Genomic DNA, 57,671 nt, shown 5'->3' on the forward strand with positions numbered 1-57,671 from the left:
GCGGACACACTTTTTGTCACTTAACCCGATTTCGGGACGGATCCCGTCAAAAAGAAGAACACCCTCCGACGCTGGCCGGAGGGTGCTTTCACATGGAGGGGATGACGGGAATCGAACCCGCGTCTTCAGCTTGGAAGGCTGAGGTATTAGCCACTATACGACATCCCCATAGACAGAAATCCGGTTTAGATGCGCACTCGCCTCAACCAGACCGTGTCTTGGTACAAGGCATATTAACTCGTTAAAGCGCACATACAAAAATCGATGCCAGGTTTTTCTCGAAGGATTTAAAGAAAAGTGGCTGTGGCCGGGAAAAACAGAAAATGAAACTAAAGCAATATGGGGTATATGAAACAGGCGTATAGCCGTTGATTACACTGTCACACGACTCAACAAAGGGGCAGTCGTTTTAGGCGGCTTCTTTGGGGAGTCGGCCGACGAATGGAGTGTTTGCAGTAAACGAGGCCGCCAAAAGCAGTGCCGAGGTGATGCAAACGCCCTGTGATATGCATGGTTTTCATGAAACCGGTAGTAGTTGGCAGGTTGGCTCTCGATGGCGTCGTAAAGCGTTTTCAGACAGAGCATTAGCCTGGTTGAACGCGTGGTTTTGTGATTTCATTAATCGTCAGGTAAATCTATACGGGTCCGTTGTGGAAACGCGATTTCGCGCCTATGAGGGCCCCGGTGCAGATGCTCCAAAGGGGTTTCTGCTAGGTTTCGAATGACGCATACGGGGTATGGCGCAGCTTGGTAGCGCGTCCGCTTTGGGAGCGGAAGGCCGTGGGTTCAAATCCCGCTACCCCGACCAGTATCACGGGCACTCCCGTGGTCTATGAATTAATCATCGAGTTGCAGGAGAGTGCACCAGTGAAGTCTTCCGTTGAGAAGCTCAATGAGACCCGAGTGAAGATTACCGTCGAGGTCCCGTTTGACGAGCTGAAGCCAGAGTTCGACAACGCCTACAAGGCACTGGCTCAGCAGGTCCAGATTCCGGGCTTCCGTAAGGGCAAGGCACCTGCAAAGTTGATTGAGGCCCGCTTCGGCCGCGGCCCAATCCTGGAGCAGGTGCTCAACGACATGGTTCCGTCCCGCTACGACGAGGTCGTTCGCGAGGAGGACCTGAAGGTTATCGGTCAGCCTGAGGTCGACATCACCAAGCTGGAAGACGGCGAGCTCGTTGAGTTCACCGCTGAGGTCGACGTCCGTCCGGAGATTGAGCTGCCGAAGTTCGAGGACATCGCAGTTGAGGTTGATCCGCTGGTCGCCGACGACGAAGCTGTTGAGGCTGAGCTGCAGAACCTGCTCGCTCGTTTCGGCACCCTGACCGGCGTCGAGCGTGCAGTCGAAAAGGACGACTTCGTCTCCATCGACCTGTCCGCCACCATCGACGGCGAAGAGCTGGAAGAGGCCTCCACCGAGGGCCTGTCCTACCAGGTCGGCTCCGATGACCTGATTGACGGCCTGGATGACGCTGTTGTCGGCCTGTCCCAGGGCGAGTCCAAGGAGTTCACCACCAAGCTGGTTGCTGGCGAGCACGAGGGCGAGGACGCTCAGGTCACCGTTACCGTTCAGTCCGTCAAGGTCCGCGAGCTGCCGGAAGCTGACGACGACTTCGCTCAGATGGCTTCCGAGTTCGACACCATCGACGAGCTGAAGGAAGATTTGGCTCGCCAGGTTGAGAACACCAAGAAGGGTGAGCAGGCTCAGCAGGTTCGCGACAAGGTTCTGGCTGCCGCTATGGAGCAGACCACCATCGCTCTGCCGGAGGGTGTTGTCAAGGAGCAGGTCGAGGGCCAGCTGCAGCAGCTGCTGGGTCAGTTCGGCGGCGACGAGAAGGTTCTGAACTCCATGCTGGAGGCACAGGGCACCACCCGTGAGCAGTTCGACGAGGACTCCAAGAAGTCCGCTGAGGAAGCTGTCCGCACCCAGCTGTTCCTGGACGCACTGGCTGAAGAGATCCAGCCGGATGTTTCTCAGCAGGAACTCACCGACCACATCCTGTTCACTGCTCAGTCTTACGGCATGGACCCGAACCAGTTCATCCAGCAGATTCAGCAGTCCGGCCAGCTCGGCAACCTGTTCGCAGACGTTCGCCGCGGCAAGGCTCTGGCTACCTCGATCCTGAAGGCTTCCGCCAAGGACACCGAGGGCAACGAAATCGACCTGAACGAGTACTTCGGTGAGGTCGAGCCGGAGGCTGAGAAGGCTGAGTCCGACAAGGCTGAGGACACCTCCGCTGAGTAAGCCCCGCAATTAGCGCGGCGCGTTCGACATGACGCAACGCTTATAGCGAACAAGGGCCGTTCCCGAAACAAAGGGGCGGCCCTTTTCGTTACCCTCTAATGAACGACAAAACTCGCACACGTACGAAAAAGGAGTACACCGATGAGCGATAACGCCCAGATGTCGACGAACACGGTTTTCGACAAGCTGCTCAAGGAGCGCATTATTTGGCTGGGTGAGCAGGTCGACGACGAGATTGCCAACAAGCTCTGCGGTCAGATGCTGCTCCTGGCAGCTGAGGACCCAGAGGCGGATATCTCGCTGTACATCAACTCCCCGGGTGGCTCCGTCACCGCCGGCATGGCCATTTACGACACCATGCAGTTTGTTCCGTGCGACGTGGCTACCTACGGCATGGGCTTGGCAGCTTCCATGGGCCAGTTCCTGCTCGCCGCAGGTGCTAAGGGCAAGCGTTACGCGCTGCCGCACGCCCGCATTATGATGCACCAGCCATCTGCAGGTATCGGCGGAACCGCATCCGACATCACCATTCAGGCTGAGCAGTTCGCTGCCACCAAGAAGGAGATGGCTCGTCTGATCGCGCAGCACACCGGTCAGCCGGTTGAGCGCATTGAGGAAGACTCGGACCGCGACCGCTGGTTTACCGCAGCTGAGGCTAAGGAATACGGCCTGGTTGACCACGTCGTGACCGCCCTCAAGGACACCGCACGCTAAAAGCGGACAGTAGCGAATAATTAGAGGCGATTTAATCAACATGGAGATGAACAATATGCAGATGCCGCAGTCGCGCTACGTGCTTCCTTCTTTCGTGGAGCACTCCAGCTTTGGTGCTAAGGAATCCAACCCATACAACAAGCTCTTCGAAGAGCGCATTATCTTCCTCGGCTCCCAGGTCGACGATACTGCCGCTAACGACATCATGGCGCAGCTGCTGGTGCTCGAGGGGCTGGACCCGGATCGTGACATCACGATGTACATCAACTCCCCAGGTGGCTCCTTCACGTCGCTGATGGCCATCTACGACACGATGCAGTACGTGCGTCCCGACGTGCAGACGGTGTGCCTGGGCCAGGCTGCTTCCGCGGCAGCCGTCCTGCTCGCTGCGGGTGCACCGGGTAAGCGTGCAGCTCTGCCGAATGCGCGCGTGCTCATTCACCAGCCGGCCACCCAGGGAATCCAGGGCCAGGTTTCCGACCTGGAGATTCAGGCGAACGAAATCGAGCGCATGCGCAAGCTGATGGAGGAGACGTTGGCTCGCCACTCCGGTCGCACTGCAGAGCAGATCCGCAAGGACACCGACCGTGACAAGATCCTGACCGCTGAAGAGGCCGTCGAGTACGGCATCATCGACCAGGTCTTCGAGTACCGCAAGCACAACGCCTAAATGGGGACATGGTCTCTTTGGAGTGCTGCGCACTGGCCGTCGTAAAGCACCGGGCGAGATCGCGTGAAATTCGCCTCGCCCCTGGCGTGGAAGCCGGTATTTGCGCACACTCACGGTAGGCTGGTCTGAAGCAGTTATTGGCAACGAAGCGGAAAGGCGGCGGCGGGAGCCTCATGGCGCGTATGCAAGAAAGTGCGGATTTGCTGAAGTGCTCTTTCTGTGGAAAGAGTCAGAAGCAGGTCAAAAAGCTGATTGCCGGACCTGGTGTGTACATCTGTAATGAGTGCATCGAGCTCTGCAACGAGATTATTGAAGAGGAGCTCAACACCGGCGGCGAGGCAACTGGCAACGACGACCGCCTGCCGCGTCCGATGGAAATTCGCGACTTCCTCGATGAGTACGTCATCGGCCAGGACATGGCAAAGCGCACCCTAGCCGTCGCGGTCTACAACCACTACAAGCGCCTTCGTGCTGCAGAGACCAAGTCGGACAACGACGTCGAGCTACAGAAGTCGAACATTCTCTTGCTGGGGCCGACAGGCTGTGGCAAGACCTACCTGGCACAGACGCTGGCTCGCAAGCTGGATGTGCCGTTCGCAATCGCTGACGCCACCAGCCTGACCGAGGCCGGCTATGTCGGTGAGGATGTGGAGAACATCCTGCTGAAGTTGCTGCAGGCTACTGATTTCGACGTCGAGAAGGCGCAGCGCGGCATCATTTACGTCGATGAGATTGACAAGATCTCGCGTAAGTCTGAAAACACCTCTATCACTCGCGATGTCTCCGGTGAAGGTGTGCAGCAGGCGCTGCTGAAGATTCTCGAGGGAACCGTAGCCGCCGTGCCCCCGCAGGGTGGGCGCAAGCTGCCAAACCAGGAGTTCATTCAGTTCGACACCTCCAATGTCCTGTTCATCGTCGCCGGTGCGTTTGCCGGTCTGGAGAAGGTCGTGCAGGAGCGTGTCGGTAAGAAGGGGCTGGGCTTCGGCGCAGATGTCACCTCGGCTAACGACGCGGATATGAAGGATCCATTCCGCGACGTGCTGCCGGAGGACCTCGTTCGATTCGGCCTGATCCCTGAGTTCATTGGTCGCCTGCCCGTCATCGCATCGGTCACCAACCTCGATGAGGACGCGCTGGTTCGCGTACTCACCGAGCCCAAGAACTCCCTGGTCCGCCAATACCAGCACCTGTTCGACATGGATGGTGTGCGCCTCACCATCGACGACGAGGCACTGCGCGCCATTGCTGCCAAGGCGATTAGCCGCAATACCGGCGCCCGTGGTCTGCGCGGCATCATGGAAGAAATCTTGGTTCCCGTGATGTTCGACGTACCAGAGCGTGACGACGTTGCGGAGGTCATTGTCCACAAGGAATGCATCACGGACGGTGCAGCGCCAGAACTCGTTGAACGCAGCGCGGACAAGAAGACTGCGTAAAGGTAGCTGAAAACCCGGTTAGAGCGCCTGCTCTAACCGGGTTTTGATGTCTGTGTGGAGCCCTAGTCGTCCATGCCGTAGATGTCGCGGTAATCCGGGGCATCATCAGCAGCCAAGTCCTGAGTCTCTGGGTTGGGCTGATCGCCATAGACCTCTGCGCCAAGCGCGGACGAGTTCGCGCCATGGGAGGCCAGCAAGGAAGTGTACGAGCTTCCCGGTTCGTTGCGAGGCGAGGATGTCAACAGGCTGGTCACGGTGTCCTGTGCGAACTCACGCAGCTTGTCCGACAGCACCGTCGACTGCATTTCAATGCCGTAGAGGTTTTCAAAAGTCCGTTGGTGCAGGGTGGGGAAGGTGGCCAGTGAGAGCACGAGAATATAAAGATCAAGTGCGGAAATGTCAGTGCGGAATGCACCGTAATCGCGGCCGAGCAACAAGATGCGGTCAAACTCCAAAACAATTGGGCTCTGACCACCAAGCCCAGTCACGCCTTCTAGCGGCAGGACCGGATGTAGGTTTTCCTGGATGATGAACCGCACGGCGAGCGGGTTCGCCGAGAAGTAGTCATAGATAACACCGACCACATGCTGCAGGGCTTCCACCGGCACATTGGAGTGCGGGCGCAGGTCGTCGTCGTCAGGCCTTACGGTCTCCAGCACATGTGCCCACGTCGCCCTGTAGAGTCCCAACTTGTCACCACAGTGGTAGTGAAGCATGCGCTTGGAGACACCAGAGGCGGCAGCAATGGCATCCAAACGGGCATCTGCATACCCCTTTGCGGTGAATTCTTGAAGTGCTGCCACCAAGACTGCATGGGGGATTGCATCAGAGGAGCCTGGAGACTTCATGAAAATCCTTTGCTTGGACTAGAGAGAGACTAAGGGGTTTTGGCTATCTAACGGGGGTGAAATTGGTCAGTCGCGGACTTCTTTCTAGTGAAATGAGTACACGACCGTAAGTCATGCCTAATGCTATCCGTTTTTCAGAAATGGCCTGAGCGCATCGCCCCCGTCTGCGCCAATTCTGTAGTCGCATTAGAGTGGGCAGCGAATTGATTCTCTCTCGAGAAAGGCCTGAAGTGAACAAGACTCCCGTAAAGGTTGCAGTTACCGGCGCCGCCGGACAGATCGCTTACTCCCTGCTCTTCCGCATTGCCAGCGGTTCGGTTTTCGGCCCTGAGACCCCGGTTGAGTTGAACCTGCTGGAGATCACTCCGGCGCTGCACGCCACCGAAGGCGTCGCCATGGAGCTGTTTGACTCCGCCTTCCCGCTTCTGACTGGCATCAACATCACCGATGATCCGGCAAAGGCATTCGACGGTGCCAACGCCGCCTTCCTGGTCGGTGCAAAGCCGCGCGGCAAGGGCGAGGAGCGCTCCGCACTGCTGGGCGCCAACGGCAAGATCTTCGGCCCGCAGGGTGCTGCACTGAATGATCACGCAGCAGACGACATCAAGGTTCTGGTTGTCGGCAACCCGGCCAACACCAACACCATGATTGCCGCATCCCACGCTAAGGACATCCCGGCAGAGCGCTTCACCGCCATGATGCGCCTGGACCACAACCGTTCCCTGTCTCAGCTGTCGGAAAAGATTGGTGTTCCGACCACTGAGATCAAGAACATGATTGTCTGGGGTAACCACTCCGCAGACCAGTTCCCGGACATCACCTACGCCACCATTGCAGGCGAGAAGGTCTCCGACAAGGTGGACGCTGCGTGGGTCGAGCAGGACTTCATTCCGCGTGTCGCCAAGCGTGGCGCAGAAATCATCGAGGTCCGTGGTTCCTCCTCCGCAGCTTCCGCTGCCGCAGCCGCAGTTGACCACATGCGTGACTGGGTCACGGGTACCCCAGAGGGCGAGTGGGTCTCTGTCGCCCTTCCGTCCGATGGCTCCTACGGCATCGACGAGGGCCTGGTCGCTGGTGTTCCGTGCTACGCCAAGGACGGCGAGTGGGTTCGCGTTGAGGGCCTGGATCTCTCCGAGGTTCAGCGCGCTGGCATCGAGCGCAACGTCAAGGCACTGCGCGAAGAGCGCGAGGCTGTTAAGGACCTGCTGGTCTAAGAGCTGTTCAACGGCCGTTTAGAGGCGCTCTCTTGTGATGATTTCACAAGAGAGCGTTTTTATTTTGCGCGGTAATCGCGGTTTGGCTCGGAGCGGGAGAAAGGCTTGAATTAGGCGGTGTATAAGTCGCTGATGGCAGATATGGGTGGGGCGCAAGGGCCGTCGTAAAGCCCCTGGAAAACCAAATCCGGGCAAGGCGCTAAGATGTGACGCGTGACTGAGAACAACGTGGACCTAAACAGAGCAGATAAGTTGCCCAAGTCGTGGAACCCGGCTGACGTGGAGTCGGACCTGTACCAGGGCTGGGTAGACGCTGGCTATTTCGAGGCTGATCCGTCTAGCTCCAAGCCGGCTTACTCTATTGTGCTGCCCCCGCCGAATGTGACGGGTCAGCTGCACATGGGCCACGCACTGGACCACACTTTGATGGATGCGCTGGTGCGCCGTAAGCGCATGCAGGGCTACGAGGTGCTGTGGCTGCCGGGTATGGACCACGCGGGTATCGCAACTCAGACCAAGGTCGAGGCGATGCTGAAGGAGTCCGAAGGTAAGGACCGCTTCGATTACGGCCGCGAGGAATTCGTGGAGAAGGTCTGGGAGTGGAAGCACGATTACGGCGGACGTATCGGCAACCAGATGCGCCAGATTGGTGACTCCCTGGATTGGTCACGTGAGCGCTTCACTCTGGACGAGGGCCTGTCCCGTGCGGTTCAGACGATTTTTAAGGAACTGTTTGACCGCGGCCTGATTTACCGCGCCAAGCGCATGGTCAACTGGTCGCCAGTGCTGCAGACTGCAATCTCGGATATTGAGGTCAAGTACGAGGACGCTGAAGGCGAGCTCGTGTCTTTCCGCTACGGCGATGGGGAGGACTCCATTGTTGTGGCGACGACTCGTGTGGAGACGATGCTGGGTGACGTGGCAATTGCCGTGCACCCGGAGGATGAGCGCTACACGCACCTGGTGGGCAAGGTTCTGGACCACCCGTTCCGCGAGGACCTGAAGATTCAGGTCATCGCCGATGACTACGTGGACCGCGAGTTCGGTACCGGCGCGGTGAAGATCACGCCGGCGCACGATCCGAATGACTTCGCTATGGGCCAGCGCCACGACCTGGATATGCCGGAGGTCATCGACACCACTGGCCGTATCTTCAACACTGGCACGCGTTTCGACGGCATGGATCGTGCAGAGGCCCGTACTGCGCTGACGGAGGCGCTGCGTGAGCAGGGACGCATTGTCAAGGAGATTCGCCCGTATGTTCACTCGGTTGGTCACTCGGAGCGCTCGGGTGAGCCGATTGAGCCGCTGCTGAGCTTGCAGTGGTTCGTTAAGGTCGATGAGCTGGCCAAGATGTCCGGCGATGCTGTTCGCGAGGGCGACACGGTTATTCACCCGGCTTCGCAGGAGCCGCGCTGGTTCGACTGGGTCGATGACATGCACGACTGGTGTATTTCCCGTCAGCTGTGGTGGGGCCACCGCATCCCGATCTGGTACGGCCCGAATGGCGAGGTCGTCTGTGTCGGCCCGGATGATGAGGTCCCGACGGGCGACGGCTGGACGCAGGATCCGGATGTGCTGGATACCTGGTTCTCCTCTGCGCTGTGGCCGTTTTCCACGATGGGTTGGCCGGACGCCACCCCAGAGCTGGAGAAGTTCTACCCGACATCCGTGCTGGTCACCGGCTACGACATTCTGTTCTTCTGGGTCGCGCGCATGATGATGTTCTCGACCTTTGCTGCCACCCTGCCTGATTCACCGCTGGGCAAGGGTCGCGACGGTCGTCCGCAGGTGCCGTTCAAGGATGTCTTCCTGCACGGTCTGGTCCGCGATGAGCAGGGTCGCAAGATGTCGAAGTCTCTCGGCAACGGCATTGACCCGCTGGACTGGGTGCGTGATTACGGTGCGGACGCACTTCGCTTCACGCTGGCTCGTGGCGCTAACCCGGGCTCTGACCTGCCGGTCGGTAACGACGCCGCACAGAGCTCCCGTAACTTCGCTACCAAGCTGTTCAACGCCACCCGCTTTGCACTGATGAACGGTGCCCACGTGGGCGAGCTGCCGGACCGTGACCAGCTCACCGACACCGACCGCTGGATCTTGGACCGCCTGGAACAGGTCCGCGCCGAAGTCGACTCTGCGCTGGATAAGTACGAGTTCTCCAAGGCCAACGAGGCCCTCTACCACTTCGCATGGGACGAGGTCTGTGACTGGTACCTGGAGATGACCAAGGTTGACTTCCCACGCCTGAATGACGGCGAGACCATGACCGAGGAGCAGGCCGCCCGAGCCGCCTCCACTCGTCTGGTTCTAGGCCGCGTGCTGGATACGCTACTGCGTCTGCTACACCCGTCCATGCCGTTCGTCACGGAGACGCTGTGGAAGGCGCTTACCGACGGCGCGGAGGGCTTCGAGGACTCTCTGGTTATTTCCGCCTGGCCGGATGCAACCATGACCACCGACGGCGCTGCTGTTGATGAGGTTGCCGCACGTCGTATTGCCGATGCCCAGAAGTTGGTCACCGAGCTGCGTCGTTTCCGCAATGACCAGGGTGTGAAGCCGTCGCAGCGCGTGCCGGCACGCATGAACCTGGCGGATGCTGATCTGACTGCTCAGGAAGAGATGATTCGTTCGCTGGCTCGTGCTGAGGCACCGGAGGACGGCTTCACCGCTACCGCTTCCATTGAGGTGCGCCTGTCTCAGGCCACGGTCCTGATCGAGCTGGATACCTCCGGCACCGTCGACGTGGCCGCTGAACGCAAGCGTCTGGAAAAGGACCTGGCCAAGGCAGAGAAGGAACTGGCCGGCACCGAGAAGAAGCTCGGCAACGAGGCCTTCCTGTCCAAGGCTCCGGAGCAGGTCGTGGAGGAGATTAAGACTCGCCACCAGTTCGCACTGGAGGAGATTGACCGTATTAAGGCTCGTTTGGAGGGACTTCCGCAGGCATGACCGATCCACGGGATGCTGAACCACGTGATGAGGCCGCAGGGGAGATTCGTTTGAATCTTGGCGGCGAGGACGATTCGGTGGCGCAGGAAGAGTCTGCGCTGCGAGAGGAGTCCACTGCAGCGCCTGAGTTCGAATTCGATCCGGCTGACTCCCAGATCGTCGAGGACCTCGAACCTCGCGAAATCGCCGGTGTGATGGCTGATGACCGCATGCCCGATGACATGCGCCTCGGTGAGGTCTCCGTGTCCGAGGAAGGCCTGAGCCTGCCGGTGGATGTGGATCGCCCAGTCAATGAGCCGGCTCCGCTGGAGGCCACCGCCGAGGAGCTGCGCGAGCTCGCAGAGGTGGAAGCCGAGCTGGATCAGCGCTGGCCGGAGACCAAGATTGACCCGTCGCTCGAGCGAATCGAGATGCTGATGGACATCCTTGGCCATCCTGAGCGTGCCACTCCGGTCATTCACGTTGCCGGCACGAATGGCAAGACTTCCACTGTGCGCATGATTGAGTCGCTGGTGCGCGCTCTCGGTCGTCGCACCGGCCGCACCACCAGTCCGCATCTGCAGCTGGTTACCGAGCGCATCGCCATCGATGGCCAGCCCATTCATCCACGCGATTACGTGCGCATCTGGCGCGAGATTCAGCCCTACGTGGAAATGGTTGACGCCAAGTCCGCCGAAAAGGGCGGCCCGCAGATGAGTAAGTTCGAGGTCCTCACGGCCATGGCCTACGCTGCCTTCACCGACGCTCCTGTCGATGTCGCCGTGGTGGAAGTCGGCATGGGTGGCACATGGGATGCGACCAACGTGGTGGAGGCCGACGTGGCAGTCATCTGCCCAATCGGTCTCGATCACACGGAGTACCTCGGCGATACCCTGGCTGAAATCGCTTCTGAGAAGGCCGGCATCATCAAGTCGCGGTGGAACAAGGACGACTTGCTCACGCCACCGGACAATGTCGCCATTGTCGGCGAGCAAGAGCCGGAAGCAATGGACGTCGTTTTGCGACGTGCCGTGGAAATGGACGCCTCCGTCGCCCGCGCTGGAGTTGAGTACGGCGTCGTCAGTCATCAGCTGGCGGTCGGCGGGCAGAACCTGACGCTCAAGGGCCTGGCCGGCGAGTATGACGACATCCATCTGCCGCTGCACGGTCCGCATCAGGCGCGTAACGCAGCCACAGCACTGGCTGCGGTGGAGGCGTTCTTCGGCGCAGGTCCGGGGCGTCCGCTCAACATTGATGCGGTTCGCGAAGGCTTTGCGACGGTCGCATCGCCCGGCCGCCTGGAGCGCGTGCGTTCGACCCCGACGGTGTTTATCGATGCCGCCCACAATCCTCACGGTGCCCGTGCGCTACGCACGGCGCTCTCCGCTGAGTTCGACTTCCGCCGTGTCATTGGTGTGCTGTCGGTGTTGGGGGAGAAGGACGCTCGTGGGCTGCTGGTGGAGCTGGAGCCGTACTTCGAAGAAGTGGTAATCACCCAGAACACCTCGCCGCGTGCGCTGCACTACGACGACCTGGCTGACCTTGCGGAGGAGATTTTCGGCGAGGAGCGCGTGCATCGCGTGCCAACTCTGCCGTCCGCCGTTGAGCTAGCTGTCGCGCTGGCTGAGGAAACCGACACCGGTGACGGTATTGTCTCTGGTTCCGGTGTGATTGTCACTGGATCTGTTGTTACCGCGGGCGAGGCCCGGACACTATTTGGAAAGGACCCGCAATGAGCGAATCTCAGGCGAGCCAGCCACAGGGCAATGGCGCGGAGGATTACACCGCTGCCGACCGCGAGGCCCTGCGCGCCTACCGCGAGGGGCGTGACCTGAGTGAGGGCGGCAAGTATGGTCCGCTCGGTGCGGGACACGATCCGGCTAAGGACCCGCTGAAGGGTCTGCGCGGTGTTATGTCCGGCACGCTGATCATGCAGGCTATCTCGGTGCTGCTTGGTCTGACTGTGGTCACGCGCATTCCCGACGGTCAGATTAACCAGACCTTCTCGGTTACGTACATCACCATCCTGGGCCTGGCTCTGATTGCGATGGCTTTCCTGCAGAAGCAGCCCTGGGCGCTGAAGGCCAACATTGTACTGCAGGTCTTTGGTGTGCTGGCTATTTTCACACACGTGTCGATGGGCGTGGTGGGTATCTTCTTCGCACTAGTGTGGGCCTACATTCTGCACCTGCGGAAGAACCTCATCCAGCGTATGGAGCGCGGTCTGTTGACCACCCAGCACTCGTAGATCTCCCGCGCTCGTAGTCGCGACTTTCACCCCGCTGCACCACCACTCCGGTGCAGCGGGGTTTGTCATAGTATGATGCTCACCATGACTGAACGTACTCTTATTCTGATCAAGCCGGACGGCGTTTCCCGCGGTCTGGTCGGCGAAGTTATCTCCCGCATTGAGCGTAAGGGCCTGAAGCTGGTCGCGCTTGACCTCCGTGTTGCTGACGAGGCAACTGCGAAGGAGCACTACGCAGAGCACGTCGATAAGCCGTTCTTTGGTGAGCTGGTTGATTTCATCACCTCTGCACCGCTGGTCGCTGGTGTTATCGAGGGCCCGAACGCAATCGCTGCTTGGCGTCAGCTCGCTGGCGGCACTAACCCGGTTGAGGCCGCAACTCCGGGCTCCATCCGCGGTGACTTCGCACTTGAGGTTGCTAACAACGTTGTTCACGGTTCCGATTCCCCGGAGTCCGCTGAGCGCGAGATTGGTATTTGGTTCCCGAACCTCTAAACGTTGACGGTTCAGCATTGACCCGTGAGCGTTGAACTGGCGCCGAACTGAGCAAGCAATTGTTTGCCGGTTCGGCGCTTTTTGCTTGTCGACGACCGTGGGGCGGCCCTTCAGCGGGCTGCACGTGTGAATGCGGGCACGGGCTGCAAATGTGAAACTGTAGGAGTTTATGACACTTTCCGGCAATTTTTCAGGCCATTTCTGTCATAAACGCAGTCAGTAACTCGGATTGGCCCGCCGCCACCAATGTCGGTGCGCGCCACCTGCTCGATATGTGCGACAATGGACAGCAGCAGTAGTGCCCGGGAGTTCGCTCCGGCGGATGAAATATGCCGCATGTGATCGCTGAATCCCCGAGTCAGCCGGTAGGCCTGCCAATAAGACTTTCATAATTGTTCATCGTTTTCGGCCCTCTATCTGCGCATTTGGCGCAAATGAAGTGGCTGTCGCAACATCGTTGCTCCGCCTGGTTTCCAAGGCCACAACGGATGTAGGCGCACATGGAATGACAAAGAGTGTGCTTCCTGTTGTCGGGTTTTGCGTGGTGGGGTGTCAAGGAGAAACAAATACAGTGGCAAATTTCAGCCAGGATGTTGTCGCTAAGGCACGCGAATTTGATCGTGAGTCAGCGGCTCTGAAAACCCGAGTCCACCACCTGGCCAAGAGCTTGGGGTTGACCTCGAAGGAAACCATCGAAGCACTGGGGCACGCGGGGATCGTCGTAAAGTCCGCTGCGTCCACCATTAATCAAAATCAGCTCGACGCAGTGCTGAATTTCATCGGTGATCATCCAGAGGATGCCTCGCTTGACGACGGATCCGCTGCGACCAAGCCAACCGGCGAAAAGCCAGCCGCGAAGGAAAAACAGTCGGCAGGTAAGCCGAACGCGGCAGATGAGAAGTCGGACGAGCAAACTGCAGCTAAGTCCGAGAAGAAGCCAGCTGCGAAGAAGAGCGGCAAGAAGTCGGCTGCGAAGAAGGACACAAAGAAGGCTGCGCCGAAGGCAGAAAAGAAGGCCGACCAGAAGGCAGCTCAGAGCGAAGCGGAGTCGGACGCAGCGCCTGCCGAGGAAGTGACCGAGAAGAAGGACACCAAGAAGTCCTCGGCTAAGAAATCCTCGGCAAACCAGAGCGCAGAGAAGCAGGCTGAAGAGAAGCAGAGCGCAGAGAAGAAGAGCACGACTAAGAAGCGAGCAACGCGTAAGCGGGCTGTGAAGAAGACCGCTGGCGCTCCGGAAGAAACCGCTGCGAAGGACGAGCAGAAGGACTCGAACTCGGTCGTCGAGGAAGCTGTTGAGGCTGTAGTTCAGTCGTCGTCGAAGAAGGCTGCAGATAAGAGTGCTTCCGATAAGAAGGCTGCCGACACCGTAGCCGAGACCGCTGAGAAAACCTTCGCTGAGGAAGCTTCCGCCGAAGCACCTGCTGCAAAGAGCGCTGCAGTGACCACACGTCGTGGTCGCCGAGTTCGCCGTGCGGTCCGCACGACCAGCGCTCCAGCAGCAGAGGAAATTCAGGAAGCGCAAGAGCCGCAGAAAACGCAAGAGCCGCAGGATACGCAGGCAACTCAGAGCGAAGCCCTGCAGGACATCGAGCCGCCGGTAGTCCCGGAGCCGCCGGTTGCGGAAGAGCAGACCGCGTTTGCGCCTATCTTCCTGGCGCCGCAGGCTGTTCCGGCCTCGGCCAAGGATTCGGCCACCGAGGATGCTGCTTCGGCTGACAGCGGTGCCTCCAACCAGGGCACCGATGACAACGCGGGGGAGGGGCAGGACGGCTCGTCGTCAAGCGAAACGGAGCGTCAGCCGCGCCCGCGTCGTCGCCGTCGTGGACGTGGGCGTCGTAATGATGACGCGCAACAGGCGGAGAAGACCACCGAAAACACAGAGCGCGAGGAAGAGGAAACCGGCGAAGAGGTCGAGGAACCGCAGGCGATTAAGGGATCGACTCGCCTGGAGGCGCAGCGACGTCGCCGTATCGAGCGTCGTGAGGAATCGCGCAAGCGCCATGTAATCTCGGAGGCGGAATTCCTGGCTCGTCGTGAGTCGGTGGAGCGCACGATGGTGGTGCGTGAGCGCAAGCGCCATGACCACGCGGGCATTGTCACTGAGGTGGGTGTGCTGGAAGATGACCTGCTGGTCGAGCACTTCGTTACCTCTGACACGCAGACCACGCAGATCGGCAATATCTACCTCGGTCGCGTGCAGAACGTCCTGCCCAGCATGGAAGCGGCGTTCATCGATATCGGAACCGACCGCAACGGTGTCATTTACGTAGGTGACCTGAACTGGAAGCTGCTGGGCACGAAGTCGCGTTCGCGCAAGATTGAACATGCGCTGAAGGCCGGCGACCAGATTTTGGTCCAGGTGTCCAAGGACCCGATTGGTCACAAGGGTGCGCGTCTGACCACCCACATTTCGATGGCTGGTCGATTCCTGGTGTACGTGCCGGGCGGCCGGAGCGCGGGTATTTCCCGCAAGCTGCCGGAGCCGGAGCGCAAGCGCCTGAAGTCGATTCTGAGCGAGGTTACGCCGGAGGGCTCGGGCACGATTATCCGTACCGCAGCCGAGGGTGTGTCCAAGGAGGCCATCGAGGCCGACATCAAGCGCTTGGAGTCGCAGTGGCAGGAGATCTGGGAAGCCTCCGAGGCAGCGAAGGCGAAGCGTGGAGCAAAGCCGATTGCGCTGTACGAAGAGCCAGACATGCTGGTCAAGGTCGTCCGCGACGTCTTCAACGAGGACTTCTCGCGTCTCGTGGTGGAGGGCGATCGCCCGTGGAACACAGTGACGGACTACATCGGCGACCTGGCACCAGAGCTGGAGCCGCGACTGCAGCGCTACTTCGCCAAGGAGCACGGCGGCGCTGATGTCTTCGAGCACTTCCGCATCGATGAGCAGCTGGCCAAGGCACTCGACCGCAAGGTCTGGCTGCCTTCGGGCGGCACGCTGGTCATCGACCGCACCGAGGCCATGACGGTCATCGACGTCAACACCGGTAAGTTCACCGGCGCTGGCGGAAACCTGGAAGAGACGGTCACTCGCAACAACCTGGAGGCCGCTGAGGAAATCGTCCGCCAGATGCGTCTGCGCGATCTGGGCGGCATGATTGTCGTCGATTTTATCGACATGGTGCTGCCGGAAAACCAGGACTTGGTGCTGCGCCGTCTGAAGGAGGCCCTGGGCCGCGACCGCTCGCGTCACGAGGTCTCCGAGGTCACCTCGCTCGGCCTCGTCCAGATGACTCGCAAGCGTCTGGGCACAGGCCTGCTGGAGACCTTCTCCACGCCGTGTAGCTGCTGCAATGGCCGCGGTCTGATTATCCACATCGATCCGGTTGAGCAGGACAATCAGGGCCGTGGCCACAAGAATGGCCGTCGCAACGACGAGCAGGACAAGTCCAAGCGCCGCAACAAGTCGCGCTCGGAGCACAATCCGGCCAACCACCCGGCCGCGCTCGCCATGCACCGCGATCAGGGCGACCAGGCCGGCACTTCCAAGGCAACGCGTGACGACGACGCGGAGACCAACCAGCGCGATAAAGACGCAGCCGACAAGCGAGTTGCAGCTGCTGTCGAAGCTGTCATCGTCTCTTCTGAGAACGATGAGCCGAAGCCGCCGCGTCGTCGCCGGGTTCGTAAGAGCCAGGGCCGAAACGATGAGCAGCGACAGAACGGCCGTGGCCGTCAGGAGCGCCGCGAGCGTACTGAGCAATCGGAGAACTCCAATGACCTGGCTGCTCTGGCTGCCGCAGCTGTTGCGGAAGCCCGTGAGAAGGACCCAGAGGAGCCGTCGGATGACCGTTACATGCCGCAGGAGGGGCAGCGCCGCCGCCGTCGGGCTACGCGTCGCCGTGTAGCGGAGCATGTTGCCGTTGATTCGGCTGCACGCGACGCTGATGACCGCGACGAAGAATATGGTGATCGTCGCAAGCGTTCGGAGCGCCCGACCCGTGCTGAGCGTGCCGAGCGCACCGATAACGGTGGAGGCCGTGGCGACGCTGAACGCTCCAGCAGCGCTAGCGCTCGACATCGCCGTCGTCGCGCTGTGCGTCGTACTGCTGTGGATGAAACCACTGCGCCTCAGGCTGGGTCTCAGGCAGCTTCCACCACAGATGTGAGGGAGCCAGCCAGGAATGGCAAGGGCGGCAACACTAACAAGACCGGTAAGGCTGTGGCCGAGGAGTCCCAGACCTATGAGGAGGCGAAGGAGGCGTTCGAGCGTTCTCCACGCCGTCGTCGTCCGACGCGCGGTAACTCTCGCTCGGATCGCGCACCGCGCCGCGAGGACTTCGAGTCCACTAAGCCAAAGGCGGACGCTGAAGGCAGCAAGGGCGGAGATCGTGCGAAAGACAACCGCGATGACAGCAACCGCAGCACCAACCGCAGCGCCAACCGCAGTGGCGGTGGACGCCGCTCGGGCAAGTCACGGGTTGAGGTCGTAGCGGTCCAGGGCACGGGAGCTCGCCGTAATCGCCGTCGGGCGGTGCGCAGGGTCTCGTCGCAAAGCGATGCCGGAGCGACTGCGCCGAAGCAGCGACAGGGCGCTTCAAACCGCGCTACTAAGCCAGAGCAGAAGCAGGCTAATCGCGGTGCTGCGGCGCCGGAGACGAAACCGGCCAATCGTCGTCGCCGCGTGCGTCGTGCGGTGCGCCGAAGTGGCCAGAACTAGGTATTGGAAACCTGGAGTAAGACCAGATAGAAGGCTGTTTTCCGTTCCCTAAAGCAGGGGGTGGAAAGTGGCTTCGGAAACTGCCCGGGAAGACCGTGAAAACCAATGGGGGACAGGGTCTTACTCGGGCAGTTTGTAATTTAGGGGGATTTTTCGCTACTCTTGACCAGTCGCTGATTAGTAGGCGTATCTGGTCATGCCCACTGGTGCTTGAGGCGCTGGTGGTAAGGAAACGGCCAGAGCGGGGAAATCTACTCGGATTTGGCTTTCGGGTATGTCCCTGAAGTGTTCTGCACACGCAACTAATCGCAATTCCATTGTCCAGTCAAGGAATTACAAAGATTCCTTGAGTCGAGTTTCTCAGATAAAGGGGTAGCCCTCCTATGTACGCGATCGTCAAGACCGGCGGCAAGCAGTACAAGGTTGCCGAAGGTGACCTCGTCAAGGTCGAGAAGATCGAGGGTGAGCCGGGTTCGTCCGTGGCTCTCACCCCGGTTCTGCTCGTCGATGGCGCAGATGTCATTGCGGATGCCGACAAGCTTGCCAACGTTACCGTTAACGCAGAGATCGTCGAGGCCGCTAAGGGCCCGAAGATCCGCGGCATGCACTACAAGAACAAGACTGGCTACAAGCGCCGCTACGGCCACCGTCAGCCGCTCACTGTTCTGAAGATTACCGGCGTCTCCAAGTAAACCGCCGAAATTCCAATTAGCTTTTCCCTAGGAGAAAATCATGGCTACTAAGAAGGGTGCATCCAGCACCAGCAACGGCCGCGACTCCGAAGCTAAGCGCCTCGGCGTGAAGCGCTTCGGCGGCCAGCAGGTTAAGGCAGGCGAGATTCTCGTTCGTCAGCGCGGTACCTCGTTCCACCCGGGTGAGAACGTTGGCCGTGGCGGCGACGACACTCTCTTCGCTCTGAAGGCAGGCGCAGTCGAGTTCGGTACCCGCCGTAACCGCCGCATTGTCAGCATCGTTGAGAATAACTCCTAAGAACAACCCTCGGTTGTCCACATAGGATTACTGCAACGTTGAATTTGAGGCAGGTTTAACTGCCTTGCAGAAGAGCCGATTCCTTTCCCACTGCGAAAGGTAATCGGCTCTTTTGTTGTTTATTACTGTTTCGCGCTTTTAGGTTGCGAGGCAGCGTTTTGTTACCGCCTAGACTTCTGCCCGTCGGCTCGCTTAAATTAGGGCATTACTCCAGGCACTAGAAGATGGCTCTCCGCTCGGAAGTGTGTGTGATTTTATGTCTCGTTTTGTAGATCGTGTCGTACTGCATTTGCAGGCCGGCGACGGTGGTCACGGCTGTAACTCGGTGCTGCGTGAAAAGTTCAAGCCACTCGGCGGGCCCGATGGCGGCAACGGTGGCCACGGTGGCGACATTGTGCTGGTCGTCGACCCGCAGATTCACACTCTGATGGACTTCCACTTCCATCCCCACATCAAGGCTGCCAACGGTAAGCCCGGCGCGGGTGATCACCGCAATGGTGCTCGCGGCGAGGACCTGGTTCTCGGAGTGCCGGAGGGCACGGTTGTGATGACCGAGGATGGGGAAGTGCTGGCGGACATGACCGGTAAGGGGGACCGCTTCATCGCCGCTGAAGGCGGTTACGGTGGCCTGGGCAACGCAGCGCTGGCGAACAAGAACCGCCGTGCGCCGGGCTTCGCTCTCCTCGGTGAGCCTGGCGAGGCCAAGGATCTTGTCTTGGAGCTCAAATCCATGGCAGACGTTGGACTGGTGGGCTTCCCGTCAGCCGGAAAGTCCTCGCTGGTCAGCACCTTGAGCGCTGCTAAGCCGAAGATTGGTGACTACCCATTTACCACGCTGCAGCCGAACCTGGGTGTGGTCAACGTTGGCTACGAGTCCTTCACCATCGCAGATGTGCCGGGCCTTATCCCGGGGGCGTCTGAAGGCCGTGGTCTTGGGTTGGATTTCCTGCGTCACATTGAGCGCTGTGCTGTGCTGGTGCATGTGGTGGACGCTGCTGCGCTGGAGGGCGACCGCGATCCGGTCTCTGACATCAAGGCGTTGGAGGCGGAACTCGCCAACTACCAGTCGGTGCTGAAGGCCGACGTGGGGCTTGGGGACCTCGCAGAGCGTCCGCGCGTCATCGTGCTGAACAAGATTGACCTGCCCGATGCTCGCGAGATGATTGACATGCAGCGCGAGGAGTTGGAGAAGTTCCGCTGGCCGATTTATGAGATCTCTACGGTGACGCACGAGGGACTCAAGGAGCTGACCTACGGCCTGAAGGATCAGATTGCCGCCTACCGCAAGGCGCATCCGTTGCCAACAGAGCAGGAGCCCCGTGCGGTCATCCGTCCGGAAGGTGTGCGTGGCAAGAAGCGCGAAGGCGCGGACTTCACCATCGAGCGCGATCCGAATACCCCAGATGGGTTCATTGTGCGTGGCCGTAAGCCGGAACGCTGGATTAACCAGACGGACTTCGAAAACGACGAGGCAGTCGGCTACTTGGCTGACCGCCTGGCCAAGCTTGGTGTAGAAGATGCCCTGGCAAAGGCTGGGGCAACGGTTGGCTGCCCGGTGACGATTTCCTATCTCACCTTCGAGTGGTACCCGCAGCAGGTCGCGGGCACCGATGACTTCGTGCCGAGTGGCCGTGGTACCGACGATCGTCTCTACGTCAACGAGCGCACTAGCGCTGAGCAGCGTAAGCGTGCATCGCAGGCCCGCCGTGGTCTGATTGACGAGTACGATTTCGGAGATGGCGAAGAGGCTATTCGCGACCGGTACTCATAGTCGCGGGCGCCAGCGTCGTCGGCAAGCGAAGACTTCAAACTTGCATTTTGCCATTAATTGTTTAAACAATTATATAGTCAGAATTACATTAGACCGTCATGTTTTCCATTAGTGAAATGAGTGAGTCAGTTATCCCTTCCGACACCGTTGCCAACGATGTTGACGTCACTGGAGCAGATGCATTAGATGCCCCGGTAGCTACCCCGAAGTCTGAATCGGACGCGCCGATTTCCCGTGAGGAGGTCGACGAGCTGCTTCACAACAATCCTGAGTCCACCGTCGCTGAGATTGAAAAGGCGACTGAGAATTTATCTCCGGGAACCAAAGGCGGTTTCGATTCCGAGACTCGTGAGGCAATTCGGACCGCGAAGCGTGTCGTGGTGAAGATTGGTTCTTCCTCGTTGACCGGATCTGACGGTCGTACCGATCCCGAACGCATCGACTTCATTGCCGATGCCCTGGAAAAGCGGATGGGCTTTAGCGATGTCATTGTCGTGTCCTCCGGCGCGGTGGCATCCGGAATGGGGCCGCTGGGGCTGACTTCGCGTCCCACTGATTTGGCGACCAAGCAGGCGGCTGCAGCGGTGGGGCAGGTGCGCCTGGCACAGGAGTGGGGACGCTCCTTCCTGCGCTATGGCCGCACTTCTGCGCAGGTGCTTTTGACCTCGGACGATGCAGGTGTGCGTTCGCGTGCCCGCAACGCTCAGCGCACTATCGACCGCCTGCGCCAGCTGGGTGCAGTGCCAATTGTCAACGAAAATGACACGGTCGCGACCTCGGAGTTCCGCTTCGGCGACAACGACCGCCTGGCCGCCCTGGTCAGTCACCTGGCGTACTGCGATGCACTGATTCTGCTTTCCGACGTCGACGGCCTCTACGACCGCAACCCGGCCGATCCAGGTGCAACCTTTGTGCCAGAGGTGCGCAGCGGTAACGACTTGCGTGGTGTTATCGCCGGTGACGGTGGGGCATTGGGCACCGGTGGAATGGCCTCGAAGGTGTCTGCCGCACGCCTGGCTTCGCGTGCTGGGGTGCCGGTGCTGCTGACTTCGGCGTCCAACATTGAGCGAGCACTGGACCAGGCAGATGTGGGAACCGCTTTCGCCGCGAAGGACAACCGCTTGAGCGCCTGGAAGTTCTGGATGCTCTACGCAGCGGATAGCTCGGGCCTGCTTCGCCTGGATGCCGGCGCGGTCGACGCTGTGACCCGCATGCGCAAGTCGCTGCTCCCGGTCGGTATCACCTCGGTTGACGGTGAGTTCTCCGCTGGTGACATCGTCGACCTGATTGGCCCGAGCGGTGAGGTCATCGGACGCGGCGAGGTCAACTATGACTCTGAAGAATTGCTGGGCATGATCGGCTACCACACCGAGGAATTGCCGAATGACATGCAGAAGCCTGTCGTCCATGCCGACTACCTGTCGGATTTCGCCTCCCGCGCTTAGGAGAGCGTTGCGCTGAGAGCTGCAGCGCTTAAAGACGCGCACCTGGGCGCGCCCGGACAGAGGTGCCTCGGCAAAGACCGGCTGAGTGGGGACTAGCTGAGTGCGGACTGGCTGGGGGGAGGAGCGCCTGAGCGCGGACTGCCTGGATGAGGAACTTTCGGGCATAATCCTAAGTGTGTTATCGAAAATTATTGGCGTCATCGGCGAGTTGCTCTTGACAGCTGGAGTGCTGGTGGCGCTCTTCGCCTTTTATCTGCTGTACTGGTCTGGTCTTGAAACTGGGAAAGCTCAGCAGCAGGCTCGTGATGAGCTGCAGCAGGCATGGTCCGCACCGGCATCGGCCGCAGCTCAGGCGCCAGAAGGCACGGAGCCAGCTGTTGAGGGCTCCTGGGTGCCTGGCTCTGCGGTGGCGATGATTTCCGCTCCTAAGGCCGGTTTTAGCGATTTGGTCGTATTCGAAGGTGTCTCTCAGGAAGTTTTGCGCGGTGGCCCCGGCCATTATCCGAGCACAGCCCTTCCGGGGCAGGTGGGCAACAGCTCTTATGCCGCCCATCGTGACGGCCACGGAGCTCCCTTTGACAACATTGACCGCCTGCAGACGTGCGATGACATCACCGTAGAGACGCGTGATGCTATTTACCGCTACAAGGTATTGCCGGTCGACGGTATGGCTGGCGCAGGGGAAAGCTTCGACTGCGTGCCAGAAGGAACTAACGTCCCCGAGATTCCCGGCCAGCACATTGTCACTCCAGACCGCGCCGATGTCCTCAATCCGGTCGGTGACGCGACTCTACTTACGCTGACTACCTGCCATCCGCAGTGGGACAACACTCATCGGCTCATTATTCACGCGGTTCTCGCCGGTGTTGAGACCAAGGAGGTCAACTAGATGTACGCAGCTTTTTGGCGATCCCTGCCGGGTCCGTGGTGGGTGAAAGCGATCATCACCATCGTGATTGCCGTCATCGTGTTCCTGCTGTTGATGAATTACATCTTTCCTTGGGTTGCTGAGCTAATTCCTTCAAATGATGTCTCACTCTAGTTATGCTGGTAGGCATGACTGCTCAAACGAACGAAACTGCTAACACCATTCAACAGGGCATTGCCGAGGATTCGGCTCTTAGCCCGGAGCGTGCTGCTGAGCGCGCCGAGGTTTTAGATAAGGCACAGCGTGCCAAGGCTGTCGCGGGAGAGCTGGCTCGCTTTACGTCGGTACGCAAGAACGAGCTCCTGCTGGCCGCAGCAGATGCGCTGGTCGCCCGTACTGAAGAGATTCTGGTAGCCAACGCCAAGGACATCGAGGCCGGTAAGGCCCGTGGTTTTAGTGACTCCCTGCTGGATCGCCTGCGTCTTGACGCCAATCGTGTTGAGGGTATTGCCGGTGGGCTGCGCCAGGTTGCGGCCCTGCCGGATCCGGTAGGCGAGGTGCTGCGGGGAAGCACTCTTCCTAACGGCATTAAGCTTTCCCAGGTCAGCGTTCCGCTGGGCGTGATGGGCATGGTCTATGAGGCTCGCCCGAACGTTACTGTCGATGCCTTTGGTCTGGCGCTGAAGTCGGGCAACGTGGCCTTGCTGCGTGGCTCCAAGTCCGCCGTCCACTCCAACACGCAGCTGGTCGCGGTTTTGCGTGAGGTGCTGGCCAACCACGATGCACCGGAGGACCTTGTTCAGCTGCTGCCGTGTGAGACCCACGATTCCGTGCAGGATCTCATCACTGCCCGCGGCCTGGTTGACGTAGTGATTCCGCGCGGCGGTGCCGGTCTGATTGAGGCCGTCGTGACGAAGGCAACGGTGCCGACCATTGAGACCGGTACCGGTAACTGCCATATCTACATCGATGCTTCCGCCGATATCGACGAGGCGATTGCGCTGATGATTAACGGCAAGACCCGCCGTCCGAGCGTCTGTAACGCCACTGAAACGGTTCTCATTGACTCGGCGCTGTCCGCGCAGGATCAGGTCCGCATTTTGGACGCGCTTGCCGACGCGGGCATTGCGGTCCACGGCGATGTCGATAATCTGGCGGCCTCTGGGTGGACCGGTGAGGTCATTCCTGCGACGGAAGAAGACTGGTCGGATGAGTACCTTTCGCTAGACATTGCCGCACGCATTGTCGACGGTGTGGTGGCCGCGACGGATCACATCACTGAGTACTCCTCGGGTCACACGGAAGCTATCTCTGCACGTGACTGGGGCGTGTGCCAGGAGTTCGTCGACCGTGTTGATGCTGCCGCTGTCAGCGTCAATACCTCCACTGCGTTCACCGATGGTGAGCAGTACGGTTTCGGCGCAGAGATTGGTATTTCCACCCAGAAGCTGCACGCCCGTGGGCCCATGGGGCTGCCGGAGTTGACCAGCAGCAAGTGGGTTCTGGCTGGTCGTGGACAGACTCGTCCGTAGTGCCCGGGTAAAGTGCCAGTCATGATTAAGCGCAAGAAAAGTGTGCGGTCGCGAGTACACGCCGCGTTGACAGCGAAGTCGGCGGAAGCGCCCCGGCAGCGCATTGGCGTAATGGGTGGCACTTTTGACCCCATTCACAATGGTCACCTGGTTGCCGCGAGCGAAGTGGCAGACCGTTTTGACCTCGACTTTGTGCTTTTCGTGCCCACGGGTGAACCGTGGCAAAAACGCGGCCGGAAGGTCTCTCACAGCGAAGACCGCTACCTGATGACGGTCATTGCCACTGCGTCGAACCCGCAGTTTTCGGTCTCGCGGGTTGATATTGATCGGCCGGGTGCGACCTATACCGTCGATACGCTGCGGGATTTGAAGGTCATCTATCCCAACGCGGATCTGTTCTTCATTACCGGTGCCGATGCGCTGCAGAAGATTATGACGTGGCGGGACTGGGAGGAGATGTTCGACGCAGCAACGTTCGTCGGTGTCACTCGTCCAGGGGTTCACCTGCGGGCAGAGGACCTGGAAGGAATCGACGCTTCACGGTTGCACCTCATCGAGATTCCCGCCATGGCTATTTCTTCTACCGATTGTCGAAAGCGTGCGGAGGCAGGACGCCCTGTTTGGTACTTGGTGCCGGATGGCGTGGTGCAGTACATCGCTAAGCGGGGTCTGTACCAGTCTGCTGAGGGCACGGTTGGTTCTGTGGGCCCCGCATCGGTGAACTCGACCTCCGAGGATGCGGCATCGGTGGATGCGAAGTCCGATACCGTGGACTGAAAGTTAGCAAAATCCCGCTGAGACGGTAAGTTACAAGTACAAACGCTGTTTTTCACGACTTTTAATCACAAGGAGCTGAAGTCTTTCGTGACTGCACAACCACGCGCCATTGAGCTGGCGACCGCCGCGGCGAAGGCCGCCGATAGCAAAAAGGGTGAGGACGTCGTTGTTCTCGATGTCTCTGGCCCGGTGGTGATTACGGACGCATTCGTCCTGGTCAGTGCTGACAATGAGCGTCTGGTTGCCGCAATCGTCGACGAAATTGAGGACGATCTGCGTGACCTCGGCGCAAAGCCGGTTCGCCGCGAAGGTGTCCGTGAGGGACGTTGGGCGCTGCTGGATTACGGCGACATTGTCGTGCATGTCTTCCGCAGTGAAGAACGCGACTTCTACGGCCTGGATCGACTGTGGCGCGATTGCCCGCGCATCGAGGTCGAGGGCATCGAGCAGCCGAGCAACGAGGACGGCGAAGATTCCGCCCGCAATGCTCGTTCTATCGACGAGATTCCGCTGGCTGCCGAAAACCCGGACACGGACGAGTTTTAATTGTGGCGGGCTCACGCGAGGCACATGTTGCCGCTCGACGTCGCCTGATTATGCTGCGGCACGGGCAGACCTCGTATAACGCTACCGGCCGCATTCAGGGACAGCTGGACACGCAGCTTTCCGACGTTGGTCGCGAGCAAGCCCGTACTGCGGCGCAGTACCTGGCGGAGGCTGAACCGCGAATCACAAAAATCGTGTCCTCTGACCTGACCCGGGCAGCCGACACCGCCCGCGCGCTAGCCGAGGCCACCGGTGCAGAGTTGAGTTTTGATAAGCGCCTGCGTGAGACCAACCTCGGTGAATGGCAAGAGCGCACCTACGACGAGATTGACTCCGCGTTTCCCGGTATGCGTGACCACTGGCGCCATAATCTCAACTGGGCACCCAAGGGCGGCGAGACCCGCTTTGAGGTTTCCAACCGAATGCTGGCGGTCATTGCTGAGCTAGCGGCCAACCCCGATTGGGAGTTGGATACCTTTGTGCTCGTATCCCACGGTGGTGCCATTGCTGCCGCTACCGCAGCCCTGCTGCAGATGCCGCGCGACTACTTCAGCACGTTCAACGGCCTGGGCAACACTGCGTGGGTCGAAATGGAGCAGCGCACGCGCGTCAATGGTGAGACCTCCTGGTACCTGAATGCTTTTAACGCGAAGGTCCGTGAGCGGGAGTCGCAGGTTTCTGATTCTTCAGGAGGCCGCCATGCCCGGTGACGGTCGCGTTCGCATTGTTGTTGATGACACCGCGTGCCTGATGCCCGAGGTTGCCCGCAAGCTCGACATCACCGTGGTTCCCATCGGCCATGACATCAATGAAGACGCCGTCACCACGTCGGCAGTCAGTCCACTGAAGTTGTGCGCCGCATATGCGCGTGCGCTGGAACGCTCCAACAAGGATGGTTCTGACGCTGGCGTTGTCGCCCTGCATCTTGGCAAGGGAATGTCCGCGACCTGGTCTAACGCTGTCACAGCTGCTGGTGCGCTTGACCGTGTGACCGTCATCGATACCGACACAGTCGGAGCCGGAGTCGGTGCCGCTGCCATCGCGGCGGCCAAGGCTGCGAGGGCCGGGGCCAGTCGTGATGAGGTTGCCGATGTTGCTCGTGATGTGCTGCAGCGCTATCGACTCTGGTTGTTCGTACCAAAGCTTGATTCGCTGCGCCGTGGTGGTCGCATCTCCGCGGGCCAAGCGATGCTTTCCACGGCTCTCGCTATCAAGCCCATCGTCGGCATCAAAGATGGCTCACTGGCGCTCGTCGCCAAGTGCCGGACAGAAGCGAAGGTCAAGCAGCGCATGGTGGATTTCGCCACGAAGATGGTGCGGTCCGCGTCATCGGCGAACCGTCCGCCTGCGGTATTGCTGCATCATTCCGACGCGCTTGACGACGTTCACGAGCTCCAGGCCATGCTTGCCGAAGAGCTACCCGACGATACCCGGTTTAGAATCCTCGATTTGCCGGAGTCTCTTACCGCTCATGTCGGACAGGGAGCCTATGCAGTTGGCATGGTCTCCGGTGGCTCGATTGATTCGGATGCCATGGATTTTGAAACAGAGATGGGCGTGACAGCGCTGCTCCACAGCGTGGAGGAGAGTGACGCGCCTGCTGTTGATGCTGAGGCTGCGGACACGGTGGAACACGATTCCGGGAACTTAGTCGATTCCGGTGACTCTGCTGACACGGATGGTTCGGCTGAAAACGCTGGCACCACGGACCCAGGTGAGCCAATCACCGACCAGGCTGCGGTGAAAGTAGTTGAGAATCCGGCTGCCAGTCGCAACCGCAATAAACGAATCCATCGCACAGTCGTGACTAATGAACAGGGAATTCCGCTTTTCACCACGGCGGTTTCTAAATTGCCAACGTGGAGTGAGAATCGCCAAGCAGCTCTGGATAAAGCTGAGCGTCTGGCGAAGGCTATCTCTGATTTGGCGCTGCGCGATAAGTCCGATCCCGAGGGAGCTGTATTTGGCACCGAAGGGGAGAAATCGCGGGAGTCGTCGTCAAGCAACAAGCGTGATGATGACGGCGACGAGAAGAAGAAGTAGTTGCTGAACTGCGAAGATGATGTGGCCTGTGGATAACCCCCACAGGCCAATTTTTATCCACAGATGGCGCCTCGATGAGTGCTTTCGTCGAGGTGGCATGTGGGGCGGGGCGCTAGTGTGCGCATCGTGACGAATTTGCGGAATCGGCTGGCGGACTATCTGGAACCGATTGATCAAGACAAGCGCATGGCGGTGGACTTTTCCACGCGCCGGGCGGTGGTGACGCCGCGGGTGGCGATGGCTGCGTGCCTTGTGATTGCGGTGTTGGCCTTGGGAGTAATCGCTGCGGTGGTGTGGCCGTCGACGCCGCAGGTGGAGATGCCTGCGGTGCAGGACGCGGCTGTCGCGGGGACGACACCGGAGACGACCGAAACCCCAGCGGAGACGCCAGCCGGTGCGGGAAAGGAGACTAACGCTCAGGCACAGATGGGGCCGTTGATTGTGTCGGTGGTGGGATTGGTTGTGAATCCAGGCGTGGTGGAGGTGCCAGTGGGTGCGCGGGTGGTGGAGGCAATTGAGCGTGCGGGTGGGCTTTTGCCGGAGGCTAATCCTGCCAGCGTGAACCTGGCGGCACCGTTGGTAGATGGTCAACAGATTGTGGTTGGGACAGAGGCGCTGCCAGCAGGGACGGCGGAGGGCGGTTCCGATGTTTCTGGCGGTTCTGGCGCCGGTGCTGCAGGCGGGGCTGGCCCGGGTGGCTCTGACGGAAAGATCAACATCAACACCGCCACTGCTACGCAGCTGGAGGAATTGCCCGGAATTGGACCCGCAACGGCGACCAAAATCATCGACTTTCGTGAAAAGAACGGGCCTTTTGCGAGTATCGACGCACTTGAGGAGGTTCCGGGAATCGGCCCGGCTAAGGTAGAGGCTCTGCGCGATGCCGCCACCGTCTGACCTGCGCGCTCGTGCTGGGCTCGACGTGCGGCTAGTGCCAGCAGCGGTGTTGGCGTGGGCGACTGCGGTGGCAGTGATCATGCGCCCAGAATGGGCGATAGTTGTGGCACCAACCGCAATCGTGACTGCGGTGGTGTTGCCGTGGGCGTGGCAGCGTTGGTCGTGGCGATGGGGAAGAGGTGCGGTGACCTCCGGCTGGCGAGCAATCGTCACTATCGTGGTGCCAGCTGTGGCGGTGGCCAGTGTTGCGGTGGCCACGCGAATCCGCATAGCGCAAGCCCGAGCCCACGAGCTCTATGACGACATTGGCGGGATGTCGAAAGTGCAATTGCGCCTCGTCACCGAGCCGAAAGCTACCGAGTTCGGGGCCAGCGCGAAGGCCCGCATCGAGGGCCTTCCGGGGCAGGTGTCGGTTTTCGGAGACGAGCAACTGTTGGCGGTCACGAGAGACGCCGTAGTTGAATCCACAGCCGGTATACGTGTGGCCAGCAAACCCTGCATTAGTGGTATCCAGCTGAATCTGCGCGGCGATATTGAGGTCATCGCGCCACCGCAGGGGCTGGCAGCTCAGGTGCGCCAGCAGCTCTTTGACTCGGCGCAGAATCTTCCCGTTGGTCCCGACCGCCTGATTCCCGCCATGGCCATCGGCGATGAGCGCGGCTTTAGCCTCAACGACGGCGACATGATGACTGCCTCTGGGCTTTCACATCTATCAGCAGTCTCTGGAGCGAACGTTGCGCTTGTTATCGGGGCTGTTGTAACCGTGTTCTCGTGGGCTGGGCCGCGGGTGCGGGTCGCAGTCGCCGCACTTGCCCTGTACGGCTTCGTGGCAATTGTGGGCACAGAACCGTCAGTGCTACGCGCAGTGGTCACCGGTTGCATTGGGCTGTTGGCGATTCTCGTAGGACGAGCTGGCCAAGCCATCGCGGCGCTATCGGCTGGCATTATTGGGTTGATTCTCCTGGCACCAGACCTATCGGTATCAGTGGGCTTCGCCCTGTCGGTCGCAGCCACCGCTGGGTTAGTCCTTCTTGCCGAGCCCCTTGCCAGACGCCTGTCCGCCACCACCGTTATGGGTACCTGGCCCGCCCCAGTAGTCCGCGCCGTCGCCGTATCGATTGCCGCACACGTGGTCACCATGCCCGTATTGGCGCTTCTCATCGGCGAAATTAGTCACGTCTCACTGCTCGCCAATCTCCTCGCCACGCCCGCCGTCGCACCGGTTACTATCGCTGGTTCGCTCGCTGCCGTTGCCGCCGCACTGCATCTCAATTGGCTGGTCAGTGCGCTGCTCTGGTGCGCCGCGCCGTGCGCATGGTGGATTCATCAGGTCGCACGCCTCGCTGCGGGAATCGTCGCGCCCGCCACTGGGACGGTCACGTTGGTCATCTCCTGCACGCTCACGTTCGCATGCTTGACGGCGCTCTGGGCGTGGCCCCGTCTTGCGCTCCGCGCTGGGGCCTTCGCTGCTGTCTTGGCAGCCGGTAGTTATGCCGTTATTTGGGTGTTCGGCCTCGACATTGCGCGTGCCCCACAGGGGTGGAAGCTTGCAGCCTGCGCTGAGAAGAACCAGATCGTTCTCATTCACGCGGGTACTGCCGGAGAACCCGCCAACCATGTTGCATCGGTTGGTTACCCTGCACCGACCCCGCTCAGCCGGCAGTGCCGAATTGCGCTCAGACTCACCGAGCAAATGACGTGGCATACCCAGGTACTGGATACTGCCGCAGATAACACCACGACAGAAACCGTGGTGGTGGAATCCCCGTCGTATATCGCTGAAGCCGTGAGCGGCCAACCGCTCCAATCGCACCGCTCACCCCAGTGGTTTATCGCCCGCGAGTGTGGTCCGCGCGTGCGAGAAACCGTAATGACACCCGAGCACATTCCTGTGGTGTGCCCACAGCGAGATGGGCCGCAAGCTCTCTATTCGAATGGCGAAGTCTGGCGAGGAAGGTGAAATCCGGGCTGTCCCGTAGGCTAGAAACAACAGTCGCAGGAATCAACGCGGAAAAGAGGTCGGGATTGAGCGCCGTCGCACCCGTGAATTTGATTGTGGGCAAAGAGGAACTGCTGAAAGACCGCGCCCGCCTCGCCATTGTCGCTGCCGTCCGCGCGCAGGCAGCAACGGAGTCCGATCCGGGCGGACGCTCGGTGCCTGTGACCACCATCCGTGCAGGGGACATGACCACTGTTGACGCGGTGGAGCTCTTCAGCCCCTCATTGTTTGGGGATGACCGGATCGTGGTTGTTACCGACTGCCAAGACGCCGGCAAAGAGCCTGCCAAGCTGTTGATGGATTCGGTTAAGGATCCCGCGCCGGGCATCACGTTGATTCTCCTTCACAGCGGTGAGGGGCGTCAGAAAAAGATGGTCGCTGACCTGCGTAAGTTGAGGGTCCGCTTTTTCGAAGCTCAACCGCTTAAGCGAAACGACTTGCCCGGTTTTGTTGGCGAAGAATTCGCCTCACACGGGGTTAAGGTGCGTCGCGACGTCATCGATACCGTCCTGGATGCGGTCGGTTCAGACCTCCGCGAACTAGCCACCGCTATTTCCCAGCTCTGTGCAGACACCGCGGGCAAGGTCACCTCGGAAGCAGTGCGCACCTACTACGGTGCTTCGGCGGAGGTCTCGGGCTTTGAGATTGCCGAGCTCGCACTGCGCGGTCGGGGTGGGGAAGCGTTGGCGAAGATGCGCCGTGCTTTGCAGCTGGGAATGGCACCGGCACTGCTGTCGGCTGCAATCACGGGAATGGTCGGTGATGTAGCTCGGCTCCACGGCGCACGTGGCGTTAATGCTCGCAGGGATGCCCACCGCTATGGCATGCCGCCGTGGAAGTTGGAGAAAACTCAGCGGTTGGCTTCGGCCTGGTCAACTCCGGCGGTTGCTCGCGCTGTGGTTGTTGCGGCACAGCTGGATGCGGACACCAAGGGAGCCTCGTCGACTCCCGAGCTGTCGCTGGAACAGTCGGTGCTTCGTATCGCGGAGCTGGCCCATTCGTCCCATCGGCGTTAAAATTTACGGGCTGCAAATGTGAAACTGTGTGAGTTTATGACACTTTCAAGCCATTTTTCAGGCCATTTTTGTCATAAACGTAGTCAGTAACTCGCATCGCCCCACCGCCGCCAGCCATAAACGCAGCCACTAACTCACGTTGGGGTTAAATAATAAAAACCGCCTCCCGCCACATCCGAAAAGAAATCGGAAAATAGCAGGAAGCGGTTAATTTCACGGCACAAGCGCGGCAAAAGCAGCGCTAGCACGGCGCAAGCGCAGCGCAGAATCAGCACAGCGCCGAAAGGGGAATTAGCCCTCCAGCTTGTTGAAAGCCTTAGCCATACCGGACTTCTTGTTAGCCGCAGTGTTGCGGTGGAAGACGCCCTTGGTGACAGCCTTGTCCAGCTTGCGGGAAGCAACGCGCAGCTGAGCCTCAGCAGCAGCCTTGTCGCCAGCCTCAACAGCAGCCTGGAACTTGCGGATCTCGGTGCGGACTGCAGAGCGGATAGCCTGGTTACGCAGGCGAGCCTTCTCGTTGGTCTTGTTGCGCTTGATCTGGGACTTGATGTTTGCCATCGTGAATACCTCTTGTATCCGTAGTAGTTGGAATTGCTACCGTCCGCCACCAAGAAAAGTCCTGATCACAGTGCAAATTTCGGGTCGAACCTCTGCTGGTCAAACTAATTAACCAGCGAGTTAAAACCACCCACTGCGCTTATACGACGATGAAAACGCGAACCCAAGGTCCTGCCCGCGCTCGCCGAAAAGGAACGCAACGGTAAACAACTTGCAGAATCTTAGCAAACAGCGCTGCCTAATACCAGCCGCTGCCTAATTCCAGCTTCGGCTAATTCCAGCCATAGTCACCGCGAAGTCGGGCGGCGATGAGCTCGAAGCGCCTGCGGGGCATCATTGCGCCTGCGCGGCGAATGCCCGATTCCGGGATGAGCAAGATGCGGTCCATGCGAACCCACGATGGCTGGGGGTCTTCATTCCAGAATCCGCTGCCAATAAATAGCCACTCCGGGTGCTCACTGTGCTCGGTGCGGGTGGAGATGAGCATGCCCAGAAGATACTGGTCGTGGCGACCAACCACGACCACAGCGCGCTCACGCAAAGCGGCATTTTCACCTTCGAGCTGCAGCGGAATCCATACCACTTCGCCGGGGTCGGCCTGACCATCCATGTCGGGACTGTAGACGATTGTACGGGCCAGCTCCGCGGTTGGACGCGCGATGGTCACCGGGTCTCGCAGGCGAAGTAGGGCCTCCTTGGACTCGTCGGAAAGCGAGGTGTCCTGAGCGAGCCCAAGTTGCGTGTTGAGCTTAAACAGCGCCTCATCGAGTGTGTCGGGGCCGCGGAACCACTCGGTACCGGCGAAAAGACGCGCGCTGATGCGATTACGCAGGCGCCGCGGCCAGCTTTCGCGTTCATTTTGATCGGTGGACGAAGTGGAGCTCATGGAATCTAAGTCTAGAGGTTTAGTGCGGAGGGAATCGATAGGTAAGATTGTGCGTGATTGTATTTAAGCCCGGCTGGTCGGTTTTCGAGGCCGGCGCATATGGGTCGGCCAACGCCGCGCCCCAATGCCCATAACGTCTTTATTTTTCGGAGTAGACCCAACGTGACCAAGAATTTTGCGGAGCAGACTTTTACGGACCCTTCACGGATTCGAAATTTCTGCATCATTGCGCACATTGACCACGGTAAGTCCACCCTGGCGGACCGAATTCTGCAGCTCTCGGGTGTTGTCGAGGCGCGCGACATGCGCGATCAGTACCTCGACAACATGGATATTGAGCGCGAACGAGGCATTACCATTAAGGCTCAGAACGTGCGCCTGCCGTGGGTTCCGCGCACAGGTAAGCACGCAGGCGAAGAAATCGTCCTGCACCTGATTGATACGCCGGGTCACGTTGACTTCACCTACGAAGTCTCGCGTGCGCTGGAGGCGTGTGAAGGCGCAATTCTGCTGGTCGACGCTGCTCAAGGCATCGAAGCGCAGACACTGGCCAACCTGTACCTGGCCATGGAAAATGACCTGGAAATCATCCCGGTACTGAACAAGATTGACCTTCCAGCCGCGGATCCGGATAAATACGCGGAGGAAATTGCGCACATCATCGGCTGTGAACCGGAAGATGTCATGCGTGTTTCGGGTAAGACTGGTGAGGGCGTTGAGGAGATGCTCGACCGAGTCTGTGAGCTCGTCCCGGCACCGGTCGGCGACCCGGAGGCACCTGCCCGTGCGCTGATTTTTGACTCGGTCTACGACACCTACCGCGGTGTGGTCACCTACATCCGTGTTGTTGATGGTCAGCTCAAGCCGCGTGAAGTCATTCAGATGATGTCCACTGGCACTAAGCACGAGCTGCTGGAAATTGGCATTGTTTCGCCGCAACCGAAGAAGTGTAAGGGGCTTGGCGTCGGCGAGGTCGGTTATCTCATCACCGGTGTGAAGGATGTCCGTCAGTCCAAGGTCGGTGACACCGTCACGCTGAACGCCACACCGGCTGAGGAGCCGCTGGAAGGCTACGAAGAGCCCAAGCCAATGGTCTACTCCGGGCTGTTCCCAATTTCTCAGGCCGACTATCCTGACCTGCGCGATGCGTTGGAAAAGCTCCAGCTTAACGACGCTTCGTTGACATTCGAACCGGAGACCTCGGTGGCTCTCGGGTTTGGTTTCCGCGGTGGTTTCCTGGGGCTGCTGCACATGGAGATCACCCGCGCCCGACTGGAGCGCGAGTTTGACCTGGATCTGATTTCGACGGCCCCGAACGTTGTCTACCGCGTTGTCACTGAGGACGGCACCGAGGTCACCGTTCACAATCCGAGTGACTGGCCGGAGGGCAAGCTCCGCGAGATTTACGAGCCGATGGTCAAGTGCACCATCGTTGTGCCGAGTGAATTCGTTGGTCCCACCATGGAGCTGTGCCAGCAGAAGCGCGGCGAGATGGGCGGTATGGACTACCTGTCGGAAGACCGCGTGGAGCTGCGTTACAAGATGCCGCTGGGCGAGATTATCTTTGATTTCTTCGACATGCTGAAGTCCCGTACCAGGGGTTATGCCTCGCTGAACTACGAAGATGCCGGTGAGCAGCTTGCGGATCTGGTCAAGGTTGACATCCTGCTGCAGGGAGAGGCCGTCGATGCTTTCTCCGCTATCGTCCACCGCGACAACGCCCAGTGGTACGGCAACAAGATGACCAAGAAGCTGCGCGAGCTGATTCCTCGCCAGCAGTTCGAGGTCCCGGTTCAGGCTGCAATCGGTTCGAAGATTATCGCCCGTGAAAACATTCGTGCACTGCGCAAGGACGTCCTTGCCAAGTGCTACGGCGGTGACATTTCCCGTAAGCGCAAGCTGCTGGAGAAGCAGAAGGCCGGTAAGAAGCGTATGAAGAATATCGGTTCGGTCTCAGTGCCACAGGAGGCATTCGTGGCTGCGCTGTCCACTGATGAAGGCGGTAAGTAGAGGGGAAACTGCATGCCACGGAAGCGGAAGAAACTGGTCGAGGACTTCGAAGAGCTGCTCGAAGCCGGTGACATGGATGCGCTGAAGGCCGTCTATGACGCTTGCGCACTCAACGCAGTTTTCGGATACAGCAAGGACACTGCACTAGCGCTCCGTGGCACCCCGCCGGAGCTCATGCGCTGGCTAATCGACCAGGGAATCGACGTCAACACCGAGAACCGCTTCGGTAAAACCGCCCTGGCAGAGCACGCAAGCCGGGGCGATACCGACAAGATGAAAGTCCTGCTCGAATGCGGTGCTGACATCGAAGCTGGCAAACACTGGCCTCTATTCCAGGCAGCGAAGAGCCATCAGCCCAAGGCCATTGCGTTGCTGTTGGAAAATGGCGCTGACCTTCACCGCGAGAACCGCCTCGGTCACGGCCGGACAGCGTTCAAAGAGGCCGTCGCTACCGCCGATATCGATTCCCTCAGTCGAGTCCTAGCGAGTATCGAGGTGCTCCTGGACGCGGGTTCGGAAATCGACGACGAAGCTCGCGAAGAGTTCACTAAGTTCGGTCGCCGCTACAACCGCCTGTCAGACAAGCAGCGCGACAAGTACCAGCCAGTCATGGATCGACTATATGAGCGCATCGGTGCTGACCGCCCGCAGGAAATCACGCCTCACGACGGCCACAGCGACATTATTGTCCCCGCAGACAAGTCGATCAACGGCCAGTTCCGATACCTCTGGAACTACCTGGTGCCGGGTGGTGGCCCAGCCGCGACTGTGCAGGGCGAAGTTATCCGCATCGTGGGCCGGCTCGGGTACGAAGCGCTGGAGATGGGCTACGTCAACTGGGACGAAGACTATGCCAAGATGATCGACTTCTGGCTGGAGACGGTTGGGGCCGCCGAGGATGCCATGGCCGTCGTAAAGCAGCGCAAAGCTGGTGAGGCGGACATTGATGCGCTGACGGAGGCGACAATCGAGTGGGTTACAGAGCACCCGCAGCCGATTGCGTTGGGCGAGGTCCCGTACCGGCGCTAACTCCCAAGAAGCTAACCCCGGTTTGGTGTTAAAAATCTGTTAATGGTTAGCCACTGCATCAATCGGTAGTGTCAGCTGATATCTTTGATGGGTGGAATCCGTATACCTAACAGCAATACTGTTTTCGATTATCGGCGGACTCGGTGCGTCGTTGCTTCGGCTGCCGCCGCTGATTGGTTTCCTTGGGGCCGGTTTTGCCGTTCATGCAATGGGGCTTGAGGAAATCCCGTTCATTGATTCGCTGGCCGAGCTTGGTGTTACCACCTTGCTGTTCACAATCGGTCTGAAGCTAAATCCGAAGGATATCGTGGCGCCACGAGTGGTCTTTTCGGGGCTTGGCCACGCGTTTTTAAACACGGTAGTTTTTGCCGTGCTGTTCGGTGTCGCCAGTTTCTTGCCGCTGCGTGAGCTCACGGGGCTGTCGGTGACCGCGCTAATTTACATCGGCATCGCGACTTCATTTTCGTCGACGGTGTTTGTGATGAGCCACTTGGAGGAGCAGAACCGCGGTGCTTCGGCCATCGGACGTATCGCGATTGGTGTACTCATTCTGCAGGACATCATTGCGGTCGGCGTGCTGGTGGCATCGTCGGGTAAGACCCCGGAGCTGTGGGCGCTGGCGCTGCCACTATTGTTCTTCATTCGCCCGCTGGCGGCGCGGCTTCCCAACCGCATGTTCCGCACTGAGCTGCTGGTTCTCACCGGTATTGGTATTGCAGTGGCTTCTTACTCGGCTTTCGAACTGGCAGGGCTCTCTGGCTCGCTGGGGTCCCTGGTCGCCGGTATTCTGCTGTCTTCGCACCCAATTTCTGACCGTCTGTCGGAAGCACTGATTAGTATTCGTGAGCTACTGCTGGTCGCGTTCTTTATCGAGATTGGTCTCGGTGGTCTGCCAAGCGCGGGCGGCTACGTCATCGCTGCGATTATGGTGCTGTTCCTGGTGTTCAAGGCCACTATCTTCATCTGGATTCTCAAGCGCATGGGACTGTCGCTGCGCACGAGTGCGCTGGCGGGGCTGACGTTGAGTAACTACTCGGAGTTCGGCCTAATTGTGATGGCGGCGGCGACGCAACAGGACATTCTGCCGGAAGAATGGACCTCGATTATGGCAGTCGCCGTGGCGGGTAGCTTCATTGCCAGCTCGCTGATGGCCCCGCACGAAGACAAGATTGTCAGCTTCCTGCAGAAGTTCGTCCCAGAAACCCCAGAGGACCGCCTGGTGCCAGAAGAGGCAAAGGTCATTATTGATAACGCCGATGCTCTCATCATGGGTATGGGGCGAGTCGGCGTTGGTGTCTACGGCAGGTTGGTCAACGAGTACGGCATGAACGTCTTCGGTGTTGATTTCGACGAGGATCGCATCGAAGAGCTGCGCGAGCAGGGCTACCAGGTCATCCCAGGCGATGTGACAGACCCAGAGCTCTGGCACCACATCGAGTTGGAGAAGAAACCAGCGCTGTACGTGTTGGCGCTGTCTGAGCACGCTGAGACCTACGCGATGATTCAGAACATCCGTAAGCAGGACACCGAAGCCGTGGTTGCTACCACCACTAAGGTGCAGAGGTTTAAGGATCAGCTTCTCAACGTTGGTGCCGACATGGCCGTCTACCTCTACGACGGTGCTGGCGAGGAGCTCGCCGACCGTGCAGTGGAGACGCTTAAGCAGCGGTCTTAGTCGCATCCGTTAAATACGGCAAACAACAAGCCAGCCGATTCGTTCGGCGATAAGCTGATTTCATGTCAGTCACCCAAAACCAGATGCCCGCGAGTCCTATTCGATCCAGTCGCAGTGCGATGTTTCGGATGACCGCGGGCCTTGCTGTTGTCATGCTCGGAACTCTCGTCGGCTGCTCATCTTCAGATTCCGAAGATGCCGCCGCATCACAAAGCAACAATGATCAGAGTGAGGTACAGTCGCAATCGACGTCGGCAAGCGAGGGCGATAATCCGAAGATGCCGTCGCCGACGAAGGGGACAAGCGTCGACAGCATCGGATTTGATGAAAGCGCCTACCAGAAAATTGACGTTCAGCGGTTTAGCCAGAACGGAATCAAGGCGTTCTACGTCACGCTAGACGGGAAAAAGAGCGAGTGTTTCTACTCAGACGGCGCGGTGACGTGCATCGGTAAGGCTGATTCGTCGATTCCCGACGTGGAGGTTCCGCCGTTCCCACCACAGTCGCCGGGCGCAATCATGCTGAATACTTCAGGTGCCGCGTACACGCTCGTCGAAGGGGTACCGCCGGCTCAGGAAGAGCTTGACGACGGCCAATGGACGAGCTTCGGCACCGCTGCGTGTGCGAAGACGGATGCGAACAAGCTGGTGTGCCAGTCGGATAACGCGGCCTTTGCCATCGAAGGCAAGGACAAGAATATTCGCACCTCCGGCAAGGTTTTCGATTCCGCCGAGGAACTCATGGCCCAGGGGAGTGAGCCGGCGAGGGGCTACAGTCAGGGCACGGATGCACTTGTTCAGGGGCCGATGATGTGCGGTGCCATGGAGGGCCATCGTCTGGCGGAAGTGGTCAAGGGTGAGATGACCTGCGCTGAGGCCATGGATGTGTTGGATCGGTACGACGCAATCAAGGACACTGAGGGCGGTGGCAACACCCTGACCGCTCAAGTAGGGGACTGGACCTGTAGCTCTCCGACGGCGGCGAGGTCTGAGGAGTTGGGAGCGGTAACGGTGTGTGAGGACCCGGAGCATGGCTTGGAAGTCCGTGACCCCGTGATGGGCTAGCAGGGTTACCGCGGCTAACAGCATTTTCAAATAAGCCTAAGCTGGAACTATGACTGATTTATATCTCGTGCGGCACGGTGAAACTGAGTGGTCGCGCACTGGGCAGCACACATCGGTAACTGATCTTCCGCTGACTGACAACGGTCGGGAAGAAGCCAAGGCCCTCAACGGCTGGCTGGATCCGAAGGACTTTGGGCTAGTGCTGGCATCACCCCGTCAGCGCGCCCAGGAGACCGCTCGATTGGCGGGGTTCCACGACTTCGAGGTCGAAGAGGATCTCGCGGAATGGTTCTATGGCGACTACGAGGGGATTACCTCGAAGGAAGTGCAAAAGACCGTTCCCGATTGGCAGATTTGGACTCACGGTGTGCCCAATGGCGAAACCGCGGAGGAAGTCCGTGAGCGAGTTGAGCGAGTGGTGAAAAGGGTGCGTGAATCGGGCGAAGACAAGGCGATTCTGTTCGCCCACGGTCACTCGCTGCGTGCGCTCACCACAGCCTGGTTGGAACTGCCCATTGCACTTGGCCAGTCCTTCCCATTGAATACCGCATCCCTGTCCGTGCTCGGTCGCTACCATGACCGACCTGCGGTTCTGCGCTGGAACCTCTCGCGGGGATTGTAGCGGCGTTGTACAGGTGTCTCGGTGAATTCGCCGATGCCATTCAAGCCGCCAACGCCGTCAAGCTCTGTAAGAGGTGCCTGTGAATCACAATTCCGATGCTTTCGCCCGCGTAGTCGACCGTGCCCGCGGCGTGCTCTATGGCCAGGTCATCGGCGATAACCTCGGCGCGCTAGTGGAGTTTTGTAGTGCCGAGGAGATTGCACAGCGCTACCCACACGGTGTCTGTGAACTTGCCGATGGCGGCACCCACAACACCGCCGCCGGCCAGCCCACTGATGACTCCGAAATGGCGCTGGCGCTGGCACGCTCACTGGTGCGCTGCGAAGGCTACGATGCCGCCGATGTCCGCGAGTCCTATGTGCGCTGGGCAAACTCCGACGCTTTCGACATCGGAGAGGCCACCACGGCAGCGTTGCTCCGGCGCGCGCCGAACCCGAACTCCCAGGCTAACGGCGCGCTCATGCGTATCTCACCGCTGGCTATCGTGTACTGGCGCAACCCCGCACGTGCTGGCGAACTCGCCCGCAAGGACGCCGCCATCACGCACCCGCACCCAGTGTGCATAGAGGCCAATTCACGTTACGCATCCGCGCTTGCCGACGTCATCAGCGGCGGCCTCCACCAGCCGCGCCGCGGCATTGGCGTGAGTGCGCTGATGGAGTGGCTGGCTTCCCAGCGCGCGCAGTGGGAAACCGAGTGGCAGGCCAGCGGTGCCGTGGTGGATAGCGGGGAGCCGGATTTCTCGGTGCATCAGGGATGGCTGCGCTTTGCGCTGTGGGCACTGCATGAAGAACTGCGCCGGGTAGAAGACAAAACCACGACCTTTGAGGACTCTCTGGTCCGAGTCATTGGCCGTGGCGGCGACACCGACACTAACGCGGCCATTGTTGGTGCTTTTCTCGGTGGCGTCTTTGGGGCCTCCGGCATTCCGCAGCGGTGGCGGGATGTCATTGATTCCTGCTCGCCGAAGCGAAACCGGCCCGCGCAGTATCACCCAAACGATGTTGCGGAGTTGGCGGAGAAACTGGTGGGCATGGAGAGCTAATATTCGGCGACGCACTCACTAATGAGTGGACGTATCGTCAGATTTCTTTCCACTTGACGCCGTTTCTTCTCGTCGTCCACGCCGAGTCTCCTTGGTTTACTTTTTATCCAGTTAACTCTCTTTCCCGAAGATTTTCTTCATTTAGATAGTTGGCGTGGGCATTAGGGGACTCGGTGAGTCCAGCCCTCCGTGCCGTATTTGGTGTCAATAAGATGCTGCGCCGCAGCGAAGTCCTCATCGGAAAGCGATGCCTCGGCGGCACCGTAGCGGTTGATGAATGTCTGCTTCATCGTGTCAATGACTTCCGCGCGGCTGGCACCGGTCTGGCGACGGAGCGGATCGACGCGCTTCTTCGCGCTGCGCAGGCCCTTATCGGCAATCTTGGCCTTGCCAATGCGCAGGACTTCCATCATTTTGTCAGCGTCGATGTCATAACTCATGGTGACGTGGTGAAGCACTGTTGAGCCACGGCGCTTCTGTGCGGCACCACCAATCTTGCCGCCATCGGAGGTGATGTCATTGATGGGGACATACCACGCATTGACCCCGAGCTGCGCAAGTGCAGCGATGACCCAGCGGTCGAGGAATTCATAGGATTCGACGTAGCTAAGACCAGCGACCAGCTTCTCTGGTACATAGATCGAGTAGGTGACGCAGTTGCCGCCCTCCATGAACATCGCGCCACCGCCGGAGAGACGACGCACCACTTGCACATCGTGCTTCTCTACACCCTCGGGCTCGAGTTCGTTGACATAAGACTGATATGAACCGATCACAGTGGCACGATCATCCCAATCCCAGAAACGCAGAGTCGGTCCGCGCTGCCCGGAATTGACTTGATCAAGAAGGACCTCGTCGAGCGCAACATTCATCACCGTCGGCAGGACACCCGGCTGCAAAACCTCCCACTCCAAATCAGTGAAGTCGACGGCCTGTGTCAGTGCACGTCGAACGACTTGCGCAATGATGTGGGTATCAAAACCGTGCAGTCGCACCTCGCGGCCAGACTGATCCTCAAAATCCTTCAGCGCCGCATCGAGGCGAGCCTGTAGGCGTTCCGTATTGTCCCCGGCAGGCGCACCGAGGAGAGCGTCATTAATAATGTCGTAGGCTTCATCGGGTTCGAGGAAAAAATCGCCCGAAATGCTTATCGACGAAATCGTGTCACCTGTGGTCTCGCAGTCGGCAACAACCAATTTGCCGCCGGGAACCTTCATTTCTGAGTGAAATTTCTGTGCGGGGGTCATGGGTTTCGATGGTACTCGTGCCGGGCGTTACGATGCCCCCCCCGTGTTTACCTCATCGACTTTGGATCACCGTGCCCGCAAAATTGTTGCGTGGGTAGCAGGCCTGAATCTTCTCGGATTCTTCATTGAATTAATTGTTGCCTCAATTATTGGCTCCGCAGCGCTGTTCGCCGACGCTGCAGACTTTCTTGAAGATTTCCTCATGAACCTGCTGGTTCTCACCGCATTGGGTTGGTCGCTGGCGAGCCGTCGTAAAGCAAGCTTCGGCCTTGCCGGGCTAATCCTGATTCCGGCGATTGCGGCGTTCGGCACTGCCATCTGGAAGATGATCAGCGGTGAGCCGCCAGAGCCGCTAACGCTGTCGGTGACTGCGATTATTGCGATGGTCATCAACCTGGTCTGCGCGATTTTGCTGATGAACCTGCGCAAAGCCGACAGTGCGCTCATGCGCGGCGCGTGGTTGGCGGCGCGTAACGACGTCCTGGCGAACCTGCTCATTCTCGCCGCTGGAGTGGTCACCATTTTCTGGTTCAGCGCATGGCCGGACATCGTCGTAGGACTTGTCATCGGCGTCATTAATCTCACGGCCGCAAAGGAGGTCTACGAGCAGGCGCGTGCCGAAGACCCCGAGCTGGAGATGGATGACGATGACGACGACTAGTGCAGACTAGTCGTGTGTGGCGGGGTGCGGTAGGGCAATAGTAGGGGGGGGGGCAGCTGGGGCCTACTTCCACATATCCTTCTGCCACTGCGGCTTATGAGCGTAGGTGAACTCGTAGTATTCCTTGTTCTTCAGCTCACTGGCTGCAGCCTGATCAATCACAACCGTGGCCCGTGGGTGCAGCTGCAATACGGACGCGGGCATAGAAGCGCTCAGCGGGCCCTCGATGGAGGCGGCAATGGCATGCGCCTTTGCAAAACCTGTGGCCAGCAGCAGGAGGTGCCCCGCACGTGAAATGGTGCCAAGACCCTGGGTGACCACGTGGTACGGCACGTCTTCGGTGGAGTCGAAGAAGCGGGCGTTATCCAGCACGGTCTGCGGGTGCAGCGTCTTAATGCGAGTCAGGGAACCGAAAGAGCTGGCGGGCTCGTTAAAACCGACATGCCCATTTGTGCCGATGCCCAGTAACTGAATGTCAATGCCGCCGGCCTCGATAATCTTGCGTTCGTAGTCCTCGCAGGCAGCGCCAATGTCGTCTGCGAGACCATCGGGAATATGGACCCGCGCCGGGTCGACATCCACGTGATCGGAAAACTCGTTGTGAATCACGTGGTAGTAGCTCTGCTCATGCTCGATGGGCAGGCCCACGTATTCGTCGAGTGCGAAGAAGCTGCAGTCCTTGAAAGTGACTTCACCAGCCCGATGGCGACGAATCAGCTCCCGATACGTCGCAAGCGGGGTCGATCCTGTTGCTACACCGAGGTTTGCACCCTTGTTGGCGTAGTGCGCGAGGTAATCCGAAGCGATGCTCGCGACTTCAGCCTCAGAATCGACGATGATGATTTCCATGGTGGAACACTCCTGAAAACGAGGGCTCGTGGCAGAAATTGCAAAAGGTGCGAGACAGAGTACCAGTGACTCCACAACGCTAAGCGCTATAGCCCTATTCAGATGAGGTTAATCTGCCACGGGGTGAGACCTGTAATTGAGCCCTGTTTTTCCTGCGTAGGCTACTTCACCCAGAAGTTGCCGTCTTCATCCTTGTAGATGATGTCGCCAGCGTGAGCGACCTGGGTGTCGTTAACCTGAAGCTCAACCAAATCCAGCGTTTCGACGATTGGTTCAATGTAGACGCCACCGTTAAACCAAACCTTGAAAGCATCTGCTGAAGTCGAAGAACCGGAGAAACGGTGTTCTTCATACTTGTGCACTGGTGCAAAGGGGCAACCAATAGCCTGTGCGACAGCTGGAGAGGCAGCAACAGCGCCCAGCACAGTAGCGGCACCGATGGCGACAGCGGCGATAGAGCGAGAGAATTTCATGAGGCAATTCTATGCCGATTCAGTCCCGGATGGGAAGGCCGGGCTGAACGGCTGCTTCCCTGTATTTACCGCCACTCGGCAGTTGCCGGGTCAATGCCTTCCTTACGGGCCTGAGCTTCAATCAGCTCCAGCAGGTAGCCAGCATTGCCGCGGTAGTACCGATCAAACCGGGAATCAGCGACGTACATGCGAGCCAACAGAATCTGCTTTTCTCGACCAGCCTCGTAGAAGCGAGTAATAGAGGCCAAGTGACGGTCAACTAGCTCGGCCGCCTCAGCGGAACCGGGCTCGACGTGGCGCTCGGCGGCGTCGGCAAGCGCATCGGCAAAATCCTTAGCCTCTGCTTCAAGCTCGGCCCAGTCGCTGTCCTTCATCTTTTCCTGAGCCTGCTGAGACTGCTCCCACTCAGTGGTGTCGCCCCAGCGCTCCTCAGCTTCGGCTTCTAGATTCTGCCAGTCGCGGCCCAAGAGCTCCGCTTTCGTCTTTGCTTTCATGGTATTTCCTTCCTCAATCAGTTTGTCCAAGGACTGCACCATGTGGTGCAGGTCAGCGATCTTCTCGGTGAGAACAGTTCGCTGTGCGAGTAAACGATCTTTCCGACTTCTCGGGGAGGAATCGCCGTGGATGAACTCCTCGATAGTCTTCAACGGCACACCGGCGGCGCGGTAGACCAGAATCTCCAGCGCGGTGTCGATGTCCTCATCGGTGTAGAGGCGGTAATCGGACCACGTGCGATACTGCGGGCTGAGTAGTCCGATGGCATCCCAATGCCTCAGCGTGCGCGTGGTAACGCCCAGGAGCTCGGCTGCCTCGCCGATGGTGTACTCGTTGTCGTTGTTGCTCACGGGAATCATCTTTCTGTTTGACGCCGCGTCAAGGTCAAGACCTGACGCCGAAATCCGTCGAGGAAGTTAGCTGGGGCAGCCGCAGGGGAGGGAGCGGGGCCGGGGTCCGCCAATCTTCGAGGCTCTACCGCAAGAGCCGAAGCCGATTGATTGCCGCTGCGACCTCCTGGACGCGAGGCTCGGCCAGATGACCAGAGTTGGTGAACTCAGCTGTCACATCGAAGAGTGAATGACAAAAGTTGTCGTACTCGCGCTGGATTAGGTCGGTGAGGTCAGTACGCCCATCGAGCTGCTTTACGACGGCGCCCAGAATCCGGGCAATTGCTTCTGTTTGGGAGGAGTCCATCAATTGGCTGACAGCGCGCAAATCAAGATTGTCCTTGCCCACCTGAATCAGCTCTAGACCACGAGCACGCGGTGGCTTAGGTGGTTTCGCACCGCCACCGCGCCCACCGCGACCGCCGCCGCGGCCGCCATGCCCACCACGGCCACCACCGGTAGGGAAGTCAGCCTGCAGAAAACGCTCACCGATCTGCGCAAAAGCAGGCGAAGGCTCAGCCGGAGTAGCCGATTCGCGAAGTTCACGGGCGCGCTCGGTGACGTCGTAAGGCGTGTACGCATCCATAGCAATCACGGTGTCCGCGACATCGATGAATGCGCCGGACCCACCAGCGACGATGACCGTGGAGATTCCGTGGTTTTCCCAGAGCTCGCGGACCCGTGCGACCAGTGGAGTAATCGGCTCGCGGTCATCGGGGATGAGGCGGCGCATGCGCTCATCGCGAATCATGAAGTTGGTTGCGGAAGTGTCCTCGTCGATGAGCAGCACGCGCGCACCGGAACCTAGCGCCTCCATCAGGCCTGCAGCTTGGGACGTCGACCCCGATGCATTCGCGGTGGAAAATCGAGTCGTGTCATCACCGGAGGGAAGGCCGTTGATAAACGGCGAGATATCCACACCAGTGATGGCTCGGCCGTCCTCGGCACGCAGCGCAACCGCAGTCTCGTCGGCGACTACAAACTCGCGGCCATCGCCAGCGACATGGTTATAAACACCCGTGACCAGGGAGGACAACAACGTGGACTTGCCGTGATAACCGCCACCGACAATCAACGTCACGCCCCGCGGAATGCCCATGCCGTGCACCATTTTACCCGACGGCAACTGAAAACTGTGCTGCAACGATTCCGGCGAGGTAAACGCAGTCGCGCCGGGCTTCGGCAGCTGGCTATTGCCCGCCTGACGGGGCAACACCGACCCGTCTGTCACAAACCCAATCAGGTCCGCGTCCGCTACCGCACGGCGCAAAAAGAGCTGGTCATACTCCAATTCCGCGGCTGCCTCGAGCGCATCGATGGGTGCGTTTACAATGGCGTCGTCAAGCGCGTCCAACAAATCCTCACAGATCAAGCGCGCCGCCTCACGCCCGAGAATGCGCCGGCCGCGGGCGGGCAGCTGGATTTCCAGGCAGATCTGGAGGGCATCATCATGCTTATCGACGTCGTGCGCATCCCCACGGAGCTCAGCGACAGCTGTTCGGCGCAAGACCTGCTGCCCCGGAGAATCGATAAACAGCCCGCGGCCATACTTCTTAAAAGCTCGCACGAGGCTGCGGTTCAACAAATCGAGCTCTGCCGTGCTGAACCTGCCGGGTTGTGAGCGGGAGGCTCCGCGATAGTCCAGCACTGACAGCGGAATGTGGACGCGTGCCCGTGATGCTGGAGCGTAAGGGTCGGATTGGACCTTGTCGACAAACAGCGTCGCGTCCAGATCCGGCAGGTCGTGGGAGCCACGAAGAGATTTGTATGCGCCGTAGCTCTTGCCATCGAGGTTGGAGAGACGTCGATAAAGGTCAGCGGGCATATTTCTACTTTCGTTGAGAAGTTGGGTGCTCTTCCCGCGAGTGTAGCGGCAGATGAGACAGCGCGATTCGCTCCTGGAACGGCCTGGGGCAAATGACCGTGTGCGGTAGCGCCGTTGCTGCAGGAAGGTAGCGTGAGAGGCATGACTGATAGCTCGGAAGCTGACAAACCCACGGACGCAGGGAACAACCCAGAGTCGGTGCAAAAACACGCCCGCGCGAATGCCAAGCGCTACGTCTGGGCGAACGGACTACAGAATATCGGCGACCAGATTGTTGCGGCCAAGACGCTGCTGCCATGGCTGCTGCATTCGGCTGGCGCGCCGGGCTTCTTCATCGCCATGCTTGTGCCGGTGCGCGAGTCCGGTTCGATGCTTCCGCAGGCCGCCCTCACACCTTGGGTGAAATCTCGCCCGCGCCGCACAACCGTCTGGATCGCTGGTGCTTTGGGGCAAGCCATCGCAGCAGCGCTGATTGGTCTGGCTGCGTTGTTCCTAGAAGGCACCGCGCTCGGCGTCGCTGTCATCGTCGCGCTTGCAGGCTTTGCGACGGCCCGAGCCCTGTGCTCGATGGCCTCAAAGGATGTCCAGGGCCGCACGATTCCGAAGGGGCAGCGCGGGCAGATTAGTGGCCGAGCTGCGATGTTGGGCGGTGTCGCCGCAATTATTGTTGGTGCAGTGTTGTGGATTATCCGCGACAACGTCACCAAACCAATCGTGGCGGGGCTCATCTTTGTTGCGGCACTGTCGTGGGTAGCAGCAGTTTTGATTTTCCGTGGGATTGTTGAGCCCACCAACGAGGGGGACAAGGAAGAACCGAATAAAACCTGGTGGCAGGACACCTGGCGGCTCTTTAAAGAGGATAAGAACTTCCGCGACTTTGTGATCGTCCGTAGTTTGTTGCTGGTCACAGCATTATCCACGTCGTTCATCGTAACCCTAAGTGCACAGGTGGGAGCTGATCTGGAAGCCTCTGACGGTAGCGGCGGGGGAGTAAGCGCCAATGTCGGTATCTTCATGCTCGCCGCAGGCTTCGCCTCTTTGGTTGGTGGAAAAGTCGCCGGAATCTGGTCGGATAAATCCTCGAAGAAGGTGTTGACCTACTCTTCGCTGGTCGGTTCTATTGTTCTCTTTTTGTTGGTCGCAAGTGCTCACTGGCTTTCCGCCGGTGCGAACGCTTGGATTTTCCCGCTCGGCTTCTTCGCGATGTCCGTCGTCCACGCCGGTGTTCGCGTGGCTCGTTCGACCTATGTTGTGGACATGGCAGAAGGCGACAAGCGCACCGAGTATGTCGGAGCAGCCAACACCATCATGGGCGTTGTCCTGCTCATCGTCGGTGCGCTTTCGGGTGTTATCGCCAGCTTCGGCCCTGCGGCAGCTTTAATCTTCCTGGCACTAATGGGACTGGTTGGTGTCGCTATGTCCAGCAGGCTGAAGGAAGTCTCGGCGCCGCACAAGGTGACGCCTTAGCAGGGCAGTTCTTTAACAAGGCGGAAGCACTAGCTCACACTAACCGCTACAGCCTCATCGTTCTTGCGCCTGACAATGTCAATAACCAGCGCAGTACCGATCACCGCAGCCCGCGTTTCCTCGTTCAAGTTCGGCTCCAAATGCAGAGCGTACGTGTCCTTGCCGGTAATAGCGCCTTTGAGACCACGGTACTTCCGGTCAATCTTCGCAATCGGGCGTCCCTTGCTGGTCAGTGCGTAATTTTTACCGCGGAAGCCGCCGTCAACATCGACGTCGGAAAGCCCTTTGACGGACAAAGTTAGCCGTGATTTTAGGCTGAATCGTTTGGTCTTGGCTGTGGCGATCTTAGCGCCGTTGGGTGTGAGAACCTTGTATGTGTCGCCGAAAACGTTCGCGGGGTCGGTGATGGTGAGGAGCTTGTCGCCCTCTTTGCCATCCTCGTCCACATCGAAGATGTCGTACTTGACACCGATGCCCAACATGCGGCGACCCAGTGATCCCGCTTGGGCAATTTGGGCAATCTGGGTGCCGTTGTCATCGAAAATGGAGTATTCACTGCGCATAACGTTGCGTGTTTCTTGAATCAGCAGTGTGTCGGTCGTAAGCAGTCGAGGTTTCTGTGTGTTCACGAATTAGCTCCAAACTCGATGACAGTTATTTAGAACTCTACGACCATCTTGCCGGTATTGCCTCCGCTAAACAGTTCGAGGAATGCAGCTGGCATGTTCTCGATACCGTGGCGAGTGGTGACATCGTAGGCGACCTTACCGCTGACGACCAGCGGAGCCATTCGCTCCTGGAATTCACCTGCCAGGTGCAGGTACTTGCCCAAGACGAAGCCGCGCAGCGTAATGCACTTGCCAATCGCCAGAGCCAAGTTACGTGGTCCGGTCGGCGCTCCAGTGTTGTTGTACTGGGAGATTGCGCCACACATAGCAACGCGGCCAAAGGTGCGCATCGCGCCGATGGCTGCCTCGAGATGGTCGCCACCGACGTTGTCGAAGTAGAAGTCGATGCCCTCCGGCGCTGCCTGTGCCAGCTGTTCTGCAACCGGGCCGTCGTTGTAGTTGAAGGCGGCATCAAAGCCGAGTTCGAGTAGGCGCTCAACCTTTTCGTCCGAGCCGGCGGAACCAATGACACGGGATGCGCCCATCTGCTTGGCAAACTGACCAGCAGCCGAGCCGACCGCACCAGCAGCGCCAGAGATAAAGACGACGTCGCCTTCCTTCATCTCTCCGACAGCAGTCAGGCCAACGTAAGCAGTAAGGCCAGTAAGACCAAGGATGCCCAGGTAGGCAGCAGCCGGTGCAACGTTCAGGTCAACCGGTGTTGCCTCGGAATCGGCAATAACAGCATTGGTCTGCCAGCCATAAGAGTGGCGGACAGCGTCGCCAACCTGGAACTTATCCGACTTGGACGCAAGGACAGTGCCCACAGCGCCGCCAGTCATTGGCTGGTCAAGCTGAAAAGGAGGAACGTACGACTTGGTGTCGTTCATACGGCCACGCATGTAGGGATCGACGGTAGCGACCGAGTTGGCTACCAAAATGTCGCCGTCGTTAAGCTCTGGCAAATCGACGGTCTCGAGGCGGAAATTCTCGTCAGTCGGCAGGCCGGTCGGTCGGGAAGCTAGAACCCACTGCTGAGTGGTGGTGGGCAGTTCGGTTGTGGACGATGCATCAGTGGAAGTCACTGTTTTTCTCCTGTTGCGTATTCCTGGATCTATTGTCAGATTGTTGTTGCGTGGCCTCTATATCGTGATAGATATCCGAGCCACGTAGGCTGCCACTGTACCGTTGCCGGAGTGGTTCAGGCTATGCCTAGACATGTTTTTATAACTTAAAGCGATTGGAAAAACGCAGGTTATGCCGCTTGTACCCAGGAATCGAGGCGCTCAATTAGAACGTCCAAATCGTCCAGCAGAGGCATGCCGGGCAGTCGTTCGGCGATCACGTTGCGGACGCTTGTGTACCACCACAGTTGCTGGCTCGGAGTTGAACGAAACCGTTCCCACAGGGCGTGGCCGTCGCGGTCTAAATCCTCCAGAGTCTGGCTGAGATTGTGGAACTTATCCGCGCCGGCCACGATGAGGGACTCCTCGCTGCCACGGGAAAGCTGCCCCAGATAGGCATCGGCGCGGTCCTGCCACGAGGGCAGGGAAGGGTCTTTGGTGACACCCGCGATGATTTCAACCACGCGAGACCCGAACTCATCTTCCATCTCGGCACGTGAGTAGTTTGCCGGCACGTCTTCCAAAATGTCGTGGAAGAGGGCTGCCAACAGCACGTCTTCGTCGTTAGTCACGCTCGCCGCAATCAGCATTACCGCCATTGGATGGCTGATATAGGGAACGCCAGAGCCCTTTCGGTAGTGCCCATCGTGCGCGCGGGAAGCAGTTGCGATGCCGCGCATGAGCCTGCCACTGGGACGTGTCGAAGCAAAGGTGTCAGCGTTTTCCATGGGTATCCCGACCTTTCGTTGATGCTTGAAAAATAGCAGCGTCTAAGCTTGAACATCATGAACGTCGCAGAAGTAGATCCGCTCATCGAGTCGATGTACCGGTGGTCCGATGTCAGTGGTGTCCTGCTCATGGGCATCATCGGTGGCACCATCGCCCGGCAACGAGGCTACGACATCATCGGGTTCTTCTTTATCGCGCTGTTCTCTGCACTGGGTGGCGGCATGATTCGCGATGTTCTGATTAACCAGGGCACCGTCGCCGCAATGAGTCAGCCGGAGTACCTAATCCTGGCATTCACCGGTGCACTTATCGCGCGATTTTTCTATTTCAAAGGTAAGACCTGGGAATACGTTCAGGTCCACGGTGACGCTGTGGTTTCGGGTCTTTGGGCCGCTACGGGAACGGTCAAAGGTGTCACGTATGGCTTGCCCATTCTGCCGTGCATCATGATGGGCGTTTTCACAGCCACTGGCGGTTCCATGATCCGCGACATTGTGACCGGGCGAGTACCCGCTGTTTTCGGCGGCAACCAGCCCACGGTCATCCCGGCCGTGGCTTGCGCGGTCATTGTCATCGGAGGCCACCATTTGGGGTTTATGGCCGTGTCCATGGTCATTGGTCCTATCGTCAGCATCCTGCTTTCGCTGCTGGGGTACTGGGGTAATTGGCGAGTGTCGGCACACTCGGAGTGGGCGCCACTGAACGACACCGCGGCGCAGATTGCGGTCCTCGCACGTCGAGCAGAGGGCAAGAGCCGCGAGGTTGGTCGACGTTTCGAGCCCGCACGCCTCCGCAGCTGGCGTCACCGACAGATGGAAAAAGCGCTGCAGCGTCGCATTCAGGCTGAGGTTGATAGGGGAGTGTCGCGTTCCGACGCCGAGGCCAACGCGGAGGAATTCCTGGAGGAGTTCAATGCGGACTTCCCAGCGGATCTGCACATGCCGACGGCGCAGCAGGAGACAGTGCAGGATGACAGCGACGAATCCGATTTCGGTGTGGACCTATCCGGTGATTCCTATGATGACTACGGAGAAGATACGGCACTGCGGCAGCGGGAATACCGGGAGATGTTGGATCAAATTCTTGCGGACGATGAGGCGACCGATTTACTCGTCGCAAAGCTGATGAAGAAATACGAGCAGCGGGATTAGAGGAGCGGCAGAGACATGGCATCGACGAGTACTGCAAGCAGGCATTTTGGGTACATTATTAAGGAACACACCGTTGAGGTGCCCTGGGATCCTTTTACCGAAGCTGCGAATGCCGCGACATTTGAGCTTTTCGCCAGGGAAATCTATGCGCCAGGAAATGAGGATGCGCCGGCAATTGTCTATTTGCAGGGCGGCCCGGGATTTCCGGCACCGCGTCCGGTAGGTGCCAGCGGAGTAATCGGTGAGGCGCTGAAGGAATTCCGCGTCATCCTGCTGGATCAGCGCGGCACTGGGCGCTCGCATCGAATTGATGCGGCCAATATTGCAGATGTTCCGGCCGAGCGGCTTGCCCAATTGCGTCAGGAATACATCGTCGAAGACGCGGAAGCATTGCGAAAGCATTTGGGCATTGCCAAATGGTCACTGTATGGCCAGTCCTTTGGCGGGTTTTGTATTACTTCGTATCTCAGCCGCTATCCGGAATCCGTGGAGCACGCTTATCTCACAGGCGGTTTACCTGTTCTGGACCGTGGTGCTGACGACCTTTATCGCACGACGTATGCGAAGCTGCGCACCCGTCACGAGCGTTTTTATCGCGAGTATCCGTGGGCCGAAAACCGAATTCGAGAAATCTGCGCGCACCTCGAGCAATCTGCAGAAACTCTCCCCACCGGTGAGCGACTGAGTTCTCGCCGATTCCGCACCATCGGAATTGAATTAGGCCGCGGAGATGGATTCCACAATCTGGCGTACTTGTTGGAAGAGCCATTCCACATTCGCAATGGCGAAAAGCAATTGCGCACCGATTTTCTGGCCGATGTAGGGACCCGCGTGAGTTTCGCCGACGGTCCGCTATACGCCGCGATTCATGAATCCATTTATGGTGGCGTCGGGAACCAGCCCACAACTAATTGGGCAGCTCACCGTATTCGCGAGGAAATCCCAGGTTTTGAAGAAAAAGCCAATCCTGCAGGAGACGAGCCGTTTTATCTCACCGGTGAGCACGTTTTCCCCTGGCAATTCGACGAGGACCCCGCGCTCGTTCCTTTCAAGGAAAAGGCGGAAGCATTTGCGCAGCACACCTGGGAAAGCTCGCCGTATGATTCCGCACGCTTGCTTGCCGACGCCCCGACCTCGGCAGCCGCGGTTTACCTCGACGATATTTTCGTGCCGTTCGAGTACTCCATGGAGACAGCCAACTGCTACCGGGACCTGCGGCCACATGTGACCAATGCATTCCAGCATGACGGCATTCGCCACGATGGTGCGGCAATCTTTGCCCGGCTCCGCGAGCTCGTCGAGGATCACTAGATGAGTATTCGAGCGCTGAGTCTTAGCGCGGAGAGCTAGACCGAGCCTAGACCTCGGCGCGCGCAAGTCGAGCAAATGCGCCGTCTGCGTTGAGGAGGTTGTCATACGTGCCGCGTTCGATGAGCTGGCCGTTTTCGATGACCAGGATGTCATCGGCCTCGGCCAGTGTCTGAAGTCGGTGCGCAATAAAGATGCAGGTCGCTCCACATGCGCGGGCATTGTCTACGATACGAGCCTGCGTCAGTGGATCCTGGTGGCTGGTGGCTTCGTCGAAAATAACAATCTTTCCGGCGAGGTGTGCAGCGAGGTCATTGGGCTTAGTGCCGTCGGCTAGTACCGCGCGTAAGTAGGTGCGGGCCAGCGCCAGACGTTGACGCTGACCACCGCTGAGCCGCTGCGCGCGGCGGCCAATGGGCCTGTCCAGCGGCATCTCAGCAGGGTTGATGGCGGCGAGTTCGAGCGCCCAGTGCATCAGTGATTCGGGAACCTCGCAGCCATCAGGCGCGCCGAGACATAGATTCTCAGCGATGGTGGCCTCCATGAGAAAGGGATTCTGATCTGCGACAACAACCGTTCGGCAGACATTGGTTGAGCCGAGGTCACGGGCATTGTGGCCATTGATGATGACCTCGCCGACATCCGGATCGACATGCCGCTGGATTAGCCGGGAGAGTGTGGACTTGCCCGAACCAGTTGGGCCGACCACACCGATGAACTGGCCTGAGGCAATGCGCAGATTGATCTTGGTCAGTGCAGGGTTATCGGCGCCAGGGTAGCGGTAGCTGACATCGCTCAGTTCGAGGGCAGGGACTGAGTCGCCGGAGTTGGCCCTCGCGGTCTGCGCGTGGTGCAGGTCCAGCGACTCCGGCTGCTTCGGCTCTTCCACAGTCGGCGGCTGCGCGGCCAGCTCCCTGATCCGAGTGACTGCATTGAGTCCCGCTGGCAGAGAAGATGCCAGGCGCTCGATCGAATCCATTGATGAAGCAGTTCCCGCCACCAGGGACGTCGTCACCAAAACAGCAGGGAGCATACGGTAGTCGGCTGAAAGCGCCGGGATACCAGCACAAAAGACGGCAATGCTGCCACCCCAAATCCGAAGTCCGGTCGCGCCAGAGCGCAGTCCAGCCCGCTTGCCGCCTGCACGCATTTTCTGAGCAAGCTGTTCATCGAGCTCACGCAATCCCCGCAGCCGCTGCTCGGCTGCGCCGTAGATGAGGATTTCCTCCCGAAGGCGCAGCGTATCGGCAATGTACTGCGCAATGTCCGTGCGTGTGGAGTTCGTTGCGGAAGCCTCCGTCGTCGCCTTCTTAGAGCCTGCGAGCGCAATCACAAAGCCAACCGCGAAGGTCAGCGTCAGAGCAATCGCAGGCAGGGCTCCGGCAGTCGATGCCGCTGTCACGACCGCCATCAGCGGAATCAGTACGGCCGTCACCGCGGGCGCAATTGTGTGCGCGAAGAAGACTTCCACTCGGTCAACATCACGAATCGCAATTGTGTGAATCCTGGCAGTACCCAGCCCATCGGTTACCGCGGGCGCCTGCGGGATAAGACGCTCGACGATCCACAGCCGCAGCTCGCCGAGCAGCCGAAACGCAGCCAGATGCCCGAGGTACTGCTCGACATACCGCAGAATCGCTTTCAACAGCGCCAGCCCTGCAACCACGCCAATGACCGCCCACGTCCACTGCATGCTCAAGCTTTGCGACGAGTCGGTTGCGTCCCACTTCGACAGCGCAATTGTGGCAATTGCCCAGGCGGGCACAGCCAGCATCAATGCACCCAGAATGTGCCCAGCCACGCGTGCGAGGATAGATGCACTGAGCGCTCCGCGAGCCTGTGCGGAAAAGCGCAGCAACCAGATGATGTTGTTCATGTCAGCTCTCCTCGGTCAGCGCTCGTGCGTAATACTCATTGCTTGTGCTCAGTTGGTCGGGTTTGCCCGCAGCCACGATCCGGCCTTCGGCGACGACAATGACCAGATCAACGTCCGATAGCGCTTCCATGCGGTGAGCGACCATGATGCTCGTTCGTCCTTCAGCAAGGCGGGTCAAGGACTCCTTGATGAGACCTTCCGTCCGACGATCGATGTCCGCTGTCGGCTCGTCGAGAAGCACAATCGGAGCGGCGCCGAGCAGACCACGCGCAATGGCCAGGCGGCGTCGTTGCCCGCCTGAGAGCCAATTGCCCTGATCGCCGACCTCCGAATCGAGACCACCAGGGCGCTGCTCGATTTCAGCGAGTAAGTGCACGTCGCGAAGTGCTTTTCGCATATCGACGGCCGTTGCGTCCGGGCATGCGATGCGAAGATTGTCCGCGACGGTGGTGCCGAAAATGGCTGGCTGCTGGGAGATGAGCAGCGAGTTGGCGAGCAACTCCGGGGTCGAAAGCGCGTCGCCGTCAAGGCAGACTTCCCCGGAATGCGGCTGTAGGCCTGCGAGTACACGCAGGAGTGTGCTCTTTCCGGAACCGCTGGGGCCAACGATGCCGACTCTGCTGCCGGCTGGAATTGTCAGGTTGATATCGGAGAGAATGCGCTTTTCGCCGATGTCAACGCTCACATCGCGGAGGGAAATCTCCGGTGCGTGCGGTGCGGAGGCTTTGGCGGAATGCGCTGTTCCGGTTGTGAACGCTTTAGCGGCAGGCTCACCGAATACCTCCACTATTCCGTTTCGATGCGTGCGCCCGCCGAGTCCGATGTAGAAAGTGCGGCCGACGCGATTGACGGGCTCGTAGAGCAGAACGGATAGGAAAACACCTGCGAGGGCCGTGCCCACGCTGATTGCATCTGCCTGCAAACGCAGCAAGACAAGACCGATTGCGGTCGTCGACATTGCAATACCAAAAACCGCGTCGTTGACAATAATCATCAGCTGATTGCGGGCGAGTAGGGCGGTGAGCTCAGACATCGCAGTGCGAGTTTGGCTGGCAAAACGTGCCATGACTCGATCAATTGCTCCAAGAACTTTGAATGTTCCCAGCCCTTCGAGCATCTCCAAGTAGGCATGCGTGGCCTTCGCTTGCTTTCGGCGATACGTCGCATTGGATTTCCGCAGAATCTTTCCCGCACCAATAATGATCAGCGGCGTGGAAATGAAAAATAGTGCCAGCCACAAGGCGGTTTTCGTATCCACCCACAAAGCCCAGACCGCCAAAATGATCAGTGGAGCACTAAACGAGGCCAACGTGGGAGCGAGAAATGTCGCTCGGTAGTTCGCGGTCTGTTCGACGCTTGTGGTCGCGGCATCGAAGAGTAGGCCTTCGCCAGTGTTGGACGCGCTTCGGTGTGAGTGACCGGATTTCCCGCCACCGTGCCCTCTTCCATGCGCGTGCTTCGGGGCTTGTTCAGGAGCGGAAAACTCCGGCTTCAGCACACTGCCAACCACATGTGAGCGCCACAGCTTTTCCTGCTCGCCAGCAAGCCGTGGTGGCAATGCCTCGGTGACATAAGCACAGAGGCTTCCCAAAATGACCGCCACAATTGCAGCGGACAGGGATTCATGAAGTCCCCACTGCCCAAACCAGTTGCCGCCACTGGTGTCTGCGACACCGCCGTACAAACTGCTGAGAGCATCGAGCGTGTATCCAAGAGACACGGCGCTGAGAGCGAAGAAAAAGCTGCGCCCCCAGCTGGATAACAAAACCCAGTGCATTCCGCGGGGTGGGGAAGTCAGTGCTTCATGAATCCACATAGCGACGTGAAAACCTATTTTCTATTTAGCCAGTGCGTCAGCGATCTCACGCAGTCCATCGGGCATGTGCATTCCGGCGGTGCCAGAGGTCGTCTTCGCATCAATTAGTTGCACTCGATCATTCTTGACCGCAGCGACGTCGGCAAGCGCCGGGTTATCCAGCAACTCCTGGAATGGAGCCTTGCCCTGGCCGTGGAAATCCTGAATCAGAATGACATCCGGATTCAGCTGCACAATTGTCTCCGGATCAGCGGGAACGGCACCCGGACGCTTGCCCTTTGGCGAGATCGGCTCGCCACCGGCCAGCTCAACGAGATTCGTCGTCGCCGACTGCATGCCCATAATCATCTTCTGACCACCGCGGGCAAACAGGACCAGCGTCTTTGGCTTAGTTGTGGAATCAATTTCCGAGAGAATCTCTTCGGTTTCCGATTCAATCTTGGCAACCATTTCAGCCGCCTTATCTTCGGCTCCGAGCAACTTGCCGAGTTTGGTCACCGACTCTGCCAGCGCCTTCGGCGAGGCGAAATCACTGCTGGCAAACGCCGCGGTCGGAACATCGCTGGCACCCAGCAGCTCACTTGCCGACTGCTCCTGATCATGGCGGCTGGTCATCAACACCATGTCCGGCTCATAGGACAGAATCTGCTCCGGATCCGGCTTCGTGGAGTTGGCAATCGCGTTAGGCACCTGACGCGCCAGCTCAACCTGATTACCCGAGCTCTCATCGAGCGCATTCTTCGTCACGGCTACGACACGCTCTGGCCCAACCAGTTCCAACGCCAGATCCGCAACCTCGGTCGACAGTGCAACGATGCGCTTCGGCTGACTCTGCACCGTAACGTCGTGGTCACCGACGGTCACAGTACGCGGCCACTGCGCCTGCTGGTTTGTCGAAGTTTCGCTTGACGACGACTGCTGCGCCGTCTCCTCCGAGGAAGAACAAGCGACCACCGCAGCGAGGGGGAGTGCTGCAATCAACGGCAGAGTGACGGCCTTTTTAGAGTTTCGCTTCAAGGCAGAGATAGGAGAAGTTGGTGAAAACACGAAAGTACTTCCTTGAGTGTTGAGTTTTGATTGTTGGGGAGTTTTCGGTTGCGTTGGTGCTAGCTGGAATCAGACAGTGTGAGTCAGACAGTCTGAAACAGCCAACTGCAATCAGTCAGCCGGGCGAGCCCGAGCCAACGCCGTCACTCGCACCGAACCGGTATGTGGATCGGTATCGACAGCGCTGGAGATGCGATAAATCGCATCTATTCGGGGAGGCGTCAGCACTTCTTCGGCGGAACCAGTGACTCCCAATCCGCCGTTGTGAATCACACTGAGCCGGTGGCAGCTGCGGGCCGCGAGGTTGAGGTCATGAAGGACGACTCCGATACCGTGGCCCTCGTCGGCAAGCTCGCCGAGGAGCTCGAGGATTTCC

At 59.2% G+C, this 57,671-nt stretch carries 49 protein-coding genes and 2 tRNA genes (1 of these 51 running past the window's edge); 35 read left to right on the forward strand and 16 right to left on the reverse strand.

The window, feature by feature from the left end; genetic code table 11:
• Window positions 1-93: 93 nt before the first annotated feature.
• Window positions 94-168 (reverse strand) — tRNA-Gly (locus HMPREF3135_RS09520).
• A 563-nt stretch (window positions 169-731) separates the two neighbouring features.
• Between HMPREF3135_RS09520 and HMPREF3135_RS09525 the strand changes: the two genes are divergently transcribed.
• The 5 genes from HMPREF3135_RS09525 (at window position 732) to clpX (ending at window position 5,064) form a co-directional block, all read left to right on the forward strand.
• Window positions 732-808: transfer RNA gene (locus HMPREF3135_RS09525), tRNA-Pro, on the forward strand.
• A complete protein-coding gene (gene tig / locus HMPREF3135_RS09530; RefSeq protein ID WP_101687704.1) occupies window positions 781-2,244 on the forward strand; it encodes a trigger factor in 1,464 nt (487 codons plus the stop codon). The genes HMPREF3135_RS09525 and tig overlap by 28 nt, the downstream gene beginning before the upstream one ends.
• 141 nt (window positions 2,245-2,385) lie before the next feature.
• A complete protein-coding gene (locus HMPREF3135_RS09535) occupies window positions 2,386-2,958 on the forward strand; it encodes an ATP-dependent Clp protease proteolytic subunit (RefSeq protein ID WP_016422302.1) in 573 nt (190 codons plus the stop codon).
• A 40-nt stretch (window positions 2,959-2,998) separates the two neighbouring features.
• Window positions 2,999-3,628, forward strand: coding sequence for an ATP-dependent Clp protease proteolytic subunit (locus HMPREF3135_RS09540; protein WP_005511517.1), 630 nt, complete (start codon window positions 2,999-3,001; stop codon window positions 3,626-3,628).
• A 173-nt stretch (window positions 3,629-3,801) separates the two neighbouring features.
• Complete coding sequence (gene clpX / locus HMPREF3135_RS09545) at window positions 3,802-5,064, forward strand: ATP-dependent Clp protease ATP-binding subunit ClpX (RefSeq protein ID WP_048735141.1); 1,263 nt, start codon at window positions 3,802-3,804, stop codon at window positions 5,062-5,064.
• Window positions 5,065-5,126: 62 nt separating this feature from the next.
• Here the strand turns inward: clpX and HMPREF3135_RS09550 are convergent, their stop codons facing one another.
• Window positions 5,127-5,912 carry a TetR/AcrR family transcriptional regulator gene (locus tag HMPREF3135_RS09550; RefSeq protein ID WP_049190863.1) on the reverse strand — a complete coding sequence of 262 codons (786 nt, stop codon included), beginning with the start codon at window positions 5,910-5,912 and terminating at the stop codon, window positions 5,127-5,129.
• Window positions 5,913-6,142: 230 nt separating this feature from the next.
• Here HMPREF3135_RS09550 and HMPREF3135_RS09555 point away from each other — a divergent pair, with 230 nt between their 5' ends.
• From HMPREF3135_RS09555 to holA, 20 genes are all read left to right on the forward strand, one after another.
• Entirely contained in the window at window positions 6,143-7,126 is a 984-nt protein-coding gene (locus HMPREF3135_RS09555) for a malate dehydrogenase (RefSeq protein WP_016422306.1), read from the forward strand.
• Window positions 7,127-7,339: 213 nt separating this feature from the next.
• Window positions 7,340-10,075 (forward strand): valine--tRNA ligase, encoded by a 2,736-nt coding sequence (locus tag HMPREF3135_RS09560; RefSeq protein ID WP_070439381.1) that lies wholly within the window; start codon window positions 7,340-7,342, stop codon window positions 10,073-10,075.
• A 194-nt stretch (window positions 10,076-10,269) separates the two neighbouring features.
• Window positions 10,270-11,790 (forward strand): bifunctional tetrahydrofolate synthase/dihydrofolate synthase, encoded by a 1,521-nt coding sequence (locus tag HMPREF3135_RS09565; RefSeq protein WP_224783795.1) that lies wholly within the window; start codon window positions 10,270-10,272, stop codon window positions 11,788-11,790.
• Window positions 11,787-12,302: a DUF4233 domain-containing protein gene (locus HMPREF3135_RS09570; RefSeq protein ID WP_016422309.1), complete on the forward strand. Its 516-nt coding sequence runs from the start codon at window positions 11,787-11,789 to the stop codon at window positions 12,300-12,302. Before HMPREF3135_RS09565 ends, HMPREF3135_RS09570 begins: the two co-directional genes overlap by 4 nt.
• A gap of 84 nt (window positions 12,303-12,386) precedes the next feature.
• Entirely contained in the window at window positions 12,387-12,797 is a 411-nt protein-coding gene (gene ndk / locus HMPREF3135_RS09575) for a nucleoside-diphosphate kinase (protein WP_038629458.1), read from the forward strand.
• Window positions 12,798-13,368: 571 nt separating this feature from the next.
• Entirely contained in the window at window positions 13,369-17,457 is a 4,089-nt protein-coding gene (locus tag HMPREF3135_RS09580) for a translation initiation factor IF-2 N-terminal domain-containing protein (protein ID WP_070439387.1), read from the forward strand.
• Window positions 17,458-17,840: 383 nt separating this feature from the next.
• Complete coding sequence (rplU, locus tag HMPREF3135_RS09585; protein ID WP_005511541.1) at window positions 17,841-18,149, forward strand: 50S ribosomal protein L21; 309 nt, start codon at window positions 17,841-17,843, stop codon at window positions 18,147-18,149.
• 40 nt (window positions 18,150-18,189) lie between these two features.
• Window positions 18,190-18,447, forward strand: a complete 258-nt coding sequence (rpmA, locus tag HMPREF3135_RS09590) for a 50S ribosomal protein L27 (RefSeq protein WP_016422312.1) — start codon at window positions 18,190-18,192, stop codon at window positions 18,445-18,447.
• Window positions 18,448-18,703: 256 nt separating this feature from the next.
• A complete protein-coding gene (gene obgE / locus HMPREF3135_RS09595) occupies window positions 18,704-20,218 on the forward strand; it encodes a GTPase ObgE (protein ID WP_049171005.1) in 1,515 nt (504 codons plus the stop codon).
• A gap of 98 nt (window positions 20,219-20,316) precedes the next feature.
• Entirely contained in the window at window positions 20,317-21,663 is a 1,347-nt protein-coding gene (gene proB / locus HMPREF3135_RS09600; RefSeq protein ID WP_049171008.1) for a glutamate 5-kinase, read from the forward strand.
• A gap of 175 nt (window positions 21,664-21,838) precedes the next feature.
• Window positions 21,839-22,552, forward strand: a complete 714-nt coding sequence (locus HMPREF3135_RS09605; RefSeq protein ID WP_049171011.1) for a class E sortase — start codon at window positions 21,839-21,841, stop codon at window positions 22,550-22,552.
• On the forward strand, window positions 22,553-22,705 hold the full coding sequence (locus HMPREF3135_RS11415; RefSeq protein WP_016422316.1) for a hypothetical protein: 153 nt from the start codon (window positions 22,553-22,555) through the stop codon (window positions 22,703-22,705).
• 14 nt (window positions 22,706-22,719) lie between these two features.
• Window positions 22,720-24,063: a glutamate-5-semialdehyde dehydrogenase gene (locus HMPREF3135_RS09610; protein ID WP_246818335.1), complete on the forward strand. Its 1,344-nt coding sequence runs from the start codon at window positions 22,720-22,722 to the stop codon at window positions 24,061-24,063.
• A 21-nt stretch (window positions 24,064-24,084) separates the two neighbouring features.
• Complete coding sequence (gene nadD, locus HMPREF3135_RS09615) at window positions 24,085-24,840, forward strand: nicotinate-nucleotide adenylyltransferase (RefSeq protein ID WP_070439393.1); 756 nt, start codon at window positions 24,085-24,087, stop codon at window positions 24,838-24,840.
• 87 nt (window positions 24,841-24,927) lie between these two features.
• Window positions 24,928-25,386: a ribosome silencing factor gene (rsfS, locus tag HMPREF3135_RS09620; protein WP_005511538.1), complete on the forward strand. Its 459-nt coding sequence runs from the start codon at window positions 24,928-24,930 to the stop codon at window positions 25,384-25,386.
• A 2-nt stretch (window positions 25,387-25,388) separates the two neighbouring features.
• Complete coding sequence (locus HMPREF3135_RS09625) at window positions 25,389-26,096, forward strand: histidine phosphatase family protein (protein ID WP_049193921.1); 708 nt, start codon at window positions 25,389-25,391, stop codon at window positions 26,094-26,096.
• Window positions 26,086-27,429, forward strand: a complete 1,344-nt coding sequence (locus HMPREF3135_RS09630) for a DegV family protein (protein ID WP_070439396.1) — start codon at window positions 26,086-26,088, stop codon at window positions 27,427-27,429. Before HMPREF3135_RS09625 ends, HMPREF3135_RS09630 begins: the two co-directional genes overlap by 11 nt.
• 126 nt (window positions 27,430-27,555) lie before the next feature.
• Window positions 27,556-28,326, forward strand: coding sequence for a ComEA family DNA-binding protein (locus tag HMPREF3135_RS09635; protein WP_246818336.1), 771 nt, complete (start codon window positions 27,556-27,558; stop codon window positions 28,324-28,326).
• Window positions 28,310-30,286, forward strand: coding sequence for a ComEC/Rec2 family competence protein (locus tag HMPREF3135_RS09640; protein ID WP_070439402.1), 1,977 nt, complete (start codon window positions 28,310-28,312; stop codon window positions 30,284-30,286). Before HMPREF3135_RS09635 ends, HMPREF3135_RS09640 begins: the two co-directional genes overlap by 17 nt.
• Window positions 30,283-31,341 (forward strand): DNA polymerase III subunit delta, encoded by a 1,059-nt coding sequence (gene holA, locus HMPREF3135_RS09645; protein WP_083280650.1) that lies wholly within the window; start codon window positions 30,283-30,285, stop codon window positions 31,339-31,341. Before HMPREF3135_RS09640 ends, holA begins: the two co-directional genes overlap by 4 nt.
• 291 nt (window positions 31,342-31,632) lie before the next feature.
• Here holA and rpsT read toward each other — a convergent pair whose 3' ends face one another.
• Window positions 31,633-31,899: a 30S ribosomal protein S20 gene (gene rpsT, locus HMPREF3135_RS09650; RefSeq protein WP_016422323.1), complete on the reverse strand. Its 267-nt coding sequence runs from the start codon at window positions 31,897-31,899 to the stop codon at window positions 31,633-31,635.
• Between the two features lie 271 nt (window positions 31,900-32,170).
• Window positions 32,171-32,785, reverse strand: a complete 615-nt coding sequence (locus HMPREF3135_RS09655) for a type II toxin-antitoxin system PemK/MazF family toxin (RefSeq protein WP_016422324.1) — start codon at window positions 32,783-32,785, stop codon at window positions 32,171-32,173.
• Between the two features lie 162 nt (window positions 32,786-32,947).
• Here HMPREF3135_RS09655 and lepA point away from each other — a divergent pair, with 162 nt between their 5' ends.
• The 6 genes from lepA to HMPREF3135_RS09685 all read left to right on the forward strand — a co-directional run bounded on the left by lepA (window position 32,948) and on the right by HMPREF3135_RS09685 (window position 40,230).
• Entirely contained in the window at window positions 32,948-34,795 is a 1,848-nt protein-coding gene (gene lepA / locus HMPREF3135_RS09660) for a translation elongation factor 4 (protein ID WP_070439405.1), read from the forward strand.
• Between the two features lie 12 nt (window positions 34,796-34,807).
• On the forward strand, window positions 34,808-35,824 hold the full coding sequence (locus HMPREF3135_RS09665) for an ankyrin repeat domain-containing protein (protein ID WP_038628151.1): 1,017 nt from the start codon (window positions 34,808-34,810) through the stop codon (window positions 35,822-35,824).
• Window positions 35,825-35,915: 91 nt separating this feature from the next.
• Window positions 35,916-37,499, forward strand: a complete 1,584-nt coding sequence (locus HMPREF3135_RS09670) for a cation:proton antiporter family protein (RefSeq protein WP_005511540.1) — start codon at window positions 35,916-35,918, stop codon at window positions 37,497-37,499.
• Window positions 37,500-37,627: 128 nt separating this feature from the next.
• On the forward strand, window positions 37,628-38,563 hold the full coding sequence (locus HMPREF3135_RS09675; protein ID WP_240593305.1) for a hypothetical protein: 936 nt from the start codon (window positions 37,628-37,630) through the stop codon (window positions 38,561-38,563).
• Window positions 38,564-38,612: 49 nt separating this feature from the next.
• Window positions 38,613-39,185 (forward strand): histidine phosphatase family protein, encoded by a 573-nt coding sequence (locus HMPREF3135_RS09680; RefSeq protein WP_005511515.1) that lies wholly within the window; start codon window positions 38,613-38,615, stop codon window positions 39,183-39,185.
• A gap of 79 nt (window positions 39,186-39,264) precedes the next feature.
• A complete protein-coding gene (locus HMPREF3135_RS09685) occupies window positions 39,265-40,230 on the forward strand; it encodes an ADP-ribosylglycohydrolase family protein (protein WP_083280651.1) in 966 nt (321 codons plus the stop codon).
• A 161-nt stretch (window positions 40,231-40,391) separates the two neighbouring features.
• On the opposite strand, the gene HMPREF3135_RS09690 is transcribed toward HMPREF3135_RS09685, so the two are convergent.
• A complete protein-coding gene (locus tag HMPREF3135_RS09690; RefSeq protein WP_038628161.1) occupies window positions 40,392-41,477 on the reverse strand; it encodes a lipoate--protein ligase family protein in 1,086 nt (361 codons plus the stop codon).
• Between the two features lie 43 nt (window positions 41,478-41,520).
• Here HMPREF3135_RS09690 and HMPREF3135_RS09695 point away from each other — a divergent pair, with 43 nt between their 5' ends.
• Window positions 41,521-42,138, forward strand: a complete 618-nt coding sequence (locus tag HMPREF3135_RS09695; RefSeq protein WP_049180864.1) for a cation efflux transmembrane domain-containing protein — start codon at window positions 41,521-41,523, stop codon at window positions 42,136-42,138.
• Window positions 42,139-42,201: 63 nt separating this feature from the next.
• Here HMPREF3135_RS09695 and nagB read toward each other — a convergent pair whose 3' ends face one another.
• From nagB to HMPREF3135_RS09715, 4 genes are all read right to left on the reverse strand, one after another.
• On the reverse strand, window positions 42,202-42,987 hold the full coding sequence (gene nagB / locus HMPREF3135_RS09700) for a glucosamine-6-phosphate deaminase (RefSeq protein ID WP_016422331.1): 786 nt from the start codon (window positions 42,985-42,987) through the stop codon (window positions 42,202-42,204).
• 161 nt (window positions 42,988-43,148) lie between these two features.
• The gene (locus HMPREF3135_RS09705) at window positions 43,149-43,460 is read right to left on the reverse strand and encodes a hypothetical protein (RefSeq protein ID WP_049172637.1); all 312 of its coding nucleotides are present in this window, start codon (window positions 43,458-43,460) and stop codon (window positions 43,149-43,151) included.
• 65 nt (window positions 43,461-43,525) lie between these two features.
• On the reverse strand, window positions 43,526-44,314 hold the full coding sequence (locus HMPREF3135_RS09710) for a MerR family transcriptional regulator (RefSeq protein WP_049172640.1): 789 nt from the start codon (window positions 44,312-44,314) through the stop codon (window positions 43,526-43,528).
• Window positions 44,315-44,429: 115 nt separating this feature from the next.
• Window positions 44,430-46,169, reverse strand: coding sequence for an ABC-ATPase domain-containing protein (locus tag HMPREF3135_RS09715; protein ID WP_070439411.1), 1,740 nt, complete (start codon window positions 46,167-46,169; stop codon window positions 44,430-44,432).
• A 141-nt stretch (window positions 46,170-46,310) separates the two neighbouring features.
• Here HMPREF3135_RS09715 and HMPREF3135_RS09720 point away from each other — a divergent pair, with 141 nt between their 5' ends.
• The gene (locus HMPREF3135_RS09720; RefSeq protein WP_222865698.1) at window positions 46,311-47,636 is read left to right on the forward strand and encodes an MFS transporter; all 1,326 of its coding nucleotides are present in this window, start codon (window positions 46,311-46,313) and stop codon (window positions 47,634-47,636) included.
• A 29-nt stretch (window positions 47,637-47,665) separates the two neighbouring features.
• On the opposite strand, the gene HMPREF3135_RS09725 is transcribed toward HMPREF3135_RS09720, so the two are convergent.
• The 3 genes from HMPREF3135_RS09725 to HMPREF3135_RS09735 form a co-directional block, all read right to left on the reverse strand.
• On the reverse strand, window positions 47,666-48,265 hold the full coding sequence (locus tag HMPREF3135_RS09725; RefSeq protein WP_016422337.1) for an LURP-one-related/scramblase family protein: 600 nt from the start codon (window positions 48,263-48,265) through the stop codon (window positions 47,666-47,668).
• 29 nt (window positions 48,266-48,294) lie between these two features.
• The gene (locus tag HMPREF3135_RS09730) at window positions 48,295-49,329 is read right to left on the reverse strand and encodes an NADP-dependent oxidoreductase (RefSeq protein WP_016422338.1); all 1,035 of its coding nucleotides are present in this window, start codon (window positions 49,327-49,329) and stop codon (window positions 48,295-48,297) included.
• 170 nt (window positions 49,330-49,499) lie between these two features.
• A complete protein-coding gene (locus HMPREF3135_RS09735) occupies window positions 49,500-50,096 on the reverse strand; it encodes an HD domain-containing protein (RefSeq protein WP_070439414.1) in 597 nt (198 codons plus the stop codon).
• Window positions 50,097-50,153: 57 nt separating this feature from the next.
• Between HMPREF3135_RS09735 and HMPREF3135_RS09740 the strand changes: the two genes are divergently transcribed.
• Together HMPREF3135_RS09740 and HMPREF3135_RS09745 are read left to right on the forward strand one after the other, a co-directional pair.
• On the forward strand, window positions 50,154-51,248 hold the full coding sequence (locus HMPREF3135_RS09740; protein ID WP_016422340.1) for a trimeric intracellular cation channel family protein: 1,095 nt from the start codon (window positions 50,154-50,156) through the stop codon (window positions 51,246-51,248).
• Window positions 51,249-51,263: 15 nt separating this feature from the next.
• Complete coding sequence (locus tag HMPREF3135_RS09745; RefSeq protein ID WP_049193610.1) at window positions 51,264-52,559, forward strand: alpha/beta fold hydrolase; 1,296 nt, start codon at window positions 51,264-51,266, stop codon at window positions 52,557-52,559.
• Between the two features lie 46 nt (window positions 52,560-52,605).
• Here HMPREF3135_RS09745 and HMPREF3135_RS09750 read toward each other — a convergent pair whose 3' ends face one another.
• The 4 genes from HMPREF3135_RS09750 to HMPREF3135_RS09765 all read right to left on the reverse strand — a co-directional run.
• Window positions 52,606-54,432 carry an amino acid ABC transporter ATP-binding/permease protein gene (locus HMPREF3135_RS09750; protein WP_070429479.1) on the reverse strand — a complete coding sequence of 609 codons (1,827 nt, stop codon included), beginning with the start codon at window positions 54,430-54,432 and terminating at the stop codon, window positions 52,606-52,608.
• A 1-nt stretch (window position 54,433) separates the two neighbouring features.
• Window positions 54,434-56,152, reverse strand: a complete 1,719-nt coding sequence (locus HMPREF3135_RS09755; RefSeq protein WP_246818337.1) for an ATP-binding cassette domain-containing protein — start codon at window positions 56,150-56,152, stop codon at window positions 54,434-54,436.
• A 117-nt stretch (window positions 56,153-56,269) separates the two neighbouring features.
• Complete coding sequence (locus tag HMPREF3135_RS09760) at window positions 56,270-57,295, reverse strand: ABC transporter substrate-binding protein (protein ID WP_070439421.1); 1,026 nt, start codon at window positions 57,293-57,295, stop codon at window positions 56,270-56,272.
• A gap of 111 nt (window positions 57,296-57,406) precedes the next feature.
• Window positions 57,407-57,671 carry the 3' end of an ABC transporter ATP-binding protein gene (locus HMPREF3135_RS09765; RefSeq protein ID WP_070439424.1) on the reverse strand. It continues 596 nt past the right edge of the window, so the window shows 265 of its 861 coding nt (coding positions 597-861); its start codon lies beyond the right edge, outside the window — the gene reads right to left on this strand; it ends in the stop codon at window positions 57,407-57,409.

The organism is Corynebacterium sp. HMSC14H10 (assembly GCF_001807105.1).
GTDB lineage: Bacteria > Actinomycetota > Actinomycetes > Mycobacteriales > Mycobacteriaceae > Corynebacterium > Corynebacterium jeikeium_D.

Bases quoted from the DNA above. Each gene is read 5' to 3' on its own strand.
- HMPREF3135_RS09690 (WP_038628161.1), bottom strand. From the start codon at position 41,477: ATGACCCCCGCACAGAAATTTCACTCAGAAATGAAGGTTCCCGGCGGC.
- rplU (WP_005511541.1), top strand. From the start codon at position 17,841: ATGTACGCGATCGTCAAGACCGGCGGCAAGCAGTACAAGGTTGCCGAA.
- HMPREF3135_RS09715 (WP_070439411.1), bottom strand. From the start codon at position 46,169: ATGCCCGCTGACCTTTATCGACGTCTCTCCAACCTCGATGGCAAGAGC.
- rpmA (WP_016422312.1), top strand. From the start codon at position 18,190: ATGGCTACTAAGAAGGGTGCATCCAGCACCAGCAACGGCCGCGACTCC.
- clpX (WP_048735141.1), top strand. From the start codon at position 3,802: ATGGCGCGTATGCAAGAAAGTGCGGATTTGCTGAAGTGCTCTTTCTGT.
- proB (WP_049171008.1), top strand. From the start codon at position 20,317: ATGTTTTCCATTAGTGAAATGAGTGAGTCAGTTATCCCTTCCGACACC.
- HMPREF3135_RS09705 (WP_049172637.1), bottom strand. From the start codon at position 43,460: ATGAAATTCTCTCGCTCTATCGCCGCTGTCGCCATCGGTGCCGCTACT.
- HMPREF3135_RS09735 (WP_070439414.1), bottom strand. From the start codon at position 50,096: ATGGAAAACGCTGACACCTTTGCTTCGACACGTCCCAGTGGCAGGCTC.
- HMPREF3135_RS09565 (WP_224783795.1), top strand. From the start codon at position 10,270: ATGGCTGATGACCGCATGCCCGATGACATGCGCCTCGGTGAGGTCTCC.
- HMPREF3135_RS09640 (WP_070439402.1), top strand. From the start codon at position 28,310: ATGCCGCCACCGTCTGACCTGCGCGCTCGTGCTGGGCTCGACGTGCGG.
- HMPREF3135_RS09610 (WP_246818335.1), top strand. From the start codon at position 22,720: ATGACTGCTCAAACGAACGAAACTGCTAACACCATTCAACAGGGCATT.
- HMPREF3135_RS09665 (WP_038628151.1), top strand. From the start codon at position 34,808: ATGCCACGGAAGCGGAAGAAACTGGTCGAGGACTTCGAAGAGCTGCTC.
- obgE (WP_049171005.1), top strand. From the start codon at position 18,704: ATGTCTCGTTTTGTAGATCGTGTCGTACTGCATTTGCAGGCCGGCGAC.
- HMPREF3135_RS09745 (WP_049193610.1), top strand. From the start codon at position 51,264: ATGGCATCGACGAGTACTGCAAGCAGGCATTTTGGGTACATTATTAAG.
- HMPREF3135_RS09710 (WP_049172640.1), bottom strand. From the start codon at position 44,314: ATGATTCCCGTGAGCAACAACGACAACGAGTACACCATCGGCGAGGCA.
- ndk (WP_038629458.1), top strand. From the start codon at position 12,387: ATGACTGAACGTACTCTTATTCTGATCAAGCCGGACGGCGTTTCCCGC.
- HMPREF3135_RS09750 (WP_070429479.1), bottom strand. From the start codon at position 54,432: ATGAACAACATCATCTGGTTGCTGCGCTTTTCCGCACAGGCTCGCGGA.
- HMPREF3135_RS09535 (WP_016422302.1), top strand. From the start codon at position 2,386: ATGAGCGATAACGCCCAGATGTCGACGAACACGGTTTTCGACAAGCTG.
- HMPREF3135_RS09720 (WP_222865698.1), top strand. From the start codon at position 46,311: ATGACTGATAGCTCGGAAGCTGACAAACCCACGGACGCAGGGAACAAC.
- nagB (WP_016422331.1), bottom strand. From the start codon at position 42,987: ATGGAAATCATCATCGTCGATTCTGAGGCTGAAGTCGCGAGCATCGCT.
- HMPREF3135_RS09680 (WP_005511515.1), top strand. From the start codon at position 38,613: ATGACTGATTTATATCTCGTGCGGCACGGTGAAACTGAGTGGTCGCGC.
- HMPREF3135_RS09655 (WP_016422324.1), bottom strand. From the start codon at position 32,785: ATGAGCTCCACTTCGTCCACCGATCAAAATGAACGCGAAAGCTGGCCG.
- rpsT (WP_016422323.1), bottom strand. From the start codon at position 31,899: ATGGCAAACATCAAGTCCCAGATCAAGCGCAACAAGACCAACGAGAAG.
- HMPREF3135_RS09540 (WP_005511517.1), top strand. From the start codon at position 2,999: ATGGAGATGAACAATATGCAGATGCCGCAGTCGCGCTACGTGCTTCCT.
- nadD (WP_070439393.1), top strand. From the start codon at position 24,085: ATGATTAAGCGCAAGAAAAGTGTGCGGTCGCGAGTACACGCCGCGTTG.
- HMPREF3135_RS09675 (WP_240593305.1), top strand. From the start codon at position 37,628: ATGACCGCGGGCCTTGCTGTTGTCATGCTCGGAACTCTCGTCGGCTGC.
- HMPREF3135_RS11415 (WP_016422316.1), top strand. From the start codon at position 22,553: ATGTACGCAGCTTTTTGGCGATCCCTGCCGGGTCCGTGGTGGGTGAAA.
- HMPREF3135_RS09740 (WP_016422340.1), top strand. From the start codon at position 50,154: ATGAACGTCGCAGAAGTAGATCCGCTCATCGAGTCGATGTACCGGTGG.
- HMPREF3135_RS09570 (WP_016422309.1), top strand. From the start codon at position 11,787: ATGAGCGAATCTCAGGCGAGCCAGCCACAGGGCAATGGCGCGGAGGAT.
- HMPREF3135_RS09630 (WP_070439396.1), top strand. From the start codon at position 26,086: ATGCCCGGTGACGGTCGCGTTCGCATTGTTGTTGATGACACCGCGTGC.
- HMPREF3135_RS09550 (WP_049190863.1), bottom strand. From the start codon at position 5,912: ATGAAGTCTCCAGGCTCCTCTGATGCAATCCCCCATGCAGTCTTGGTG.